At 70.9% G+C, this 57388-nt stretch carries 49 protein-coding genes and 1 riboswitch (2 of these 50 only partly in view); of the genes, 31 read left to right on the forward strand and 18 right to left on the reverse strand.

Annotated features, from left to right (window positions below):
- The 4 genes from galT to ACZ32T_RS27545 form a co-directional block, all read left to right on the forward strand.
- Positions 1-928: the 3' portion of a galactose-1-phosphate uridylyltransferase gene (gene galT, locus ACZ32T_RS27530; protein WP_467268504.1), read on the forward strand. The gene continues 116 nt to the left of window position 1, outside the view; 928 of the gene's 1044 nt are visible here — the last part of the coding sequence; its start codon lies off the left edge, out of view; it ends in the stop codon at positions 926-928.
- A complete protein-coding gene (galE, locus tag ACZ32T_RS27535) occupies positions 925-1905 on the forward strand; it encodes a UDP-glucose 4-epimerase GalE (RefSeq protein ID WP_467268502.1) in 981 nt (326 codons plus the stop codon). Before galT ends, galE begins: the two co-directional genes overlap by 4 nt.
- Positions 1902-3071: a galactokinase gene (galK, locus tag ACZ32T_RS27540; RefSeq protein ID WP_467268500.1), complete on the forward strand. Its 1170-nt coding sequence runs from the start codon at positions 1902-1904 to the stop codon at positions 3069-3071. Before galE ends, galK begins: the two co-directional genes overlap by 4 nt.
- Before the next feature lie 309 nt (positions 3072-3380).
- Positions 3381-4187, forward strand: a complete 807-nt coding sequence (locus ACZ32T_RS27545) for a LuxR C-terminal-related transcriptional regulator (RefSeq protein ID WP_467268498.1) — start codon at positions 3381-3383, stop codon at positions 4185-4187.
- On the opposite strand, the gene ACZ32T_RS27550 is transcribed toward ACZ32T_RS27545, so the two are convergent.
- Positions 4146-4643: a MarR family winged helix-turn-helix transcriptional regulator gene (locus ACZ32T_RS27550; protein ID WP_376374095.1), complete on the reverse strand. Its 498-nt coding sequence runs from the start codon at positions 4641-4643 to the stop codon at positions 4146-4148. The two genes, ACZ32T_RS27545 and ACZ32T_RS27550, sit on opposite strands and share 42 nt — an antisense overlap.
- An 88-nt stretch (positions 4644-4731) precedes the next feature.
- On the opposite strand from ACZ32T_RS27550, the gene ACZ32T_RS27555 reads away from it, so the two are divergent.
- Together ACZ32T_RS27555 and ACZ32T_RS27560 are read left to right on the forward strand one after the other, a co-directional pair.
- Positions 4732-5538 (forward strand): trans-aconitate 2-methyltransferase, encoded by an 807-nt coding sequence (locus ACZ32T_RS27555; protein WP_467268493.1) that lies wholly within the window; start codon positions 4732-4734, stop codon positions 5536-5538.
- Positions 5535-5900 (forward strand): VOC family protein, encoded by a 366-nt coding sequence (locus tag ACZ32T_RS27560; protein ID WP_467369577.1) that lies wholly within the window; start codon positions 5535-5537, stop codon positions 5898-5900. Before ACZ32T_RS27555 ends, ACZ32T_RS27560 begins: the two co-directional genes overlap by 4 nt.
- A gap of 3 nt (positions 5901-5903) precedes the next feature.
- Here the strand turns inward: ACZ32T_RS27560 and ACZ32T_RS27565 are convergent, their stop codons facing one another.
- The 3 genes from ACZ32T_RS27565 to ACZ32T_RS27575 form a co-directional block, all read right to left on the reverse strand.
- On the reverse strand, positions 5904-6506 hold the full coding sequence (locus tag ACZ32T_RS27565) for a Uma2 family endonuclease (protein ID WP_467369579.1): 603 nt from the start codon (positions 6504-6506) through the stop codon (positions 5904-5906).
- Between the two features lie 103 nt (positions 6507-6609).
- Positions 6610-7296: a TetR family transcriptional regulator gene (locus ACZ32T_RS27570; protein ID WP_467268488.1), complete on the reverse strand. Its 687-nt coding sequence runs from the start codon at positions 7294-7296 to the stop codon at positions 6610-6612.
- Positions 7293-8279 (reverse strand): acyl-CoA desaturase, encoded by a 987-nt coding sequence (locus tag ACZ32T_RS27575; protein WP_467268486.1) that lies wholly within the window; start codon positions 8277-8279, stop codon positions 7293-7295. Before ACZ32T_RS27575 ends, ACZ32T_RS27570 begins: the two co-directional genes overlap by 4 nt.
- 328 nt (positions 8280-8607) lie before the next feature.
- Between ACZ32T_RS27575 and ppc the strand changes: the two genes are divergently transcribed.
- Positions 8608-11337: a phosphoenolpyruvate carboxylase gene (gene ppc / locus ACZ32T_RS27580; RefSeq protein ID WP_467268484.1), complete on the forward strand. Its 2730-nt coding sequence runs from the start codon at positions 8608-8610 to the stop codon at positions 11335-11337.
- A gap of 23 nt (positions 11338-11360) precedes the next feature.
- On the opposite strand, the gene ACZ32T_RS27585 is transcribed toward ppc, so the two are convergent.
- The 6 genes from ACZ32T_RS27585 to ACZ32T_RS27610 all read right to left on the reverse strand — a co-directional run bounded on the left by ACZ32T_RS27585 (position 11361) and on the right by ACZ32T_RS27610 (position 17003).
- Positions 11361-11831 (reverse strand): hypothetical protein, encoded by a 471-nt coding sequence (locus ACZ32T_RS27585; RefSeq protein ID WP_467268481.1) that lies wholly within the window; start codon positions 11829-11831, stop codon positions 11361-11363.
- A gap of 75 nt (positions 11832-11906) precedes the next feature.
- The gene (pth, locus tag ACZ32T_RS27590) at positions 11907-12500 is read right to left on the reverse strand and encodes an aminoacyl-tRNA hydrolase (RefSeq protein ID WP_467268479.1); all 594 of its coding nucleotides are present in this window, start codon (positions 12498-12500) and stop codon (positions 11907-11909) included.
- A gap of 110 nt (positions 12501-12610) precedes the next feature.
- Positions 12611-13189 (reverse strand): 50S ribosomal protein L25/general stress protein Ctc, encoded by a 579-nt coding sequence (locus tag ACZ32T_RS27595; RefSeq protein ID WP_467268477.1) that lies wholly within the window; start codon positions 13187-13189, stop codon positions 12611-12613.
- A gap of 200 nt (positions 13190-13389) precedes the next feature.
- The gene (locus ACZ32T_RS27600) at positions 13390-14367 is read right to left on the reverse strand and encodes a ribose-phosphate diphosphokinase (RefSeq protein ID WP_033301367.1); all 978 of its coding nucleotides are present in this window, start codon (positions 14365-14367) and stop codon (positions 13390-13392) included.
- 120 nt (positions 14368-14487) lie between these two features.
- Positions 14488-15936, reverse strand: a complete 1449-nt coding sequence (gene glmU, locus ACZ32T_RS27605) for a bifunctional UDP-N-acetylglucosamine diphosphorylase/glucosamine-1-phosphate N-acetyltransferase GlmU (RefSeq protein WP_467268471.1) — start codon at positions 15934-15936, stop codon at positions 14488-14490.
- Positions 15937-16118: 182 nt separating this feature from the next.
- Entirely contained in the window at positions 16119-17003 is an 885-nt protein-coding gene (locus ACZ32T_RS27610; protein WP_467369581.1) for a hypothetical protein, read from the reverse strand.
- A gap of 155 nt (positions 17004-17158) precedes the next feature.
- Between ACZ32T_RS27610 and ACZ32T_RS27615 the strand changes: the two genes are divergently transcribed.
- Positions 17159-18472: a sensor histidine kinase gene (locus ACZ32T_RS27615; RefSeq protein ID WP_467268465.1), complete on the forward strand. Its 1314-nt coding sequence runs from the start codon at positions 17159-17161 to the stop codon at positions 18470-18472.
- A 16-nt stretch (positions 18473-18488) separates the two neighbouring features.
- Here ACZ32T_RS27615 and ACZ32T_RS27620 read toward each other — a convergent pair whose 3' ends face one another.
- Both ACZ32T_RS27620 and ACZ32T_RS27625 read right to left on the reverse strand, forming a co-directional pair.
- Positions 18489-18998 (reverse strand): SUKH-3 domain-containing protein, encoded by a 510-nt coding sequence (locus tag ACZ32T_RS27620; RefSeq protein WP_467268463.1) that lies wholly within the window; start codon positions 18996-18998, stop codon positions 18489-18491.
- Positions 18999-19009: 11 nt separating this feature from the next.
- A complete protein-coding gene (locus ACZ32T_RS27625) occupies positions 19010-19531 on the reverse strand; it encodes a YwqJ-related putative deaminase (RefSeq protein WP_467268460.1) in 522 nt (173 codons plus the stop codon).
- 238 nt (positions 19532-19769) lie between these two features.
- Between ACZ32T_RS27625 and ACZ32T_RS27630 the strand changes: the two genes are divergently transcribed.
- From ACZ32T_RS27630 to ACZ32T_RS27640, 3 genes are all read left to right on the forward strand, one after another.
- Entirely contained in the window at positions 19770-20747 is a 978-nt protein-coding gene (locus tag ACZ32T_RS27630) for an SMI1/KNR4 family protein (RefSeq protein ID WP_467268458.1), read from the forward strand.
- A complete protein-coding gene (locus ACZ32T_RS27635; protein ID WP_467369583.1) occupies positions 20744-23245 on the forward strand; it encodes an SUKH-4 family immunity protein in 2502 nt (833 codons plus the stop codon). The genes ACZ32T_RS27630 and ACZ32T_RS27635 overlap by 4 nt, the downstream gene beginning before the upstream one ends.
- A gap of 204 nt (positions 23246-23449) precedes the next feature.
- The gene (locus ACZ32T_RS27640) at positions 23450-24349 is read left to right on the forward strand and encodes a cellulose-binding protein (protein ID WP_467268452.1); all 900 of its coding nucleotides are present in this window, start codon (positions 23450-23452) and stop codon (positions 24347-24349) included.
- A gap of 27 nt (positions 24350-24376) precedes the next feature.
- Here the strand turns inward: ACZ32T_RS27640 and ACZ32T_RS27645 are convergent, their stop codons facing one another.
- Positions 24377-24832, reverse strand: a complete 456-nt coding sequence (locus ACZ32T_RS27645) for a MarR family winged helix-turn-helix transcriptional regulator (RefSeq protein WP_467268451.1) — start codon at positions 24830-24832, stop codon at positions 24377-24379.
- Positions 24833-25014: 182 nt separating this feature from the next.
- Between ACZ32T_RS27645 and ACZ32T_RS27650 the strand changes: the two genes are divergently transcribed.
- On the forward strand, positions 25015-26475 hold the full coding sequence (locus ACZ32T_RS27650; RefSeq protein WP_467268449.1) for an MFS transporter: 1461 nt from the start codon (positions 25015-25017) through the stop codon (positions 26473-26475).
- 105 nt (positions 26476-26580) lie between these two features.
- Here ACZ32T_RS27650 and ACZ32T_RS27655 read toward each other — a convergent pair whose 3' ends face one another.
- The 3 genes from ACZ32T_RS27655 to ACZ32T_RS27665 form a co-directional block, all read right to left on the reverse strand.
- Entirely contained in the window at positions 26581-28188 is a 1608-nt protein-coding gene (locus ACZ32T_RS27655; RefSeq protein WP_467369585.1) for a sodium/solute symporter, read from the reverse strand.
- On the reverse strand, positions 28185-28655 hold the full coding sequence (locus ACZ32T_RS27660) for a DUF485 domain-containing protein (RefSeq protein WP_467369587.1): 471 nt from the start codon (positions 28653-28655) through the stop codon (positions 28185-28187). Before ACZ32T_RS27660 ends, ACZ32T_RS27655 begins: the two co-directional genes overlap by 4 nt.
- A 144-nt stretch (positions 28656-28799) precedes the next feature.
- Complete coding sequence (locus tag ACZ32T_RS27665; protein ID WP_467369589.1) at positions 28800-30395, reverse strand: MFS transporter; 1596 nt, start codon at positions 30393-30395, stop codon at positions 28800-28802.
- A 392-nt stretch (positions 30396-30787) separates the two neighbouring features.
- Here ACZ32T_RS27665 and ACZ32T_RS27670 point away from each other — a divergent pair, with 392 nt between their 5' ends.
- The 3 genes from ACZ32T_RS27670 (at position 30788) to mfd (ending at position 37869) form a co-directional block, all read left to right on the forward strand.
- Positions 30788-31576: an ABC transporter ATP-binding protein gene (locus ACZ32T_RS27670; RefSeq protein WP_467268444.1), complete on the forward strand. Its 789-nt coding sequence runs from the start codon at positions 30788-30790 to the stop codon at positions 31574-31576.
- On the forward strand, positions 31573-34152 hold the full coding sequence (locus ACZ32T_RS27675; RefSeq protein ID WP_467369591.1) for an ABC transporter permease: 2580 nt from the start codon (positions 31573-31575) through the stop codon (positions 34150-34152). The genes ACZ32T_RS27670 and ACZ32T_RS27675 overlap by 4 nt, the downstream gene beginning before the upstream one ends.
- Before the next feature lie 186 nt (positions 34153-34338).
- Entirely contained in the window at positions 34339-37869 is a 3531-nt protein-coding gene (gene mfd, locus ACZ32T_RS27680) for a transcription-repair coupling factor (protein WP_467268439.1), read from the forward strand.
- Between the two features lie 237 nt (positions 37870-38106).
- On the opposite strand, the gene ACZ32T_RS27685 is transcribed toward mfd, so the two are convergent.
- Entirely contained in the window at positions 38107-38694 is a 588-nt protein-coding gene (locus tag ACZ32T_RS27685) for a TetR/AcrR family transcriptional regulator (protein ID WP_467369593.1), read from the reverse strand.
- Positions 38695-38797: 103 nt separating this feature from the next.
- Between ACZ32T_RS27685 and ACZ32T_RS27690 the strand changes: the two genes are divergently transcribed.
- From ACZ32T_RS27690 to ACZ32T_RS27700, 3 genes are all read left to right on the forward strand, one after another.
- Entirely contained in the window at positions 38798-39664 is an 867-nt protein-coding gene (locus tag ACZ32T_RS27690; protein ID WP_467369595.1) for an SCO6745 family protein, read from the forward strand.
- Positions 39665-39847: 183 nt separating this feature from the next.
- Positions 39848-40579 carry an HNH endonuclease family protein gene (locus ACZ32T_RS27695; protein WP_467369597.1) on the forward strand — a complete coding sequence of 244 codons (732 nt, stop codon included), beginning with the start codon at positions 39848-39850 and terminating at the stop codon, positions 40577-40579.
- A gap of 34 nt (positions 40580-40613) precedes the next feature.
- A complete protein-coding gene (locus ACZ32T_RS27700; RefSeq protein ID WP_467369599.1) occupies positions 40614-40937 on the forward strand; it encodes a hypothetical protein in 324 nt (107 codons plus the stop codon).
- A gap of 193 nt (positions 40938-41130) precedes the next feature.
- Here ACZ32T_RS27700 and ACZ32T_RS27705 read toward each other — a convergent pair whose 3' ends face one another.
- On the reverse strand, positions 41131-41961 hold the full coding sequence (locus ACZ32T_RS27705; RefSeq protein ID WP_467268426.1) for a DUF4190 domain-containing protein: 831 nt from the start codon (positions 41959-41961) through the stop codon (positions 41131-41133).
- A gap of 196 nt (positions 41962-42157) precedes the next feature.
- On the opposite strand from ACZ32T_RS27705, the gene ACZ32T_RS27710 reads away from it, so the two are divergent.
- The 13 genes from ACZ32T_RS27710 to ACZ32T_RS27770 form a co-directional block, all read left to right on the forward strand.
- The gene (locus tag ACZ32T_RS27710) at positions 42158-44263 is read left to right on the forward strand and encodes an N-6 DNA methylase (RefSeq protein WP_467369602.1); all 2106 of its coding nucleotides are present in this window, start codon (positions 42158-42160) and stop codon (positions 44261-44263) included.
- Between the two features lie 98 nt (positions 44264-44361).
- Positions 44362-45009, forward strand: coding sequence for a hypothetical protein (locus tag ACZ32T_RS27715; protein WP_467369604.1), 648 nt, complete (start codon positions 44362-44364; stop codon positions 45007-45009).
- Positions 45006-46562 carry a serine/threonine-protein kinase gene (locus tag ACZ32T_RS27720; protein ID WP_467268420.1) on the forward strand — a complete coding sequence of 519 codons (1557 nt, stop codon included), beginning with the start codon at positions 45006-45008 and terminating at the stop codon, positions 46560-46562. The genes ACZ32T_RS27715 and ACZ32T_RS27720 overlap by 4 nt, the downstream gene beginning before the upstream one ends.
- A 169-nt stretch (positions 46563-46731) precedes the next feature.
- Positions 46732-47388 carry a SurA N-terminal domain-containing protein gene (locus ACZ32T_RS27725; RefSeq protein ID WP_467268418.1) on the forward strand — a complete coding sequence of 219 codons (657 nt, stop codon included), beginning with the start codon at positions 46732-46734 and terminating at the stop codon, positions 47386-47388.
- Positions 47389-47411: 23 nt separating this feature from the next.
- Entirely contained in the window at positions 47412-48407 is a 996-nt protein-coding gene (locus ACZ32T_RS27730; RefSeq protein ID WP_467268416.1) for a nucleoside triphosphate pyrophosphohydrolase, read from the forward strand.
- Positions 48404-49699 carry a cytochrome P450 family protein gene (locus ACZ32T_RS27735; protein WP_467369606.1) on the forward strand — a complete coding sequence of 432 codons (1296 nt, stop codon included), beginning with the start codon at positions 48404-48406 and terminating at the stop codon, positions 49697-49699. Before ACZ32T_RS27730 ends, ACZ32T_RS27735 begins: the two co-directional genes overlap by 4 nt.
- Positions 49700-49804: 105 nt before the next feature.
- A complete protein-coding gene (locus tag ACZ32T_RS27740; protein ID WP_467369608.1) occupies positions 49805-50785 on the forward strand; it encodes a transglycosylase family protein in 981 nt (326 codons plus the stop codon).
- A 290-nt stretch (positions 50786-51075) separates the two neighbouring features.
- Positions 51076-51247: riboswitch (cyclic di-AMP (ydaO/yuaA leader) on the forward strand.
- Complete coding sequence (locus tag ACZ32T_RS27745; protein WP_467369610.1) at positions 51248-51946, forward strand: transglycosylase family protein; 699 nt, start codon at positions 51248-51250, stop codon at positions 51944-51946.
- 363 nt (positions 51947-52309) lie between these two features.
- A complete protein-coding gene (gene eno / locus ACZ32T_RS27750) occupies positions 52310-53596 on the forward strand; it encodes a phosphopyruvate hydratase (protein ID WP_014155837.1) in 1287 nt (428 codons plus the stop codon).
- A 94-nt stretch (positions 53597-53690) separates the two neighbouring features.
- Positions 53691-54161 (forward strand): FtsB family cell division protein, encoded by a 471-nt coding sequence (locus tag ACZ32T_RS27755; RefSeq protein ID WP_356709607.1) that lies wholly within the window; start codon positions 53691-53693, stop codon positions 54159-54161.
- A gap of 64 nt (positions 54162-54225) precedes the next feature.
- Complete coding sequence (locus ACZ32T_RS27760; protein ID WP_467369686.1) at positions 54226-54771, forward strand: DUF501 domain-containing protein; 546 nt, start codon at positions 54226-54228, stop codon at positions 54769-54771.
- Between the two features lie 49 nt (positions 54772-54820).
- A complete protein-coding gene (locus tag ACZ32T_RS27765; protein ID WP_467369613.1) occupies positions 54821-55762 on the forward strand; it encodes a Ppx/GppA phosphatase family protein in 942 nt (313 codons plus the stop codon).
- Between the two features lie 448 nt (positions 55763-56210).
- Positions 56211-57388 carry the 5' portion of an NAD(P)/FAD-dependent oxidoreductase gene (locus tag ACZ32T_RS27770; protein WP_356709603.1) on the forward strand. Its footprint extends 226 nt past the window's final position, so 1178 of the gene's 1404 nt are visible here — the first part of the coding sequence; its start codon is at positions 56211-56213; the stop codon falls past the right edge of the window.

Below are 57388 nucleotides of genomic sequence, written 5' to 3' on the forward strand. Positions count from 1 at the left end.
CTCGGAGATCCGCCACGACCCGCTGCTCGGTGACTCGGTCGCCATCGCCTCGCACCGGCAGGGGCGCACCTACCACCCGCCGGCCGACGAGTGCCCGCTCTGCCCCTCCCAGGAGGGCAGGCTCAGCGAGATCCCCGACAGCGGCTACGACGTGGCCGTCTTCGAGAACCGCTTCCCCTCCCTCGCCGGCGACTCCGGCCGGTGCGAGGTCGTCTGCTTCACCTCCGACCACGACGTCTCCTTCGCCGGCCTCACCGAGGACCAGGCCGCCCTGGTCCTGGAGGCCTGGACCGACCGCACCGCCGACCTCGCCGAGCTCCCGCAGGTCACCCAGGTGTTCTGCTTCGAGAACCGGGGCGCCGAGATCGGCGTCACCCTCGGCCACCCGCACGGGCAGATCTACGGCTACCCCTTCGTCACCCCGCGCACCGAGCAGATGCTCCGCTCGATGGAGAACCACCGCGCCGAGACCGGCCGCAACCTCTTCGACGACGTCGTCGCCCGCGAACTGGCCGACGGCGACCGGATCGTCCTGGAGGGCGAGCACTGGGTCGCCTTCGTGCCCTACGCCGCGCACTGGCCGTACGAGGTCCACCTCCACCCGCGCCGACGCGTCCCCGACCTGCGGGAACTCGATGAGGGCGCACGCACGGAGTTCCCACAGGTCTATCTGGAACTCTTGAGGCGATTCGACCGGATCTTCGGCCCCGGCGAGCCGCCGACCCCGTACATCTCGGCCTGGCACCAGGCACCCTTCAGGGTCCCCGGGCGCGAGGAGTTCGGGCTGCACCTCGAGCTTTTCACCATCAGGCGGACCACCGGCAAGCTGAAGTTCCTCGCGGGCTCCGAGTCCGGCATGGGCGTCTTCATCAACGACGTGCCGCCGGAGGCCGCGGCCCAGCGACTGCGAGAGGTAGCGAGCGAGTGAGCAACACCGGCAAGAAGTACCTGGTGACGGGTGGCGCGGGATACGTCGGCGGTGTCGTCGCCGCACACCTGCTGGAGGCCGGTCACACCGTGACCGTCCTCGACGACCTGTCGACCGGCTTCCGCGCGGGCGTCCCCGCCGGCGCCGAGTTCATCGAGGGCCGCATCCAGGACGCCGCGAAGTGGCTGGACGCCAGCTACGACGGAGTGCTCCACTTCGCCGCGTTCTCCCAGGTCGGCGAGTCGGTCGTCGACCCCGAGAAGTACTGGGTCAACAACGTCGGCGGCACCACCGCCCTCCTCGCCGCCATGCGCGACGCCGGGGTGCGCACCCTCGTCTTCTCCTCCACGGCGGCGACGTACGGGGAGCCCGTCTCCAGCCCCATCACCGAGTCGGACCCCACCGCACCCACCAACCCGTACGGCGCCTCCAAGCTCGCCGTCGATCACATGATCACCGGCGAGGCCGCCGCCCACGGCCTGGCAGCGGTCTCCCTGCGCTACTTCAACGTCGCCGGCGCCTACGGCAGCCACGGCGAACGCCACGACCCCGAGTCGCACCTCATCCCGCTGGTCCTCCAGGTCGCCCTCGGACAGCGCGAGTCCATCTCCGTCTACGGCGACGACTACCCGACTCCGGACGGCACCTGCGTACGCGACTACATCCACGTCGCCGACCTCGCCGAGGCCCACCTCCTGGCCCTCGAAGCGGCCACCGCGGGCGAGCACCTCATCTGCAACCTCGGCAACGGCAACGGCTTCTCCGTACGCGAAGTGATCGAGACCGTCCGCAAGGTCACCGGCCACCCCGTCCCGGAGACCGCCGCACCCCGGCGCGGCGGCGACCCGGCCGTCCTCGTCGCCTCCGCCGCCACCGCCAGGGAGCGGCTCGGCTGGCAGCCGTCGCGCGCCGACCTGGCCGCCATCGTCGCCGACGCCTGGACGTTCGCCCGCCGAGAGGAGCCCACCGCACCATGACCGACAACGCCGAGCTCACCGCCTCCTTCACCGCGCTCTACGGGAACGCCCCCGAAGGAATCTGGGCCGCACCCGGACGAGTGAACCTGATCGGTGAGTACACCGACTTCAACGACGGCTTCGTCATGCCGCTCGCCCTCCCGCACACCGCACGCGCGGCCGTAGCCCGCCGCACCGACGGACAACTGCGCCTGCACTCCACCGACGTGCCGGGCGGAGTCGTCTCCCTGCGCGTCGACGAGCTGACCCCGCACTCCGGCCACGGCTGGGCCGCCTACCCCGCCGGCGTCGTCTGGGCGCTCCGCGAGGCCGGCCACGACATCACCGGCGCGGACATACAGCTCACCTCCACCGTCCCGGTCGGCGCAGGCCTCTCCTCCTCGGCCGCCCTGGAGGTCGTCACCGCGCTCGCCCTGAACGACCTCTTCCAGCTGGGCCTCAGCGCCCCCGAGGTCGCCGTCCTCGGCCAGCGGGCCGAGAACGCGTTCGTCGGTGTGCCCTGCGGCGTCATGGACCAGATGGCCTCCGCGTGCTGCACCGAGGGCCACGCGCTGCACCTCGACACCCGCGACCTCACGCTGCGACAGGTCCCCTTCGACCTGGCCGCGCACGGGCTGAAGCTGCTGGTCGTCGACACCCGCGTCAAGCACGCCCTGGGCGACGGCGCCTACGCGGAACGCCGGGCCGGCTGCGAGGCGGGAGCCCGGGCACTCGGCATCGGCACCCTCCGCGACCTCCCGTACGAAGACCTGGACGCCGCGCTGGAGACCCTCGCGGCGGCCGGCGAGGACGAGTCGGTCGTGCGCTACGTCCGCCACGTGGTGAGCGACAACCACCGGGTGGAGCAGGTCATCGCGCTGCTCGACGCGGGTGAGGTGCGCGCGGCGGGGCCGGTCCTCAACGCGGGCCACGTCTCGCTCCGCGACGACCTGCGGGTCTCCTGCCCGGAGCTGGACCTCGTGGTCTCGGCGGCGAACGACGCCGGGGCGCTCGGGGCCAGGATGACCGGGGGCGGCTTCGGCGGCTCCGCGATCGTGCTGGTGGAGGAGGCGATGGAGGACACCGTCGCCAAGGCCGTCTCCGAGGCCTTCACCGCGGCCGGACACGCCGCCCCCGGAATCTTCCCCGCGGTTCCCTCGGCGGGAGGCCGACGGATCACAGAATAAGACGATCTCTGTCTACTTCGGTCCCAAGACGGCACATGGACAACCCCCGGAACACCCAGGGCGGTCAGTTCTGCGAATCGCCTTCCGCCACCCCCCGCCCGCCGTAGGCTGATGCGCAGCACCGGTGGGGGCCGGTGCCGTTTCAGGGGACGAGACAGTCGGGTACGGCGCCCGGAGCGGGTGGCCGGCCGGCACACGGCGGCGGCCGTGCGCCGGAGGGTCCACCGGAGTGCTCCGGGCGCCGTACCCGCCGTGGTCCTTCCCCGCCGGGGCCGGCCATGGACGGGACGCCCCAGGAGCTCACACAGCATGGGGGTGTCTGTGGCTCGTATCCGGGTTCTGGTGGTCGACGACCACCGCATCTTTGCGGAGTCCCTCGCGGCGGCCCTCGCGGCCGAACCGGACGTCGACGTCTCCGCGGCGGGCAGCGGCCCCGCCGCGCTGCGATGTCTGGAGCGCGCGGCCGCCGAGGGCCGCCGCTACGACGTGATGCTGGTCGACGCCGAACTGGGCGTCCTCGCCCCCGGCGGCACCCGCACCGTTCCCGCGCCGCGCGACGCACCTGACGGCGCGCCCGCCGGTACGCCCGCAGCCGGTCCGGTGGACGGCATATCGCTGGTGGCGGAGGTGCGTTCGGGCCGGCCCCGGATCCGTACGGTGGTGCTCGCCGAGAAGGACGACCCGCGCCGGGCCGCGATGGCGCTGCAGGCCGGTGCCTCGGGCTGGGTCGCCAAGGACTGCTCGCTGCAACGGCTGCTGACGGTCATACGGGGGGTGCTGCGCGACGAGACGCATCTGCCGGCCGCGCTGCTGACCGGTGTCCTGCGGGAGCTGACCGCGGCCCGCAAGCACCGCACGGAGAGCGAGCAGCTCGTCGAGTCGCTGACCCCGCGCGAGCGCGAGGTGCTGCGCTGCATGGTGGCCGGTCTGGGCCGCAAGGCGGTCGCGGAGCGGCTCTTCCTCTCGCCGCACACGGTGCGTACGCACATGCAGAACGTGCTGGGGAAGCTGGGCGTGCACTCGACGCTGGCGGCCGTGGCGCTGGCGCGGCGGGCCGGGGTGGGCCCGGCGGCGCTAACCGGGGATGTTGTCGAACGGGGCGGTCAACTGGCGTAGCAGTCCGGCCAGTTCGGACCGCTGCTGACGGGAGAGCTCGCCCAGGATGGCCCGCTCCTGGTCGAGCAGCCCGGCCAGCGACTGGTCGGCCTTGTCGCGGCCGAGGTCGGTCAGCCGGACGAGGACACCGCGGCGGTCGCTCGGGTCGGGCAGCCGCTCGACGAGATTCTTCTTGGTCAGCCGGTCGATGCGGTTCGTCATCGTGCCCGAGGTGACCAGGGTCTGGGTCAGCAGCTGGCCGGGGGAGAGCTGGTACGGGGCGCCGGCGCGGCGCAGGGACGTCAGTACGTCGAATTCCCAGGGCTCCAGCTGGTGCTCCGCGAAGGCGATCCTGCGGGCGCGGTCGAGATGCCTGGCCAGGCGGGAGACGCGGCTCAGGACCTCGAGTGGTTCCACGTCGAGGTCGGGGCGCTCACGGCGCCATGCAGCGACCAGTCGGTCGACCTCGTCCTCCATGTCGATCAGTGTAGAGGGTCCCTCGACATGAAGTCTCTTGAATTCAAGTGTCTTGACATCAAGAGAAGTGCCTGGTGATCCTGGCCCCATGACAGCACCCACCTGGGACCCCCGGCAGTACCTCCGCCACGCCGACCACCGCACCCGCCCCTTCCACGACCTCCTGGCCCGGACCGGACCCCTCCCGCACGAACCCGCACCCCGCATCGCCGACCTCGGCTGCGGCGCCGGCAACGTCACCGCCCTCCTGGCGACCCGCTGGCCCGGCGCACGCATCACCGGCTACGACAGCTCACCCCAGATGCTCGAACGCGCCCGCACCCACGCCGGACCCCTCCTCGACTTCACCGAAGCCGACGCCGCGACCTGGGAGCCCGCCGAGACGTACGACCTCATCGTCTCCAACGCCCTGCTCCAGTGGGTCCCCGGACACACCGCCCGCTTCCCCCACTGGCTGGACGCCCTCGCCCCCGGCGGCACCCTCGCCTTCCAGGTCCCCGGCAACTTCGACGCCCCCAGCCACACCCTCATGCGCGAACTCGCCGGCTCACCCCGCTGGCACGACCGCCTCGGCGGCCTCCTGCGCCACTCGGACGCCGTACACACCCCCGCCCACTACCTGGAACACCTCACCGCACCCGGCCGGACCGTAGACGTCTGGGAGACCACCTACCTGCACCTCCTCCAGGGCGCGGACCCCGTCCTCGACTGGGTCAAGGGCACCGGCCTGCGCCCCGTCCTCGACGCCCTCGCCGACGACCCGGAGGCCCGCGACGCCTTTCTCACCGAATACCGCGACCTGCTGCGCACCGCCTACCCGACCGGCCCCCACGGCACGGTCTTCCCGTTCCGCCGGATCTTCGCCGTGGCCCGTACAGCCGAGGAGCAGCCGTGATCACCGCCGTCGACCATGTCCAGCTCGCCGCTCCGCCCGGATCGGAGGACGTCCTGCGGGCCTTCTACGTACACGTTCTCGGCCTCACGGAGCTCCCCAAACCCCCAGCCCTCGCCGCCCGCGGCGGCTGCTGGTTCGGGGCCGGCCCGGTCCAGCTGCACCTGGGGATCGAAGAGGACTTCCGCCCGGCGAGGAAGGCACATCCGGGCCTGCGCGTCACCGGCATCGACGCCTGCGCGGCCCGCCTGGCCGGGCACGGCGCCCCCGTCGAGTGGGACGACAACCTGCCGGGCCACCGCCGCTTCCACTCCCAGGACCCTGTCGGCAACCGGCTGGAGTTCCTGGAGCCGGTCAGCGGGTGAGCGTCACAGCGCGTCGAGCGCCTCCGCCGAGATGTCCAGGTCGACGGGGAACGGAACGCCGGTCTTGAGCCGGTCGTGGTGGATGCCCGTCAGGGCGTACGCCTTGTTCACCGGGTCCAGCTCGTAGACCCGCACCACCGGGTGCCGGTCGCTGCCGGTCATCTCGACCAGCCAGAAGTTCGGGATACCGGCCGCCGCGTACTTCTGCGGCTTGGTGTCACGGTCGCGCGCCTCGGAGTCCGGGAAGACCACCTCGACGGCGAGGAGCACGTCGGCTGCCTCGAAACGGGTCTGTTCCCGGCCGGTGACCGCTTCCGCGCGGACGACACAGACATCCGGCTCGGGGGCGTTGCGCCGGTCGAGGACCACTGTCATCTCGCGCCGCGCCTTCAGTTCCCGCGGCGCGCTGTGGCGGAGCCCTGTCACCAGAAGGTCGATCATCGTGCTGTGAAAATCTCGCTGCGGACTCACAAAGATCAGGCTGCCGTCGAGCAATTCCGTGTGCGGCGGGAGATCGGGCAGCGTGAACAGGTCGTCCACGGTGTATCCGTCCTGCGGGGGCACCGGCCAGCGGCTGCTGCGCCCGGTGATCGGCTCGGCGGTCATGGTTCCTCCCATAGGCGGGAATCTGTGCCCTGCCGACCACACTACGGCCGGGAATCCGTACGTGTCATCACAATGGGTGACGTACTGGTGACCGGATCGCGGATCAGCTCTTCCGGTGGCCTATCAGCCGCGGCTTCGACTCCAGGTTCTCCAGCCCGTGCCACGCCAGATTCACCAGATGGGCGGCGACCTCCGCCTTCTTCGGCTTCCGCACGTCCAGCCACCACTGCCCGGTCAGCGCCACCATCCCCACCAGCGCCTGCGCGTACAGCGGGGCCAGCTTCGGATCGAAGCCCCGGGCCTTGAACTCCAGACCCAGGATGTCCTCGACCTGCGTCGCGATGTCACTGATCAGCGACGCGAACGTGCCGGTGGACTGCGCGACCGGCGAGTCACGGACCAGGATCCGGAAACCGTCCGTGTACGTCTCGATGTAGTCGAGCAGCGCGAACGCCGCCTGCTCCAGCAGCTCACGCGGATGGCCCGCCGTGAGCGCCCCCGTCACCAGGTCCAGCAACTGGCGCATCTCACGGTCGACCACGACGGCGTACAGGCCCTCCTTGCCGCCGAAGTGCTCGTACACCACCGGCTTGGAGACCCCGGCACGCGCCGCGATCTCCTCGACCGACGTGCCCTCGAAGCCCTTGTCGGCGAACAGGGTGCGGCCGATGTCCAGGAGCTGCTCGCGGCGCTCCTTGCCCGTCATCCGGACCCGCCGGGCTCTTCTCGTCGGGGCCTGCCTGCTCTTCTCGCCGCTGGTACTTCCGTCGGTCGCCACGTCGTCAATCATGCCGGGTCGGCAGCCGCCGGCTTGCGCCGGGAGGCGATACGCGACGCATCAGGCCACCGCACGTCGTGCGCCCAGCCCAGCTTCTCGAACCAGCGGATCAGCCGCGCACTCGAGTCGATCTGGCCCCGCATCACCCCGTGCCGCGCGCTCGTCGGGTCCGCGTGGTGCAGGTTGTGCCACGACTCACCGCACGAGAGCACCGCCAGCCACCACACGTTCCCCGACCTGTCGCGGGACTTGAAGGGCCGCTTCCCGACCGCGTGACAGATCGAGTTGATCGACCACGTCACGTGGTGCAGCAGCGCGACACGGACCAGCGAACCCCAGAAGAAAGCGGTGAACGCGCCCCACCACGACATCGTGACCAGACCGCCGACCAGCGGCGGAATCGCCAGCGAGAGAATCGTGAAGCTGAGGAAGTGACGGGAGATCGCACGGATCGCAGGGTCCCTGACCAGGTCCGGGGCGTACTTCTGCTGCGGCGTCTGCTCCTCGTTGAACATCCACCCGATATGGGCCCACCACAGACCCTTCAGCAGTGCCGGGAAGTTCTCACCGAACCGCCACGGCGAATGCGGGTCACCCTCCGCGTCGGAGAACCGGTGGTGCTTGCGGTGGTCGGCCACCCAGCGCACCAGCGGACCCTCCACCGCCATCGAACCCGCGACGGCCAGGGCGATCCGGAGCGGGCGCTTCGCCTTGAACGAACCGTGCGTGAAGTAGCGGTGGAAACCGATCGTCACGCCGTGGCAGCCCCAGTAGTACATGACGACCAGCAGACCCAGGTCGAGCCAGCTGACGCCACGCCCCCAGGCCAGCGGCACCGCCGCGACCAGAGCCGCGAACGGGACCACGATGAAGAGCAGCAGCGCGATCTGCTCGACCGAACGCTTCTTGTCGCCGCCGAGCGTGGCGGAGGAGGGTGCGGATTCGCCTGCCGCGGTCGGCAGGCCGTCGTCGATCACATCGGGGCTGGTGGGCATTGGGGAGTCCCCCGTGAGGTGAGGAAATATGACGGTATGAGCGGGCTACGCTTCCGTAACCTACGGCAACGTAAGTATGGCAGCGAAGAGGCCCGCAACACGAGGACACCACCGTGGCCACCCTTGTGCGAACCGGCCTCCGCCCTTCGTGTACCCCCGAACGGGACCACCCAGCAGGGCAGCGAGCACGCCGAACGCCCGGACACCTATCCTGGGACCGTCGGACAGCGCGGTCCGCACTCTGCACAACCGGGGTGACCCCGTCAGCACCGCGAGCGCCCCGGCCCCCCTGACAGACGTGCTCAACCACTGCAAGGAGCCGCACACTGTGAGCAGTGCCGACCAGACCCCTGCCGCCACCACCGAACTGCGGGCCGACATCCGCCGCCTCGGCGACCTCCTGGGCGAGACCCTCGTACGACAGGAGGGCCAGGACCTCCTCGACCTCGTCGAACGCGTCCGCGCCCTGACCCGCACCGACGGCGAGGCAGCAGCCGAGCTCCTCGGCGACACGGACCTGGAGACCGCCGCACAGCTCGTGCGCGCCTTCTCCACCTACTTCCACCTCGCCAACGTCACCGAGCAGGTCCACCGCGCCCACGAGATGCGCGACCGCCGGTCCGCCGAAGGCGGGCTCCTCGCCCGCACCGCCGACCGCCTCAAGGACGCCGACCCCGAACACCTGCGCGAGACGGTCAAGAACCTCAACGTCCGGCCCGTCTTCACCGCACACCCCACCGAAGCCGCACGCCGCTCCGTCCTCAACAAGCTCCGCCGCATCGCCGAGCTCCTGGACACCCCCGTCATCGAGGCCGACCGCCGCCGCCAGGACATCCGCCTGGCCGAGAACATCGACCTCATCTGGCAGACCGACGAACTCCGCGTCGTCCGCCCGGAGCCCGCCGACGAAGCCCGCAACGCCATCTACTACCTCGACGAACTCCACGCCAACGCCGTGGGCGACGTCCTCGAGGACCTGGCCGCAGAACTGGAGCGCGTCGGCGTCGAACTCCCCGCCGGCACCCGCCCCCTCACCTTCGGCACCTGGATCGGAGGCGACCGCGACGGCAACCCCAACGTCACGCCCACCGTCACCTGGGACGTGCTCATCCTCCAGCACGAGCACGGCATCACCGACGCCCTCGAACTCGTCGACCAGCTGCGCGGACTCCTCTCCAACTCCATCCGCTACACCGGAGCCACCGACGAGCTCCTCACCAGCCTCCAGACCGACCTGGAGCGCCTCCCCGAGATCAGCCCCCGCTACAAGCGGCTGAACGCCGAGGAGCCCTACCGCCTCAAGGCCACCTGCGTCCGCCAGAAGCTCGTCAACACCCGCGAACGCCTCGCCAACGGCACCCCCCACCGCCCCGGCTGCGACTACCTCGGCACCGCCGAACTCATCGCCGACCTCGCACTCATCCAGACCTCCCTGCGCGCCCACAAGGGCGGCATCGTCGCCGACGGCCGCATGGACCGCACCATCCGCACGCTGTCCGCCTTCGGCCTGCAGCTCGCCACCATGGACGTACGCGAACACGCCGACGCCCACCACCACGCCCTCGGACAGCTCTTCGACCGCCTCGGCGAAGAATCCTGGCGCTACACCGACATGCCCCGCGACTACCGGCAGAAGCTCCTCGCCAAGGAGCTCAGGTCCCGCCGCCCGCTCGCCCCCACCCCGGCCCCGCTGGACGCCGCGGGCGAGAAGACCCTCGGCGTCTTCCACACCATCAAGGAAGCCTTCGAACGCTTCGGCCCCGAAGTCATCGAGTCCTACATCATCTCGATGTGCCAGGGCGCCGACGACGTCTTCGCCGCCGCCGTCCTCGCCCGCGAAGCCGGCCTCATCGACCTCCACGGCGGCTGGGCCAAGATCGGCATCGTCCCGCTCCTGGAGACCACCGACGAGCTCAAGGCCGCCGACGTCATCCTCGACGAAATGCTCGCCGACCCCTCCTACCGCCGCCTCGTCTCACTCCGCGGCGACGTCCAGGAGGTCATGCTCGGCTACTCCGACTCCTCCAAGTTCGGCGGCATCACCACCTCCCAGTGGGAAATCCACCGCGCCCAGCGCCGCCTCCGCGACGTAGCCCACCGCTACGGCGTACGCCTGCGCCTCTTCCACGGCCGCGGCGGCACCGTCGGCCGCGGCGGCGGCCCCTCCCACGACGCGATCCTCGCCCAGCCCTGGGGCACGCTCGAAGGCGAGATCAAGGTCACCGAACAGGGCGAGGTCATCTCCGACAAGTACCTCATCCCCGCCCTCGCCCGCGAAAACCTGGAACTGACCGTCGCGGCCACCCTCCAGGCCTCCGCACTCCACACCGCACCCCGCCAGTCCGACGAAGCACTCGCCCGCTGGGACGCGGCCATGGACACCGTCTCGGACGCCGCCCACGCCGCCTACCGCAAGCTGGTCGAGGACCCCGACCTCCCGACCTACTTCCTCGCCTCCACCCCCGTGGACCAGCTCGCCGACCTCCACCTGGGCTCGCGGCCCTCCCGCCGCCCCGGCTCCGGCGTCTCGCTCGACGGACTGCGCGCCATCCCATGGGTCTTCGGCTGGACCCAGTCCCGCCAGATCGTCCCCGGCTGGTACGGCGTCGGCTCCGGCCTCAAGGCCCTGCGCGAAGCCGGCCTCGGCACCGTCCTCGAAGAAATGCACGACCAGTGGCACTTCTTCCAGAACTTCCTCTCCAACGTCGAGATGACCCTCGCCAAGACCGACCTGCGCATCGCCCGGCACTACGTCGACACCCTCGTCCCCGACGAACTCAAGCACGTCTTCGACGCCATCCAGGCCGAGCACGAACTCACCGTGCAGGAAGTCCTCAAGGTCACCGGCAGCAAGGAACTCCTCGGCACCAGCCCGGTGCTCCAGCAGACCTTCGCCATCCGCGACGCCTACCTCGACCCCATCTCCTACCTCCAGGTCTCCCTCCTCGCCCGCCAGCGCCAAGCAGTCGAACGCGGCGAGGAACCCGACCCGCTGCTCGCCCGCGCCCTGCTCCTCACCGTCAACGGCGTAGCCGCAGGCCTCCGCAACACCGGCTGACCCCGTGAGCGGGTGCGGTCCCGTCACAGAGCGACGAACGTCGCCAGCAACAGGACCGCACCCGCCACCCCCGTACCCCACGCCGTCCGCGTCAGCCGCATACCGCCACCGATCACCAGCGCGGCCAGCACCAGCGCACCACCCAACGGCACCCACGCATGCAGAAAGCCCGGCGTCCCGGTGCGCACGACATCACCGGTACCGGGCTTCACCACCACAGGGAAACGATCCCCCTTCTCCGCCGCCACGGACCGCTCGACCCGCACCGCGGACCGTTCCCGCGCATCCGCGTCCGGCGAGAACGACCCCGTGCAGACGTCCTCCCCGCACGCCGTCACCGACATCGTCCCGTGCTCACGGCCCTTCGCCAGCACGACGTGATGCGCGCTCTCCCACGACGACCACACACCCGCCACCAGCAACAACAGCACGACACAACCCGCGGCGAACGTACGGCCATGAGCCACCAGCCGGTGGGAAGAACTCCGCTTCATGGGGGCCGATCCTTGGGCAGCGCCCCACCACCGGTCAACCCATGGCCGAAAAACACCCAAGAAGCAACAGGAATGTCAGGAGTTGTACGCGGACTGAGCCCGCTCCAGCCCCTCCGCCAGCAACGACTCCACCGCATCCGCCGACCGGTCCACCAGGTAGGCGAGCTCCTTGCGCTCCGCGGAGGAGAAATCCTTCAGCACGAAATCAGCGACCTGCATCCGCCCCGGCGGCCGGCCGATCCCGAACCGCACCCGGTGATAATCCGGACCCATCGCCTTCGTCATCGACTTCAACCCGTTGTGCCCGTTGTCACCGCCACCCAGCTTCAGCCGCAACATCCCGAAATCGATGTCCAACTCGTCATGCACAGCGACGATGTGATCCGTAGGCACCTTGTAGAAATCGCGCAACGCGGTGACCGGCCCCCCGGACAGATTCATGTACGACATCGGCTTGGCCAGCACCACACGACGACTCAGCGGACCAGGCGGACCCACCCGCCCCTCCAACACCTGCGCCTGGGCCTTCGGCGCCCGCTTGAACTTCCCACCGATCCGCTCAGCCAGCAGATCAGCCACCATGAAGCCCACATTGTGCCGGTTCGCCGCATAATCGGGACCAGGATTACCGAGACCCACGATCAGCCAGGGGTCGGTGACGTCGGACATCGGAGTCGGTCTCCTCGCAGTACGCACGGACAGGTCGATACAGGGAAACGGGGCGGCGGAACCCCCGGAAGGGAACCGCCACCCCGTCAGTCAAGCAGGTACGGCGAGGATCAGGCCTCGGCGGAAGCCTCCTCGGCGGGGGCCTCCTCGACCTGCGCCGAGACGACCTGGAGCACGACCGCGTCCTCGTCACCGGCGAGCACGGAGCCCTTCGGCAGCGGGATGTTCTTCGCCAGGATCGAGTCACCGGCGTCCAGACCCGCGATCGAGACCGTGACGGACTCGGGGATGTGCGTCGCCTCGGCCTCGACGAGCAGCGTGTTCTGCACGTACTCGAGCAGGTTGCCACCCGGAGCCAGGTCACCCTCGACGTGAACCGCGACCTCGACCTCGACCTTCTCGCCACGCTTCACCGTGAGGAGGTCGACGTGCTCGATGTTGCCCTTGATGGCGTTACGCTGCACGGCCTTCGGGATCACCAGCGCGTCCTTGCCGTCGATCTCCAGACCGATCAGGACGTTGGCCGTACGCAGAGCCAGAAGCAGGTCGTGGCCCGGAAGGTTGATGTGGACCGGCGCAGCACCGTGGCCGTAGACGACCCCCGGAACCAGGTTGGCACGACGCGTACGACGGGCAGCGCCCTTGCCGAACTCCGTGCGGACCGTTGCGTCGAGCTTGATCTCAGCCATGCTGCACTCCTCGTAGGGTGACTCGAAAGGTGACGAAAAACCGATGGTCACCCGGCCCACGACAGGCCTGCTACGAAGAGCGCGTCGATAACGGACAACCAGCCCCCATGCCTGCGCATGAGAACGGCCTCCCTCGCCGAGCAACTTGTCCAGTCTACCCGGCGGGGAGGCCGCGCCCCAAGTCGATCACCCGCAGGTGATCACTCCTGCTCCTCGAAGAGGCTCGTCACCGAACCGTCCTCGAACACCTCACGCACCGCACGCGCGATCGTCGGCGCGATCGACAGCACCGTGATCTTGTCGATCTCCAGCTCACCCGGGGTCGGCAGCGTGTCCGTGAACACGAACTCCGAGACCTTCGAGTTCTTCAGACGATCCGCCGCCGGACCCGACAGCACACCGTGCGTGGCCGTCACTATGACGTCCTCGGCACCATGCGCGAACAGGGCGTCAGCAGCCGCACAGATCGTGCCACCCGTGTCGATCATGTCGTCGACCAGCACACACACCCGGCCCTCGACGTTACCCACGACCTCATGGACGCTGACCTGGTTCGGCACGTCCTTGTCACGGCGCTTGTGCACGATCGCCAGCGGAGCGTCCAGCCGGTCGCACCAACGGTCGGCCACACGCACCCGGCCGGCGTCCGGAGAGACGATCGTCAGCTTCGAACGGTCGACCTTCGCACCCACGTAGTCCGCCAGGATCGGCAGCGCGAACAGGTGGTCGACCGGACCGTCGAAGAAGCCCTGGATCTGGTCCGTGTGCAGATCCACGGTGAGGATGCGGTCCGCACCCGCCGTCTTCATCAGATCCGCGACCATACGAGCCGAGATCGGCTCACGGCCACGGTGCTTCTTGTCCTGACGGGCATAACCGTAGAACGGCACGATCACCGTGATCGACCGCGCCGACGCGCGCTTCAGCGCGTCCAGCATGATCAGCTGCTCCATGATCCACTTGTTGATCGGAGCCGTGTGGCTCTGGATCAGGAAGCAGTCGGCGCCACGGGCGGACTCCTGGAAACGTACGTAGATCTCACCGTTGGCGAAATCGAAGGCCTTCGTCGGCACGAGGCCGACACCCAGTTGATGCGCGACCTCCTCGGCCAGCTCGGGGTGGGCGCGGCCGGAGAAGAACATCAGTTTCTTCTCGCCGGTCGTCTTGATCCCGGTCACAGCACAGTCTCCTCAGACGTGTATCTGGCACCGCGCAGCATGTGTCCCGATGTGCGACGAGCCAGCCGAAATGGGTGAGCACGTATCACGGTACGCCGCCTTTGGCGCACCTGTTTCCGGTCAGCTTTCGCCGTCGGACTCCTGCGAGGCGGCCTGAGCGGCCTGAGCCGCCGCACTCCCGGGCCGCTTCCGGGCGACCCAGCCCTCGATATTCCGCTGCTGGCCCCGGGCGACGGCCAGCGAACCCGCCGGCACATCCTTCGTGATGACCGAACCGGCAGCCGTGTAAACGCCGTCCCCGACCGTGACAGGCGCCACAAACATATTGTCCGACCCGGTCCGGCAATGGGACCCGATCGTCGTGTGGTGCTTGGACACCCCGTCGTAGTTCACGAACACGCTCGCCGCACCGATGTTGGTGTGATCACCGATCGTCGCGTCACCGACATAACTCAGGTGCGGCACCTTCGTGCCCTCACCGATCGTCGCGTTCTTCATCTCGACGTACGTACCCGCCTTGGCCTTCGCCCCCAGCCTCGTCCCCGGCCGCAGATACGCGAACGGCCCCACCGACGCACCGGGGCCGACCTCGGCACCGTCCGAGACCGTGTTGTCCACACGGGCACCCGCGTGGACCACCGTGTCCCTCAGCCGCGAGTTCGGGCCGACCTCGGCGTCCTCGGCGAGGTGCGTCGCACCCAGCAGCTGCGTCCCCGGATGCACGACCGCGTCACGCTCGTACGTCACCGTCGCGTCGATCAGCGTCGACGCCGGGTCCACCACCGTCACACCCGCCAGCATGGCGCGCTCGAGGAGCCGCTCGTTGAGCAGACGCCTGGCCTCGGCCAGCTGGAGCCGGTTGTTGATGCCCAGGATCTCCCGGTGGTCACCGGCCACCGAGGCGCCTACGCGGTGACCCGCCTCGCGCAGGATCGACAGCACATCGGTGAGGTACTCCTCGCCCTGGCTGTTGTCCGTACGCACCTTGCCGAGCGCATCGCTCAGGAGCCGGCCGTCGAACGCGAACACCCCGGAGTTGATCTCCCGGATCCCGCGCTGCGCGACGGTGGCGTCCTTGTGCTCCACGATCTCCGTGACCGCGCCGGTGGCCGCGTCGCGGACGATCCGGCCGTAGCCGGTGGAGTCCGGGACCTCGGCGGTCAGCACGGTGACGGCGTTCGCGTCGGCCGTGTGGGTGGCGGCCAGCGCGGAGAGCGTCTCCCCGGAGAGCAGCGGAGTGTCTCCGCACACGACGACGACGGTGCCGTCCACGACGCCGCCGAGCTCCTCCAGGCCCACCCGGACCGCGTGGCCGGTGCCGTTCTGCTCGGCCTGGTACGCCGTGCGTACGGGGGCGTCCCCGGCGGAGAGGTGCGCGGTGACCTGCTCGCTCGCGTGGCCGACCACGACGACGAGGTGCTGGGGGTCCAGTTCACGGGATGCGGCGACGACATGTCCGACGAGCGAGCGCCCGGAGATCTCGTGCAGGACCTTGGGGGTCTTCGACTTCATACGGGTGCCCTCACCCGCTGCGAGGACGACGACGGCTGCCGGGCTGATGGCGCTCACGGATGTGCCCTTCGGCTTCGGGTGGTGGACATCCGCAGGATACCGGGGGCTTTTGTGCATGAAACGAGCGCGGGCCCCGACGGTGAGGTCGGGGCCCGATGGCCGGGGGCTCCCCCACCAGGATTTGAACCTGGACATACGAGACCAAAACTCGCAGTGCTGCCTGATTACACCATGGGGGATTAATCCCGGCTAAACCGGGCATTGCGCCGGTCTGCCGGATTGGCACCCAACACTATGCCGTACCAAGCGCCCTCTACGCGACGATAGAGCTCTGCACTCTTGGTTACGTAGATGACCAAGCAGCCGCGATACGTCTCGCCGGTGTTCTTCCGAGTCGTCTTCGGGGAGTGCTTTTTGAGGGTGGCCCGCATGAAGTCTGTGCGTGGGACTCCGGTCAGTTCGGCCCAGAAGTCCTCCGCCTCTGCCACGTTCGCCGTCTCATGGATGCTGACGCGGAGGTGCAGACGTTCGCGTGTCACGCCGAGCAGATCGAGCCAACTCAGGTAGACCTTGATCACGTTGGGGTCGCTGTTGATGAAGAGCAGGCTTTCCCGGCGGCTGTATGGCTTGTCCTTCATGCCCTCGGCCCAGTAGAGCGCGACTCCGGTCAGGAACAGCTCCCGGTCGGAGACCTCGCCCACTGACTCGCGCGCGATCCGTTTCGTCTCCAATCGTTCCGCGTCCTGGTTGGCCCGCAGGCTGGCCAAGCCTGCGTTCATGCGCGCGAGCCGCTCTTCCTCCGAGTAGCGCGGCTCCGGCTTCGGAAGGTCCCGCACCCACAGGGAGATCGAGCTCTTCGAGCACCCCAGCTCCACCTGGATCTGGTCGTAGGTCATCCCCTGGAGTCGCAGCTCCCGGGCCCTCTCGCGCAGGTCGTCCTTGGCGTTGGGGCGCTTCGTCCACTCCGGGGCGGGCTCGCCCCGGAGGAGGCGATGGAGGATGTCGTTGTTGAAGACCTTCAGTCGGTCCCTGATCTGCCGCACGCTGAGCCCCTGCCGCCGCAGCGCGACCGCCTGCTTCCGCAGTCCCTCGAAGTCCGCGTACTTGCCACTGGCATGTGTCATACGAGCAGCGTCGTCCGGAATGCGGACGTCCGGGTCGAAAGGATGCTCGGTTCACCGGATCGCGCGATCTAACCGCCTTTGCGGTATGACCGGTCACTTTCTGTGCTGACGGACTCGCCGGAAATTGGGATGCGTCCGCCCGTAGGCTGGATGCCATGACCGCAACGGGGGCAGACCGGGAAGCGGCGGGTCTGACCACCCGCGGCTACTGGTGGTGGGAGCGGCGGCGTGGTGTCGCCCTGGACGTGGGACTGGCGCTGGTTTCGGCGCTGGAGTGTGCGCTGGAGGGGGTGGCGTTCGCCGGGGACACCGGGCTGCCGGTGCCGCTCGGGGTGCTCTTCGGGCTGCTGGCGGGGTCGGTGCTGGTGCTGCGCAGGCGCTGGCCGATCGCCGTGGTGCTGGTGTCGATAGCGACGACGCCGGCCGAGATGGGCTTCCTGATGGGGATCGTCGGGCTCTACACGCTGGCGGCTTCCGATGTGCCGCGCCGGATCACTGTGGTGCTGACGGGGATGACGCTCGTCGGCACGTTCATCGTGTCGTACGTGCGGCTGCGGCAGAGCGTGACGGAACATGCCGAGTTCGGGCCGCTCTGGTACGTCCCGGTGGTGTCGCTCTTCATGTCGCTGGGGCTGACGGCGCCCTCGGTGTTCTTCGGGCTCTACATCGGGGCGCGGCGCAGGCTGATGGAGAGCTTGCGGGAGCGTGCGGATTCGCTGGAGCGGGAGCTGTCGCTGCTGGCGGACCGGGCGGAGGAGCGGGCGGAGTGGGCGCGTACGGAGGAGCGGGGCCGGATCGCGCGGGAGATGCATGACGTGGTGGCGCACCGGGTGAGTCTGATGGTGGTGCACGCGGCGGCGTTGCAGGCGGTGGCTCCGAAGGATCCGGCGAAGGCGGTGCGTAACGCGGCGCTGGTGGGGGACATGGGCCGGCAGGCGTTGACGGAGTTGCGGGAGATGCTCGGGGTGCTGCGGAGCGGTGATGCGCTGGTGGCTCCGTCGGCGGGGCAGGTGCCGTTGGCCTCGGTGGGGCGTGCGGCTGCGGCTGCCGCCGCGGTCGTGGCTGAGGACGGTCCGCGGTTGCGGGAGGTGGAGGCGCTGGTGGCGCAGTCCCGTGAGGCGGGGATGACGGTGGAGCTGTCGGTGGAGGGGGACCTGCGTCCGTATGCGCCGGAGGTGGAGCAGACGGCGTACCGGGTGGTGCAGGAGGCGTTGACGAACGTGCACAAGCATGCGGCGGGTGCGCGGACGTGGGTGCGGTTGGCGTATCGGGGGGTGGAGGTGGCGATGCAGGTGGAGAACGGTCCGACTGATGGTGTGACGGCGGATGCGGGGCTGCCGAGTGGTGGGAACGGTCTGGTGGGGATGCGGGAGCGGGTGCTCGGGCTGGGGGGTGTGTTCGTGTCGGGGCCGACGGATGCGGGTGGTTTCCGGGTGTCGGCGGTGTTGCCGGACGGCGGGGCGGTGTAGGGCGTTGTCGGCCTGGTCAGCCTGAGGTGAGGCGGGTGGGTTGTACGCCGGTGACGAGGGTTTCGAGGGCGCGGTCGATGTCGGAGCCGAGGTACCAGTCGCCGGTGTGGTCGATGGAGTAGACGCGGCCTTCGTTGTCGATGGCGAGGACTGCTTGTGCGTCGCCTTCCTGGCCGAGGGGGGCGACTTCGGTGTCGAGTGCGCGTCCGAGGTCGCCGAGTGTGCGTGCGAGGTGGAGTCCGCAGAGCGGGTCGATGTGCACGGTGGTGGTGGCGATGTGGCGGCCGGGTGCGGTGGAGGTGATGTGGAGTCCGCCGAATTCGGCCCAGGCTTCGACGGCTGCGGGGAAGACGGCGTGCTGGTGGCCGGCGGGGGAGGCGTGGGAGCGGAGGGTGTCGGCCCATTCCTCGGCCTGGCGGATGTCCCAGCGGCCGGGTCGCCAGCCGGCGTCGCGGAGTGCGGCGTCGAGGGCGACGGGGAAGCGGGTGGTGGAGGTGCGGCTCTGTTGGCCGGGCAGGTCGCGCATGGGTGGTGGGTTCAGCCCTTCTCGGCGGTGGTCGCCGCACCGGTGGTGAGGTCGACTGGGCGTACGCCGAAGTGGGCGAGCATCTCGGTGCAGGAGCGGCAGGGTGGTGCGTAGCTGCCGTGGAGGGGGTCGCCGTCCTCGCGGATGCGGCGGGCGGTGAGGCGGGCGTGTTTGAGTGCACGGCGGGCTTCGCCGTTGGTGAGGGGTTTGCGCTGGGCTCGTTTGGAGCGGCTGCTGTCGGCTGCGGTGAGCTGGCGTGACAGGAGTATGGCTTCGGGGCAGCGTCCGGTGAAGCGTTCGCGCTGGTTGCTGGTGAGGGTGTCGAGGAAGTCCTGTACGAGGGGGTGGAGGACGGGTGGCTGGTCGCCTTTGCCTGCGGTGCAGGTGAGTGTTTCCCCGCGTACGGACAGGGCTGCGGCCACCGCGGGCAGGATGCCGTCGCGGCGGTGGTGGAGGTGGGGTGCTGTGTCGGTTTCGGTGGTGCTCCAGCTGAGTCGTGGGTCTCCGGATGTGACTGTTTGTGCTGTGCGCATGGTGCTGGTGTCCCTCCCTGCAATCCCCCGAGTTGCGGGGGACAGCCTGCCAAATATGCAGGGTGGTGGGGAAGCGGGGTGGGGGAAACGTGTCTGCGTGTCGTGGGTCGGTGGCTCGGTTGTCGCGTGTCCGTCACGCGTTGGTGACGTTCGGTGAGTGGGGTGGCGGGGGCGGGGGGCGTTGTTGCGTCACCGCATAGGCTGTGCGCAACACCAGACGCAGCAGGGGGCAACCGCCATGACGACAGGTCGGCTCGGGCAGCAAGCCGCGCCACCGAATGCGGCCTATGCCGGGCAGGTCGTGCATTTCCCGGATCCTGTCCGGGCGTCCCGCCACCCCAGGGGTGTGCGTGTGGACGGGAACGGCTTTCCGGTGCTTTCGCCGTATGCGCGTGCGGCCGCGGAGATCGCGGATCCGCCTCCGGGGTTCGGTATCGACGAGTTGCGGCTGACGGATTACGTGTCGGCGAACGCGGCGTTGGCGGCGAGTGGTCATGAGTTGTGGGACACGATTCCGGCGGTGGCGACTCCGCACGGGTGGACGTGGCATCACGTGGCGGGTGGCCGGCGGATGGAGCTGGTGCCGGTCGAGGTGAAGGCGTTGTTGCGTCATCACGGTGGTCTGGCGACGACTGCTGTGGATCAGGGGCGTCGTGGTACGCGGCCGTTGCAGGAGACGCGGCCTGCTCATTTCCGGTTGCCGAAGGGTTCTGTGGCGGTGGGTGAGCAGCAGGTCCTGGGTGTCGAGGAGGATTTGGGGTATCGCCTTCCGGGTGCGTACAGGTCGTTTCTGAAGGCGGCCGGTGGTTCGGCTCCGGTGGGTGCGGCGTTGGACGCGGAGTTGGGTCTGCTGGTGGATCAGCCGTTTTTCACGGTGCGTGAGGAAGCGGCTGTGAATGACCTGGTTTATGTGAACAAGTGTCTGCGTGATCACTTCACGAAGGATTTCCTGGGTGTGGGTTTTGTCCAGGGTGGGATCCTGGCGGTGAAGGTGCGTGGTGGTGGTGTGGGGTCGGTCTGGTTCTGCGCGTATGACGATGCGCGGGATCAGGACGGCTGGGGTGTGCAGGAGCGGGTGGACCGGCTGCTGTTGCCGTGCGGTGAGGATTTCGATGCGTTCCTCCAGCGTCTGGCGGGTAATCCGCCGGAGTTGGAGACGGTGGCGAACCTGATGGTGGACGGTGGCTTCGCGCGGGCCGTCCCGGTGGAGGGGTGAGCGCGGTGGTGACGTTCGCGCAGGCGCAGGAGCGGGCGGATGAGTGGGTCAACGGTGACGTGCCCGCGTATCAGCACCGTGAGGTCCGGGTCCGTGAGTTCGAGCTGGGTTTCGTGGTGTGGGCGGAGGACCGTGCGGAGGGTCCTGTTTCGGACGGGGGCCGTCAGCGGCTGGTGATCGCCCGGGACAGTGGTGAGGCGACGTTGTGGCCGGGGTTGCCGGTGGGTGAGGTGATTCGGCGGTACGAGGAGGATTACGGGGCTTCCGCGGAGGCGGAGGCTGCTCCGGAGCCGCCGCAGCGTATTGATCTGAATCAGACGTCGTTCTTGTTGACGCCGCCGGAGTGGTTGCAGGAGGCGGCGGACAAGTTGGGGATTCCGGATCGGCGTGCGGAGGGGGACGCGCCGTCCTCGGCTTCTGCGCCGGCCCCTGAGGCGCCTTCTCCTTCTCCTTCTGTTCCCGCGCCGGCTGGTGGTTCGGGGTCGGCGTGGCCGGCTGCCGGTGGGCAGCGGGATCATGAGCCGACGGCGAACGACGGGGTGCCGGCCGGGGGGACTCCTTGGGCGGGTACGGACACGAACGCGGGTGCGGACGAGGGTGGTGTGCCGTTGCCCGCGACGGTGTTCGCGCCGCCGCTCTCGGGGTCGGACGACGACGGGGCTCCGCCGCCGGTGGTTTCGGCGGAGGCGCCCACGGCGTTGATGTCGGGTGGCAGTCAGCTGCCGCCGACGGCGGTGGTGCCCGGGCTGGATCCGCAGGCGCCGCCTCCGGGGTCTCCTGCGCCCGCTGCTCCTTCTGCCCCTGCTGCTCCGGCTCCTTCGGCTCCGGCGCCTGCCGGGCCGCCTTCTGCCGGTCCTGGGCGCGGGGCGGGGGACATCGCGGACGCGGCGACGAGTAAGGCCGTCGTGTCGCCGAGGGGTGCTCGGGGGTCGGGGTCGACGACTCCGCCGCCGCCGGGGGCGCCCGGTGTGCCGGGGGCGCGGCCGGGGGCTGTTCCGCCGCCTTCCGGGCCGGGTGCGCCTGCGGGTGGTTATGTGCCGACGCAGTTGGTCTCGCAGACGCCGCCTCCGGGTGTGCAGCCGCCTGGTCCTCCTGGTCCCCCTGGGCCTCCTGGTTCCACGCCGCCTCCGGGTGGTGGGCTGCATCATGCCGCGACGATGTTCGCCGATGCGAGCATCGGTGGTCCGAACGCGCCGCGTCCTCCGGGCCCGCCGGGTCCTCCTGCTCCTCCGGGTCCTCCTGGTGCTCCCGGTGCTCCGGGCGTGCCGCCGCCTCCTCCTCCTCCGCCGCCTGCCGGCTCCACGCCGCCGCCCGGTCCTCCTCCGCCGCCCCCGGGTGCGACGCCGCCTCCGGGGGGCGGGGTGCACCATGCCGCGACGATGCTGGCGGGTCCGGGGCAGGGCGGTCCGGGTGCGCCGCAGCCGCCCGGTCCTCCGGGTCCTCCTGGTCCTCCCGGGGTTCCGGGGCCGCATACACCGCCTCCGCCTCCTGGGGCGTACGGCTATCCGCAGCAGCCGGTGGGTCTGCCGACGGTCGGTCCGGGGTATCAGGCCGTGCTGCGTTTCCGTGCGGCCGACGGCAGTGAGCAGCAGCTGATCCGGCGTTCGGCGCCGGGTACTCCGCATCCGGAGTGGCAGATGCTGCATGAGCTGCGGGGGATGGGTGTGCCGCCGCAGCAGGTGATCGAGCTGCATACGGAGCTGGAGTCGTGTGAGCTTCCGGGTGGTTACTGTGCGCGGATGATCCGGGAGACGTGGCCGCAGGTCCGGATCACGAGTGTCGCGCCGTACGGGACGGATCACGCGAGCCGGCAGCAGGGGATGCAGCATCTGCTGACGCATCAGGGTGAGTTGCATCAGGTGGCGGACGGGCCGGCGCGGCCGGCTCCGGTGCGGGCGCCGTTGCCGCAGATGCCGCCTGCGCCGGTGGTGCCTCCGGAGGCTCTGGCGGAGGAGATGCTGGGGGCTTTCGGTCCTCAGGGTGTGCTGCGTTTCGATCAGCGGGCGGTGTCCCGTCAGGGTGTGCCCGAGGTGGTGGCGCGGACGCTGGTGTGGGCGGGGCTGCCTGCTGATTTCGGGCCGTTCTTCTGGGCGCAGCCTGGTCATCCTGTGGTGCCGACGCTGGCGGAGCTGGCGGGGCAGCGTCAGGTGCAGCCCGCGTCGGACGCGGGTTCGTATCTGGTGATGGGTTCGGACTTCGGCCGGGCGATCTGTGTGCAGTACGGGACGGCGAACATCGTGGCTGTTCCGGTGGAGGCGGGTCCGGGGGGTCAGCCGGTTCCGCCGCAGTTCGTGAACACGGGGTTGCCGGAGTTCGTGCGGTCGATGGCTTTGCTGGGCCGGATGTGGCGGTTGCGGTTCGGGTTGAATCCTGAGCAGGCGGGTCGTTGGACGGTCGATTTCCAGGCGCAGTTGGTGGCGATCGACGCGGCGGCTCTGGCGTCGCCGGAGGGCTGGTGGTCGGTGTTGCTGGAGCAGATGTGGGACGGGCTGCTGTGATGTGGTCCGGTCGGGTCTGATCCGTTGTGTACGAGAGGCGTTCGTCCTGTGAGGGGGCGGGCGCCTTTTGTGTGGGGTTCCGTGATGCGGGTCGCTTCCGTCCTGAATGCAGCTGATCGATTCCGACTTCCGGGCCAATTACCGCATCCTTGACGTATTGCTTCATGGCCGGGGAGTCGGAGAGCGGGAAAGAGGGCTTGAGGGATGAGTGGTGGACCGGTGTCCGCGCACGGTTTTGTCGGTGTTCGGGGGCGTGGTTACCGTCCTGAGCAGGTGGACCGGGTGGTGGCCTCGCTGTCGGCGGAGCGGGACGGGGCTCTGGAGCGGCTTGCCCTGTTGACGGGGCGGGCCGAGGAGTTGGCGGCGGAGGCGGTGCGGCTGGGTGAGGTGGTGGCCTCGCTCGCTCCGCAGACGTACCGGTCGCTGGGGGAGCGGGCGCAGCAGATTCTGGCTCTGGCGGAGGCCGAGGCGGAGGCGGCGCGGGGTGCGGCGTCGGAGGAGGCGCAGGCGTTGCGGGACGCCGCGGATGTGGCGGGCCGGGAGGTCCGTGAGGCGGCGCGTGAGTGGGCCGGTGCTGTGCGGGCGGAGGCGGACGCGCGGGCGGAGGGGGTGCTGGCCGGGGCGCGGGAGAGTGCCGGGGCGCTGGTGGAGGAGGCGCGTCGGGAGGCCGGTGAGGTGCGTGGGGCCGCGGAGGCGGAGATGGAGGGCACGCGTCGTCGTACGGCGGGGGTGCTGGCGCATCAGGAGCAGGAGCATGCCGAGCGGGGTAAGGCGGCGGAGAGTGAGATCGCCGGTGCCGAGGCGGCTGCGGCGGAGCGTGAGGCGGAGCTGGCGGCTCGTGGGGAGGCGTTGCTCGACCGGGCGCGGCGGGAGCTCGCGGAGGCGGAGGAGGCGGCGCGGCACGGTCAGGAGGACGCGGAGGCGCGTGCGGCGGAGCTGCTGGCGGGGGCCAGGGTGGCGGAGGAGCGTGTGGTGCGGGAGACGGAGCGGGTTCTGCGGGAGCACGAGGAGGGGCGCGAGGAGGTGCAGGCGCATATGGCGCATGTGCGTCATTCGCTGGCGGCGCTCACGGGGCGTGCGGTGTCGGGGTCCGTGGGGGAGTGACGGGGTGCATGGTGTCGGGCGGCCGGGTCAGGGGCGTGGCCAGGGGCGTTCGGAGAGGTGCTCGATGCCGGTGTTGAAGCGTTTGAGGTAGGCGGCGTAGGCGGCTATGTCCTCGGCCGGCCAGTCGTGCATGACCTGGTCCAGGGCGCGTACGACGCGTTCGCGTTCTTCGTCGAGGAGGTGGGCGCCCTTGTCGGTGATGCGGAATTTGCGGGCCGTGCCGCCCTCGGGGTCGGCGATGCGTTCGGTCAGTCCGGCGCGTGTGGTGGCGGCGGTCTGGCGGTTGAGGGTGGAGGCGTCGAGGCCGAAGGCGTCGCTCAGTTCGCCGATGGACATGGGTCCCTGGACGCGGATGCGGCTGAGGAGGACGTAGGCGCTGCGTTCCAGGAGGGCGTTCCGGTGGCGTCCGCCCCGGTGGTAGGCGAGGTCGTGGCGCCAGAGCAGCATCTGTTCGTACTCCACGTCGTCCGTGGGTCCGGTCATGTCCTGTCGCCTCCTTTTTCCTGTCCCGGGTCGGTCGCGCGTCGGTCGCGGGGGGTTTCATGTTCTCACGAGACGTGTACTGGACACATAACATGCATGACACATTCAACATGTACGATACATTGGACATGTACGATGCATATCGCTGACCGAGACGCCCGACCCCAAGGAGTACCGACCTCATGGATGCCCCCCAGTCGAAAGCCGGATCAGGCGGTGTGATCGCCACGCTCGCCTTCGCGGGCACCGTGGCGGCGGTCATGCAGACCCTGGTCACCCCGCTCATCGCGGAGCTGCCGAAGCTCCTCGACACCACGTCCTCCAACGCGGCCTGGGTGATCACCGTCACCCTGCTGGTCTCGGCGGTGTGTGTACCGGTCTCCGGGCGGCTGGGCGACCTGCTGGGCAAGCGCCGGATGCTCCTCGTGTGTGCGGTGCCGCTGGTCGTCGGGTCGGTGGTCTGCGCGCTCGCGTCCTCCGTCGTCCCCATGATCATCGGGCGCGGTCTGCAGGGGATGGGCATGGGCATGGTGCCGCTCGGCATCGCCCTGCTGCGTGACGTGGTGCCGAAGGAGAAGATGAGCTCCTCCATCGCCCTGGTCAGCGCCTCCCTCGGTATCGGCGGCGCCCTCGGCCTGCCGATCGCCTCGGCGGTCGCCCAGTACGCGAACTGGCGCGTGCTGTTCTGGGGCTCCGCCGTGCTGGCCCTCATCATCTTCGCCCTGATCTGGTTCCTGGTGCCGGACGTCCCGGCCGGCGCCAAGGGGCAGCGTTTCGACATGCCCGGCGCCGTCGGCCTGGCCATCGGTCTGGTCTGTCTGCTCCTCGCCATCTCCAAGGGCGCCGAGTGGGGCTGGGCCTCCACGACGACGATCGGCCTGTTCGTCGCCTCCGTCGTGGTGCTTCTCGTCTGGGGCTTCTGGGAGCTGCGGACCAAGGACCCGCTGGTCGACCTGCGCACCACGGCCCGTCCCCGGGTGCTGATCACCAACCTGGCGTCGCTCTTCGTCGGCTTCGGCATGTACGCAGGCATGTTGATCGCGCCGCAGCTCCTGCAGTTCCCCGAGGCCACCGGCTACGGCCTGGGTCAGTCGATGCTCGCGGCGGGTCTGTGGATGGCCCCCGGTGGTCTGATGATGATGGTCATCTCGCCGCTCGGCGGGAAGCTCACCGACTCCCGCGGCCCGAAGTTCACGCTGATCTGCGGTGTGCTGGTGATCGCCGGGGCCTACGGGCTGGGGGTCCTCCTGATGGGCTCCGCCTGGGGTCTGATGCTGTTCCTCATGGTCAGCAGCAGCGGCGTCGGCCTCGCCTACGGTGCGATGCCCGCCCTGATCATGAGCTCGGTCCCGGTGTCCGAGACGGCCGCCGCCAACGGGTTCAACACCCTCATGCGCGCCCTCGGCACCTCGATCGGCGCCGCTGTGATCGGCGCGGTCCTCGCCCAGATGACCACGGAGACGGCCGGCTACAGCTTCACCTCCGAGGCAGGGTTCCGTACCGGCCTGATGCTCGGCTGCGGTGTCGCGCTGGTCGCCGTGGTGATCTCGGCGTTCATCCCGGCCCTGCGCCGTCCCGCCGCCGGTTCCGGCGAGCAGGCCGACGCCGCCGCCGCGCCCGAGGTGGCCGCCGCCAAGGGCTGATGACCCCGGCGCGCGTCCTTCCGGACGGCCGACTGCCCGGCTCCGGCCCCTTCGGGGGCCGGAGCCGGGCAGTCGGCCGTCCGGTGCCGTTTCCTCCTGGCCGTGTCACGGGGGCCCCGCGGGCGGGGCTCCGGCCAGGATCCGGGCTTCGACGGCCTCGTACCGGCGGCGCTGCCCGGCGGGGTCCGCGTCCCCGCCGTACAGGGTGCCCAGCCACCCGGCGAGGAAGCCGAAGGGGATGGAGACCAGGCCGGTCGTGGTGAGCGGGAACCAGTTGAAGTCCCGGTGGGGGAAGACGGATCCGGGGGAACCGGAGACGAGGTCGGTACCGGTGATCAGGACCAACACGCACGCGGTGCCGCCGATGAGGGTGCAGAGCAGCCCGGTGCGGGTGAAGCGGCGCCAGAACATGCTGTAGACGAGCGCCGGGGCGATGGCGGACGCCCCGACGCAGAAGGACAGGGCCACCAGCGCCTGGACGTTCCAGTGCCGGGTGAGGACGGCGAGGGTGACGGCGAGTGCTCCGACACCGACCGCCGCGGCCTGGGCCGTGGCCATCTCGGTGCGGGGCCTCGTCGGCTCCGCGGTCCGCCGGCCGTGGGCGAAGAGGTCGTGGGCGAGCGAGTTGGCGCAGGCCAGGATCATTCCGGCGACGGAGGCGAGCAGGGTCAGGAAGATCGCCGTGGTCATGGTGGTGACGACGAGTGCCCCCGTCCTGCCGCCGCCCGCCACGGCGGCGGTGACCTGGAGTACGGCGCTGTTCCCCTGGGCTCCGGCCGCGGTGATGCGCTCGCCTCCGACGAGAGCGGCGGCTCCGAAGCCGATGACGGCGAGCAGGAGGCAGATGCCGACGACGGTGCAGACGGCCCAGGACAGGGAGTGGCGGACCGCCCGCGCGTCGCGGACGCCGGCCATCCGCATGGTGATGTGCGGCAGACAGGCGGCGCCGAGCACGACGGTCAGTTCGCTGCTGATCATGTCGAGGTCGCTGCCGCCGAACTGGAGGCCGGAGTGCAGATAGGCGGAGCCCGCCCCGCTCCCGTTCTCGGCGGCGCGGAGCAGGGCGCCGGTGTCCCAGTCGAAGCGGTCGAGGACGAGTACGGAGACGAGGAGCCCCGCGCCCAGGAGGGCGAGGGTCTTCATGATCTGGATCAGGGCGGTGCCCTTCATGCCGCCGATGGCCGCGTAGCCGATCATGACGACGCCGAGGGCGATGATGGATCCGGTGCGGAAGCCGGAGCTGTCGAAGCCGAGGACGAAGGCGAGCAGGTCACCGCTGCCGGCGAGCTGGACGACCATCAGGGGCAGCAGGGCGGCGAGGGTGACCGCGCAGGAGGCGACGCGGGCCGCCCGGCCGGGGGCCCGGCGGGTGAGCATGTCCCCCATGGTGAACCTGCCCGCGTTACGCAGGGGTTCGGCGAGCAGGAACATCAGCAGGACCAGGGAGAGCACCGTGCTGAGCGCGAGTACGAGGCCGTCGTGGCCGGTGAGGGCGATGACCCCGGTGGTGCCGAGGACGGTGGCGGCGGAGAGGTAGTCCCCGGCGATGGCGAGGCCGCCCCGCAGGGGCGCGAGGGAGCGGTAGCCGGTGTAGAACGCGTCGAGGTCGTCGCGGTCGGGCCCGGTCATGACGCAGAGCAGCAGGGTGAGGCTGGCGACGGCGATGAACGCGGTGAGGGACATCGTCCGGGCCGCCTCGTCGAATCCGTTCACAGGGCGGACCCCTTCCTGCGGTCCGGTGCCGGTGCGCCGGTCCGCGCGGGGCCGGCCCGGTCGCGGAGCCCGGCGCTGAGCGGGTCGACGGTGCGGCGGGCGGTCCACTCGTAGACGGCGGTGGCGGCGAGCGCGACGGGGAGCTGGCACAGGCCGAGGAGGAGGCCGGTGGTGAGCCCGCCGTCGCCGACGGGGCGGGTCATCAGGGCGGGGGCGTAGCCGGACAGCAGGAGGAAGAGGGTGAAGTAACCGAGGGCGGTGAGGGCCGAGAGGCGGCGCAGCCGACGGTAGGCGGTGCGGAGCCGTCGTAGGTCGCTGTGGTGCCCGGGCGCCGGGGCGCGGCCGGGTGCGGGTGCCGCGGTGGCGGGCGGTGGCGGGGGTGGGGAGCTCTGCCAGGGCATGAGGTAGTCGCCGGGGTACGGGGGCCGACCGGGGCGGTGCGGCGGGGGCTGCGGGTGCTGCGGCATGGCGGTGCTCCCTGCATGGCTCGGGCCCGGGGACGGGCTGCAAGGCAGGTGCGCGGGTGCGCTGTCGGGAGCGCGTACGTTACTCGCGGGTATCGCGGTGGGGGAGGGGTGTGGGCGAACTACCCGAGGTAACGCGCCAGTTGTCTAGTCCTTCGGGGTTCGGGGAGCGCTCTCGTGTTCGTCCAGGACCGGGAAGCGGCGTGGGGCCAGGACGACGAGGACCAGCAGGGCGAGAGCGGCGGCGATCGCGGCGCCGGTGAACACGTGGTCGACGGCGGTGTCGACGGCCCGCCGCAGATGGTCCGTCGCCGCGGCGGAGAGGGAGGCCGGGTCCTCGAGGGCGCGCGACACCGCGTCCAGGTCGCCGGGCGGGCCCGGGACGGGGGAGGTGGCCGGCCGGGAGGCGAGCACACCGTTGGCGACGGCGCCGAACAGCGCCGCACCGAGGCTCTGGCCGATCTGGCGGCAGAAGAGCACGGACGCCGTCGTCGTGCCCCGCTCGGCCCAGCCGACCGTGGACTGGACCCCGACGATCAGGGGGAGCTGGAAGAGGCCGAGGGCCGCGCCGAGCAGCAGCATGAGCAGGGCGGGCTGCCAGGCGCTGCCGGGATAGGGCAGCAGCGGGAAGCAGAGCAGCACCAGCAGGGCCCCGGACATGCCGGTGATCGCGGTGCGGCGGAAGCCGATGCGGTTGTACACCCGGTCGGAGAAGGCGGCGGCCACCGGCCAGCTCAGGGTCATCACGGAGAGGACGAACCCGGCGGCGATCGGGCCCAGTCCGAGGACGGACTGGGCGTAGGTCGGCAGGAAGACGGTCGGCGCGACCATGAGCAGTCCCATCGCGCCGAGGGCGAGATTGACCGAGGCGATGGGGCGGCGCCGCCAGACCCAGCCGGGGATGACGGGCTCCGCGGCGCGGCGTTCGATGAGGACGGTCAGGGCGGCCAGCGCGGCGCTCCCTCCCAGCAGCCCGAGTGAGGGGGTGGAGAGCCAGGGCCAGGCGACACCGCCCTGGACGAGCGCGGTCAGCAGCAGCGCGCCGGTGGCGAAGACCGCGAGGGTGCCCGCCCAGTCGATGCGGGCGCGGGTCGCGGGGCGCGGCCTGGCGGGTTCGTGGAGGTGACGGACCACCAGCCAGAGGGCGACGGCGCCGACCGGCAGGTTGATCAGGAAGATCCAGCGCCAGTCGGCGTACGCGGCGAGGAGCCCGCCGACCGCGGGCCCCGCCACGGCCGAAGTGGCCCAGACGGTGGACAGTTTCGCCTGGATCTTCGGCCGTTCCCTGAGCGGGTACAGGTCGGCGGCGATGGTCTGCACCGTGCCCTGGAGGGCGCCGCCGCCGAGACCCTGGACGACGCGGAAGGCGATGAGGGCGGCCATGTTCCAGGCGGCCGCGCAGAGCAGGGAGCCGGCCAGGAAGAGGATGATCCCGGCGATCAGGACGGGCTTGCGGCCGAAGGTGTCGGAGAGCTTCCCGTACACCGGCAGGGTGACGGTCACGGCGAGCAGATAGCCGGAGAAGAGCCACGAGAAGACGGAGAACCCGCCGAGGTCGCCGACGATCTGCGGCACGGCTGTCGCGACGATGGTGCCGTCGATGGCGGAGAGTCCCATGCCGAGCATGAGGGCAGCCACGACGGGACGACGGCTCCGCGGGGTGTCCGGTGGGGCCCCGGGGGCGGCGGTCCCGCGTACCGCTTCCGGGCTGTCCGTGCCGCCGGTGCCGTCCGTGCCGCCCACGAGGGGTCCCTTCCCTATGCATCTACTTGACGGTGGACACCGTCTCACCGTCCGGCGCCCTACGGGAGCCGCAGGCCGGAGAGCGGGACCCCTACTCAGGTCCCGCACCCCGGGCCCGGACCCCTAGGGGGAGCACCGGAGTTGTGCTTGGGGGCCGTTCCTCCCGCCGGAGGACGAGAGGCGGGTGTCCCTTTCCTTAGCGTGTTCTTATACCGGCCGGCGCGTGGGGGCGGCCGGTACGGCGCCGTGAATGCGGCCGGCCGCAGGGAGCGGGGTGGGGAAAACCCCACTCGAAGACTGCGCCGGGCACCAGCGCGCCGGAGCACCTCTTCACCCGAGACTCGGAACGTACACAGAGACGTCCGCGCATCGACCGACATAGGAGAAAAACCGTGACAACGGCTGTAACCATTCCCAGGCACGGGGACACTGGAGGGCGTACGGCCGTTGCTGCGCGAGCGCGGCAGGTCGTCAAGGCGTACGGGGCGGGGGAGACCCGGGTCGTGGCGCTCGACCATGTCGACGTGGACATCGTCCGCGGGCAGTTCACGGCGATCATGGGCCCGTCCGGGTCGGGCAAGTCGACCCTGATGCACTGCCTGGCGGGTCTGGACACGGTGACGTCGGGGCAGATCCACCTCGCCGACACCGAGATCACGGGGCTCAAGGACAAGAAGCTGACGCAACTGCGCCGGGACCGCGTCGGCTTCATCTTCCAGGCGTTCAACCTGCTTCCGACGCTCAACGCGATCGAGAACATCACGCTGCCGATGGACATCGCGGGCCGTAAGCCCGACGCCGGCTGGCTGCGGCAGGTCGTGGAGACCGTCGGTCTCTCCGAGCGGCTCAAGCACCGGCCCACGGAGCTCTCCGGCGGTCAGCAGCAGCGTGTCGCGGTGGCCCGGGCGCTCGCCGCCCGTCCCGAGATCATCTTCGGTGACGAGCCCACGGGGAACCTGGACTCGCGGGCCGGCGCCGAGGTGCTGTCCTTCCTGCGCAAGTCGGTCGACGAGCTCGGCCAGACCATCGTCATGGTCACCCACGACCCGGTGGCCGCCTCCTACGCGGACCGGGTCCTCTACCTCGCGGACGGCTCCATCGTCGACGAGATGAAGAACCCCACGGCCGAGCAGGTCCTGGACCGGATGAAGGACTTCGACGCACGCGGGCGGACGTCATGACCGTCTGGAAGACCTCGATGCGCAACTTCCTCGCGCACAAGGGACGGATGGCGCTCTCCGCCGTCGCCGTCCTGCTGTCGGTGGCGTTCGTGTGCGGCACGCTCGTCTTCACCGACACGATGAACACCACCTTCGACAAGCTCTTCGCGGCGACGTCCGCCGACGTGACGGTCAGCCCGAAGAAGTCCGGGACCACCGACGTCCCGGAGAACGGCAAGCCCGAGGCGCTCCCCGCGTCCGTCGTCGCCGAGGTCGCCGCGGTGGACGGGGTGAAGAAGGCGGAGGGCGCGGTCAGCAGCATGGCCGTCACCCTCGTCGACAGCAACGACAAGAACCTCGGTTCCGACACCGGTGCCCCGACGATCGCGGGCAACTGGACCGACAACGACCTGCGGTCCATGGAGATCACCTCGGGCCACGCCCCGCGCGGGCCGACCGAGGCCATGATCGACGCCGACACCGCGGAGAAGCACCACCTGAAGGTCGGCGACGAGGTGCGCACCATCGCCGTCACCGGCGACATCAGGGCGAGGATCTCCGGTATCGCCGCGTTCACCGTGACCAATCCCGGTGCGGCAGTCGTCTACCTCGACACCGCGACCGCGCAGCAGAAGCTGCTGGGCGCGTCCGATGTGTTCACCCACGTCTCCGTCACCGCCGAACCGGGTGTCGGCGACACCCGGTTGAAGAAGGACGTCGCCGCGGCTCTGGGCGACGCGGGCACGTACAAGCTGCAGACCCAGAAGGAGGCCGCCGACGCCAACAAGGACTCCATGGGTTCCTTCCTGGACGTCATGAAGTACGCGATGCTCGGCTTCGCCGGGATCGCCTTCCTCGTCGGCATCTTCCTGATCGTCAACACCTTCTCGATGCTGGTCGCCCAGCGCACCCGTGAGATCGGCCTGATGCGGGCCATCGGCTCCAGCCGCAAGCAGGTCAACCGGTCCGTGCTGGTCGAGGCGGTCCTCCTGGGCATCGTCGGATCGGTCCTGGGGGTCGCCGCCGGCATCGGCCTCGCCGTCGGGCTGATGAAGGCCATGGGCGCCGTCGGCATGGAGCTGTCCACCGGGGACCTCACCATCGCCTGGACGACACCGGTGACCGGGCTGGCACTCGGCGTCGTCGTCACCGTCCTCGCCGCGTACATCCCGGCCCGCCGGGCCGGCAAGGTCTCCCCGATGGCAGCCCTGCGGGACGCCGGAACGCCGGCGGACGCCAAGTCCGGATGGATCCGTGCCGGCATCGGCCTGGTTCTCACCGGGGCCGGCGCCGCCGGCCTGTGGGCGACGACCCGGGCTGACGAGGCGAGCGAGGGCTCGCTCTACCTCGGCCTGGGAGTGGTCCTCACCCTCATCGGTTTCATCGTGATCGGCCCGCTGCTCGCCGGTGCGGTCGTGCGGGTGCTCGGCCTCGTCGTCCTGCGGCTTTTCGGCCCGGTCGGGCGGCTGGCGGAGCGCAACGCGCTGCGCAACCCCCGGCGTACGGGAGCGACCGGCGCGGCCCTGATGATCGGGCTGGCCCTGGTGGCGTGCCTGTCGGTCGTCGGCTCGTCCATGGTCGCCTCCGCCACCGACGAGCTGGACAAGTCGGTCGGCACGGACTTCATCGTCCAGTCGAGCACCGGCCAGCTGATCGTGCCGCAGGCGGCGGACGCCATCGAGAAGGTGCCCGGCATCGAGCACGTGACGAACTACAAGGTGCTCGCCGCGAAGCTCACCAACCCCGACGGTTCGACGGCGGACGAGCACGTCACCGCCGCCGACCCGACGTACCCGCAGGACCTGCGGCGCGAGACCGTCGCCGGTGACCTGGCGAAGGCGTACGGCGCGGACTCCATGTCGGTCGGGTCGGACTACGCCGCCCTGCACAAGATCGAGGTGGGCGACGAGCTCACCGTCGCCTTCAAGGCCGGTGACACCGCGAAGCTGAAGGTCGCGGCGATCACCTCTGACGACACGACCGTCGACCAGGGCGCGATGTACATCAACGTCACCACGGCCGAGCGTCACGTCGCCGCCGACCGGATGCCCGAGAACATGATCATGTTCGCCGCGGCGGAGGACGGCAAGGAGAAGGAGGCCTACGCGGCCATCAAGAGCTCGCTCGCCGCGTACCCGCAGTACAAGGTGCAGAACCAGGCGGACTTCAAGCAGGACCTGAAGGACCAGATCGGCCAGCTGCTGAACATCGTGTACGGCCTGCTCGCCCTGGCGATCATCGTCGCGGTGCTCGGTGTGGTGAACACCCTGGCCCTGTCGGTGGTCGAGCGGACCCGCGAGATCGGCCTGATGCGGGCGATCGGCCTCTCCCGCCGTCAGCTGCGGCGCATGATCCGGCTGGAGTCCGTGGTCATCGCCCTGTTCGGCGCGCTGCTCGGACTGGGCCTGGGCATGGGCTGGGGAACCTCGGCCCAGAAGCTGCTCGCCCTGGAGGGCCTCGGGGTCCTGGAGATCCCGTGGCCGACGATCCTCACCGTGTTCGTCGCCTCGGCCTTCGTCGGACTGTTCGCCGCCCTGGTCCCGGCCTTCCGGGCCGGCCGGATGAACGTCCTGAACGCCATCGCCACGGACGGGTGACGGCGCGGACGTAGGTGGCGGACCGGCCCCGGGTGTTCCTCCGGACACCCGGGGCCGGTCCGTGTCCCGGGGGCGCTTCCGTCAGGCGTCGCGAGTGACACACCGGCGTCGTACGCTGGAGCCCCCGGCCCGTGCCACGTGTCGGGTCCTTCGCGTTGCTCACTCGCCACACCGGACGGAACCTTCATGAGCCTGCACGGTCTGCTGGACGTCGTCGTCACCGACCCGGCGCTCTCCGAAGCGGTGAAGGCCGCCGCCGACGGCCACCGGGCCCATATCGACCTGGTCGGCCCGCCCGCCGCGCGGCCCTTCGCCGTGGCCGCGCTGGCCCGCGACGCCGGGCGTACGGTACTCGCGGTCACCGCGACCGGCCGGGAGGCCGAGGACCTGGCGGCCGCGCTGCGGACGCTGCTGCCCCCCGACACCGTGGCGGAGTTCCCCTCCTGGGAGACCCTGCCCCACGAGCGGCTGTCGCCCCGCTCGGACACTGTGGGCCGCCGCCTCGCCGTGCTCCGCCGCCTCGCGCACCCCCGGCAGGACGACCCGGAGACCGGCCCGGTCAGCGTGGTCGTCGCACCGGTCCGCTCCGTGCTCCAGCCGCAGGTCAAGGGGCTCGGCGACCTGGAGCCCGTCGCGCTGAGCAGCGGGCAGACCGCGGATCTGGGCGAGGTCGTGGACGCGCTCGCGGCAGCGGCGTACGCCCGCGTCGAGCTGGTCGAGAAGCGCGGCGAGTTCGCCGTGCGCGGCGGCATCCTGGACGTCTTCCCGCCGACCGAGGAGCACCCCCTGCGGGTGGAGTTCTGGGGCGACGACGTCGAGGAGATCCGCTACTTCAAGATCGCCGACCAGCGGTCCCTGGAGGTCGCCGAGCACGGCCTGTGGGCCCCGCCCTGCCGTGAGCTGCTGCTCACCGAGGAGGTACGCACCCGGGCCGCGGCCCTCGCCGAGGCCCATCCGGAGCTGGGCGAGCTGCTGGGGAAGATCGCGGAGGGGATCGCCGTCGAGGGGATGGAGTCCCTCGCCCCGGTCCTCGTGGACGAGATGGAGCTGCTGCTCGACGTCCTGCCGAAGGGCTCCATGGCGCTGGTCTGCGACCCGGAGCGGGTGCGGACCAGGGCGGCCGACCTCGTCGCGACGAGCCAGGAGTTCCTCCAGGCGTCCTGGGCCGCCACAGCGGGCGGCGGCGAGGCCCCGATCGATGTCGGCGCGGCCTCCCTGTGGGGCATCGCGGACGTCCGGGACCGGGCGCGTGAGCTGTCCATGATGTGGTGGTCGACCTCCCCGTTCGCCGCCGACGAGGAGCTCGACGGGGACTCCCTGAAGCTCGGGATGCACGCCCCGGAGACCTACCGGGGCGACACCGCCCGGGCGCTTGCCGACACCAAGGGGTGGCTGGCCGAGGGCTGGCGCACGGTGTACGTCACCGAGGGGCAGGGCCCCGCCTCCCGTACGGTCGAGGTGCTCGGCGGCGAGGGCATCGCGGCCCGTCTCGACCAGGACCTGGCCGAGATCACGCCGTCGCTCGTGCACGTCTCGTGCGGAGCGATCGAGAACGGCTTCGTGGACCCGGCGCTGAAGCTGGCCGTGCTGACGGAGACGGATCTGACCGGTCAGCGCACCGCCAGCAAGGACCTGGGGCGGATGCCGGCCCGCCGCCGCAAGTCCATCGACCCGCTGACCCTCCAGGCGAACGACTACATCGTGCACGAGCAGCACGGTGTCGGCCGCTACATCGAGATGGTGCAGCGCACCGTGCAGGGCGCGACCCGCGAGTACCTCCTCGTCGAGTACGCCCCCGCCAAGCGCGGCCAGCCCGGGGACCGCCTCTACATCCCCACCGACCAGCTGGAGCAGGTCACCAAGTACGTCGGTGGTGAGGCCCCGACCCTGCACCGGCTCGGCGGCGCCGACTGGACGAAGACGAAGCAGCGGGCCAAGAAGGCGGTCAAGGAGATCGCCGCCGACCTGATCAAGCTGTACTCGGCGCGGATGGCGGCACCCGGCCACGCGTTCGCCCCGGACACCCCGTGGCAGCGCGAGCTGGAGGACGCGTTCCCGTACGCGGAGACGCCCGACCAGCTGTCCACGATCGCCGAGGTCAAGGAGGACATGGAGAAGTCCGTCCCGATGGACCGGCTGATCTGCGGCGACGTCGGGTACGGCAAGACGGAGATCGCGGTGCGTGCGGCGTTCAAGGCCGTCCAGGACGGCAAGCAGGTCGCCGTCCTGGTGCCCACGACGCTCCTGGTCCAGCAGCACTTCGGCACGTTCACCGAGCGGTACGCCCAGTTCCCCGTCAACGTACGGGCGCTGAGCCGCTTCCAGTCGGACACCGAGTCGAAGGCGACGCTGGAGGGGCTGAAGGACGGGTCGGTGGACCTGGTCATCGGCACGCACCGGCTGTTCTCGTCGGAGACGAAGTTCAAGGACCTGGGCCTGGTCATCGTCGACGAGGAGCAGCGCTTCGGCGTCGAGCACAAGGAGCAGCTGAAGAAGCTCCGGGCCAACGTCGACGTGCTCACGATGTCGGCGACGCCCATCCCCCGCACGCTCGAGATGGCGGTGACGGGCATCCGCGAGATGTCGACGATCACGACGCCCCCCGAGGAGCGGCACCCGGTCCTCACCTTCGTCGGGCCGTACGAGGAGAAGCAGATCGGCGCGGCAGTGCGCCGTGAACTCCTGCGTGAGGGCCAGGTGTTCTACATCCACAACCGGGTCGAGTCCATCGACCGGGCCGCGGCCAGGCTGCGGGAGATCGTGCCCGAGGCGCGGATCGCGACGGCGCACGGGCAGATGGGGGAGAGCCGGCTGGAGCAGGTCGTCGTCGACTTCTGGGAGAAGAGGTTCGACGTGCTGGTCTCGACGACGATCGTCGAGTCCGGTATCGACATCTCCAACGCCAACACGCTGATCGTGGAGCGCGGCGACAACTTCGGGCTCTCCCAGCTGCACCAGCTGCGCGGCCGTGTGGGCCGTGGCCGCGACCGGGGGTACTCCTACTTCCTGTACCCGCCGGAGAAGCCGCTGACCGAGACCGCGCACGAGCGTCTGGCGACGATCGCCCAGCACACCGAGATGGGTGCGGGCATGTACGTGGCGATGAAGGACCTGGAGATCCGCGGCGCGGGAAACCTGCTCGGCGGCGAGCAGTCCGGTCACATCGCGGGGGTCGGCTTCGACCTGTACATCCGGATGGTCGGCGAGGCGGTGGCGGACTACCGGGCGGCCGTGGACGGCGGGGTGGAGGAGGAGCCGCCGCTGGAGGTCAAGATCGAGCTCCCGGTCGACGCGCACGTCCCGCACGACTACGCGCCGGGCGAGCGGCTGCGCCTCCAGGCGTACCGCTCGATCGCCTCCGCGAATTCGGAGGAGGACATCAGGGCGGTGCGTGAGGAGCTCACCGACCGGTACGGCAAGCTGCCGGAGCCGGTGGAGAACCTTCTGCTGGTGGCGGGTCTGCGGATGCTGGCCCGGGCCTGCGGGGTGGGCGAGATCGTGCTGCAGGGGCCGAACATCCGCTTCGCGCCGGTGGAGCTGCGGGAGTCGCAGGAGCTGCGGCTGAAGCGGCTGCACCCGAAGACGATCTTCAAGCCCGCCACGCGCCAGATCCTGGTGCCGCGGCCGACGGCGGGCCGGATCGGCGGAAAGCCGGTAATGGGGCGCGAACTCCTGTCGTGGACCGGGGAGTTCCTCACGACGATCCTGGGGTCGTAGGACGCGGACCGCCCGTCGCACCAGGCGGGCGGCGCCCGCCCTTGTCGTGACGCGCTGACAGCCCTCAGGGGCGGCCACGGGTCACACACGAGTGGGACACCGGACTCGGCGTGAGCCCGGGGCGGGCGCGAGCCCCGCCGTTCCTCCGGTTCCTTCCCCCTGGAGCCCCGTCCGGGCACCTCGCATGGCGACGCGGGAGCGGTACGGGCTGCTCCGGCTCCCCGGTGCGTCCGCCGGTCACGTGGCGTCGTCGCCCGCCCCGCGTGTGAAGACCCGCCCGGCGAGGGTACGGAAGGCGTCCTCCGGGTCGCGGCCCTCCAGGGCGTCGGTCAGGTTGCCGCTGAGCAGCAGGGTCGCGAAGCCGTGGGCCAGGGACCAGGCGGCGACACCGACGAGACGGGCGTCCTCCTTGTCCGGGGCCGCGTCGGGCAGGCCGCTGACACCGGCGCGCAGTGCCTCGGTGGCGCGGGCCTTCGCCGACAGCAGGGCGGGGTCGTCGGCGCGGTGCAGTTCCGGGCGGAACATCACCTGGAAGTGCGCGGGGTGCGCGGCGGCGAAGCGTACGTAGGCCACGCCCCGTTCCTGGAGGTCGGGGGCCTTCGCCAGGGCGTCGGCGAAGAGTGCGTAGCCCTCGGCCGCGACGGCGGTGAGCAGGCCGGTGCGGTCCTTGAAGTGGTGGGCCGGCGCGGCGTGCGAGACGCCGGCCCGGCGGGCCAGGTCGCGCAGGGACAGGGCGTCGGGGCCGTCGGCCGCGATGGCGTCCAGGGCGGCCGTCAGGACCGCCCGCCGCAGGTCACCGTGGTGGTAGGTGCGCTCGCTGCTCATGGGCCTCACGGTACGCGAGATCTAGACGTTGACAAGTTACGGCGGCGGCCGCATGCTGGGCCATGAATCTAGGCATTGACAAGTTGACGGGAGGTCGGGGGACATGACCGACGAGCTGGGGCGGGTACGTCAGATGTGGCACCTGCTGGAGCCGCTGCACGCCGTCTTCTACTACGCGCCGCAGGTGACCGAGGAGGCCGCCGCCGTCGGTTACGCCACGGACGAGCGCTGGCCCGCCTACTTCGCGTGGCGTGCGGCGCCGCTGGGGGCGGTGGGCGCGGACCGCGTGACGGCCGTGTTCCACAGCTTCAGCCCGGCCATGGTCGCCCGGTACGTCCCGGCCGGGTGGGAGGTGGCGAAGCCGCGGGAGGTGCTCGCGGCGCGTACGAGGGCGGTCGGCCGGGCGTACCGGACGCTGTTCGGGGACCGGGTGGAGGGCGCGGACTTCGCCGAGGCCGCCACCCTGGCGCGCCGGGCCGCAGAGGCGGCGGACGTCACGGGCCGGCCGCTCGCCGGGGCCAACGCCGCCCTGCCCTGGCCGGAGGAACCCCATCTGGTGCTGTGGCAGGCCGCCACGGTGCTGCGGGAGCACCGGGGCGACGGGCACGTCGCGGCACTGGTCGCGGAGGGGCTGGACCCGGTGGAGTCACTGGTGTCGTTCGCGGCGATCGGCGCGGCCCCGCCCGGGGTGTTCGCGAGCCGGGGCTGGAGCGCTGTCGAGTGGGAGGCGGGCCGGGCGCGGCTGGCCGTCCGGGGGCTGGTGGCGGCGGACGGCTCCGCCACCGAGGCCGGGCGGGCGCTGCGGGCGCGGGTGGAGCGGCGCACGGACGAAGCCGCGGCTGGGCCCTGGGCGGCACTCGGGGCGGAAGGGCGGGAGCGGCTGGTGGAGTTGCTCGGCCCGCTGTGGCTGGAGGCGATCGGTTCCGGGCTTCTGCCGTCCGAGACGACGCTGGGCATCGGGAAGGTGTGAGCGGGCGTGCGCCGCGGTCGGAGGGTCGGGCGAGGAGGGCGAGCAGCCGGGTCCGGGGGTGCCCAGCAGCAGGCGGGCACCCCCTACGGCCGGCCGCCTGGCCCGGCAGGTCCGGTGTGAGCCGATATGCCGACCGGGGCAGGTGTGCGGCGGCGGTGGTCCAGGTCGTTAGGCTGGTCGCCCGTGACGCCTTCCTCCTCGGTACGCCGCCGGCCTCGTCCGCTCCCGTTTCTTACGCTCACCCTGGCAGGGGTGCTCGCACTGGCCGGATGCGAGGCGCTGAGCGACCGCCCCGCTCCGTCGGGGACGCGGACGCCCGCCGCCGGTACGGCACTTCAGGCGGTGGAGACGCTCACCGTGAAGGGCCGGGCGCCGAGGACGGGGTACGACCGGGACGAGTTCGGATCCGCGTGGGCGGACACCGACCGCAACGGGTGCGGAACCCGGGACGACATGTTGGCGGACCAGCTGTCCGGTGTCGCGCGTGACGCCGACGGCTGCAAGGTGCTCAGCGGCGTCCTCGACCCCGATCCGTACACGGGGGGCCGCATCGCGTTCGAACGCGGGCGCAGCAAGGTGGACATAGACCACCTCGTGGCGCTGTCCGACGCGTGGCAGAAGGGCGCCCAGCAGTGGAGCGACGGCAAACGGCGGGCTTTCGCCAACGATCCGCTCAATCTGGTGGCGGCCGACTCGTCCACCAACCGCCGCAAGGGCGACGGGGACACCGCGACCTGGCTGCCGCCCAACAAGGCGTACCGCTGCACGTATGTGGCGGGGCAGGTGTCGGTGAAGAGCAAGTACGGGCTGTGGGTGACCGAGGCCGAGCGGGACGCCATGCGGAAGGTGCTGTCCTCCTGTCCCGCCGAGAAGCTGCCCACGGGCGGCAGCCCGACCGAGGCGCCGGAGCGCTGAGGGCGCCCGCGCCGCCGTTGTGAATACTGGGCCCATGTGGAGATGGCGGCTGACGGCCGCGGGGATGAATCTGCTGCTCGGGGTGCCGGGCGTCGTGCCGGTCTGGCTGTTCTGGTACTACCTGTCGAACGGGCCGCTCGCGGACGCCGGATGGACCGCTCGTGAGCCGACGGAGAACGACGGGATGACGCTGTGGCTGGTGATCGTCGTGCCCGTGGCGGCGGTCTTCGGGATCATCTGGTGGCTCGCCAACGACTGGGTGGGGCGCCGTACTTCGCTGTCGCCGGGCGCGTACTGGACGGCTTGTGCGCTGCTCACCCTCGTGCCGACCGGGGTGCTCGTCGCCGGCTCGGTGTGAGCCCGGAGGTGTGTGGGCCGGGGCTCGGGCGCTGCCTGTCCCTGGCCGCATGGACCTGAAGATCACCACGCTTGCCGAGCGCGTCGAGCCGGCCGTCTGGGTGCGGCACCGGACGGGCTGAGGCCACAGGGCCGGCCTGCCCGCAGGAGGTGGCCGGCCCCGAAGGTGCCGCGGGGACGGGGCTTCGCGCCCGTCAGAGCTTCAGCTCCCACTGGCTCGCGTCCCACTCGAAGCCGGGGCCGACCTCGACGGTGAGGTTCTTGGCGTCGGCCGGGGCGTCGAAGGCGTACTTCGCCGTGATCTTCTTGCCCGGCAGGACGGTGCCGCTGAAGCCCTCGCCGACCTTGCCGTCGAAGATCTGCTCGGCGTTCACACCGTCCTCGCCGGCGCGGGCGTCGACGCTGACGAGTGCCGCGTCGAACTTCTCCTTGCCCTTGTTCTCGATGACGACCGAGACCGTGTAGGCGCTGTTGCCCTTGGTGTGGCCGATCGCGAACTCGTCGGCGGTGTACGGGGCCGGTGCGTTCACGGTGATCTCCAGGCCGTCGTCGTACGCCGCGGAGTCCCCCTGCCGCAGGGTGTCGTCCTTGCCCTCGGTGCCACCGTCCGTCGCCCCGTCATCGGCCGCCCCTCCGCCCGCGGCCGGCTTCGCGGACGCCGAACTCTCCTCGACCGCGTTGTTGATGTCGGTCACCACGTCGTCCACGGCCTTGAAGGTCAGGACCGCTCCGACGACCGACAGGATCAGCGAGACGAGGCCGAGGACCGCGCCGAACGTCGTCACGCCCTTGTTGGTGGCCTCTCCGCGCTTGGCGCGGCCCCGCCCCGCGAGGCCCAGGACGAGTGCGATCAGACCGAGGATCCCCGCGAGCCAGAAGAAGAACGGGATCAGCCCCGAGACCGTCCCGATGATGCCGAGCACGAGGGCGGCGGTGCCCAGGCCGTTGCGGGCGGGGTGCGTGCCCGGCGTCTGTGCGGGGGCGTACGGCTGCTGGGGGTGCTGCGGCTGCGTGTACTGGGACATGGCTGTGCCCTTCCGATGGACATACGGGGACTGTGAGCGGAGCGATGCGCCGCAGCGGTGTGCGACGGGTCAATAAGACCATTGAGTGTGAACCGAGTCAACAAGATAATTGGTGTGAACTGCTGACTCGGCGGTATCGGTATGCTCACCCACACACAGCAGGGACACCGACGTGCGCGGAACGGGAGACAGGCCAGTGCCGGATAACTCGACCGAGGTGACCGCGGCCGGAATCGCCAGACTCGCGGGCGTGGGCCGCGCCGCCGTCAGCAACTGGCGCCGGCGGCACGCCGGTTTCCCGAAGCCCGTCGGAGGCACCGAGGCCAGCCCCTCCTTCGCGCTGAGTGAGGTCGAACAGTGGCTGCGCGACCAGGGCAAGCTCGCCGAGGTGCCGCTGCGCGAGCGGGTCTGGCAGCAGTTGACGGGCCACCCCGACGGCGCCGTCACCGCGCTCGTCCACACGGGGTGCGCCCTCCTGCTCGTCCGGGACAGACCCACCGCCTGGCTGGAGATCACCGCGGTCTCCGACGCGCGGATGGCCGGTGTGCTGCCGGGCGCGCTGGACCACGTGCTCGCCGACCGCTTCGGAGCGCAACGGGCGGTCCCCACACCCACCGCGTCCGCGCTCCTCCCGTCCGTCCCCCTGCTGCGCGCCGCGGCCGAACTGGCGGCGGAGACCGGCGCCCGGCAGGCCTTCGACTTCCTCTTCGGACGCCAGCTGGACGCCAACCCGCGGCAGTACACCCTCACGCCCCCCGACCTCGCCGAGCTGATGGCCGACCTCGCGACACCGGCAGGGGACGCCGCCCGGCGCAGCGGCGGTAAGGGCTCCCGTACGGTCCTCGACCCCGCCGCCGGAACCGGCGCACTCCTGTGTGCCGTCGGCCGGCCCACGGCGCTCCACGCGCAGGAGGCCGATCCCGACCTGGCGGCGCTCACCGCGCTCCGGCTCGCCCTGCACGCGGGGGACAAGGCCGCCGGACCCGCGCTCGCCGTCCGGACCGGCGACACCCTGCGCACCGACGCGTTCCCCGGCCTCGCGGTGGACGCGGTCCTCTGCCACCCCCCGTTCAACGAGCGCAACTGGGGCCACGACGACCTGGCCTACGACCCCCGCTGGGAGTACGGCCTCCCCGCCCGCACCGAGTCCGAACTCGCCTGGGTCCAGCACGCCCTCGCCCATCTCCGCGAGGGCGGCACCGCCGTGGTGCTCATGCCCCCGGCCGCCGCCTCCCGCCGTTCGGGGCGCCGCATCCGCGCCGACCTGCTCCGCCGCGGAGCCCTCCGCGCCGTCATCGCGCTCCCGGCGGGCGCCGCGCCCCCGTACGGCATCCCCCTCCACGTCTGGGTCCTCCGCAAGCCGGGCACCGAACAGCCCCCCGCCCCCGAACTCCTCGTCGTCGACGCGGCGGAACCCGAGCCCGCCGGTGCGCCGTCCGGCCGGGACCGGCTGGACTGGCCCGCGGTGCGCGCCGCCGTGCTCGACGCCTGGACCCCCTTCGACGTGCCGGGGCGCCGGGAGCCGGTCGAGGAACACCCCGGCACCAGCCGGGCCGTCCCCGTCATCGAACTCCTCGACGACGACGTGGACCTGGCCCCCGCCCGCCATCTCCCGCCGCCGGCCGCCGGCGGCGGCGCGGCGGAACTCGTGCGCGTACGGGAACGCCTGGACGACACCCTGAAGCTGGCCGCCCGGCTCACCCCACCGCCCGCCGCCCCCTGCGAACCGGCCCGGCGGCCCCTCGTCACCGTCGGCGAACTGGCCCGCGCGGGCGCCCTGCACCTGCGCACCGGCACCGGAGCCGCCGGCGGCACGGTCCCGGTCCTCACCGAACACGACGTACTCTCCGGGGCGGCACCCAGCGGTACCCCCGCCACACCGGCCGCGTCCCCGGAGGACCAGCCGCTCCTGCTGGAACCCGGAGACGTCGTCGTGCCCGTACTCGGCGGAGGAGCGGTCGCCCGGGTCGTCGACGAAGCCACCGCCGGAGCCGCCCTCGGCCGCAACCTCCAGCTCCTGCGGCCCGATCCGGCCGCCCTGGACCCCTGGTTCCTCGCCGGCTTCCTCCGCGGCACCGCCAACAACCGGCAGGCCAGCAGCTACGCCTCCACCGCCACCCGGCTCGACGCCCGCCGTCTCCAGGTGCCGCGCCTGCCGCTGGCCGAACAGCGCGCGTACGGCGAACAGTTCAGCGCCCTCGCCGCGTTCGAGGACGCACTGCGCACGGCGGGCCGGCTCGGCGGACAGCTGGTGCAAGGGATGTACGACGGACTCACGGACGGCACGATCGCCCCGGAGTGACGTGAACCACAACGGTTGCGCACAACCAGGGACGGGTTGTCCGTGTCGGTGTATACGCTCACTGCACACGTCCGACCCACGCCCTCCGGGAGCAGCACATGCACGGCTACGGCTATCCGCCGGAGCAGCAGCCGAAGCGTTCTCCGTCCTCGGTCACGCTCGTCACGCTGCGCGTGGTCTTCGTGGCGCTGGCGCTGCTGAGCTGTGGACTCCTCGCCTGGGCGGCCATGCTCCGGCTGGCGGTCGTCACCCGCAAGCAGCGCGACTGGTGGCTGTTCGGCCTCGTGCTGGCGCTGAACGCCGGACTCATCGTGTACCTCGGTTCCTTGCCGACGGAGGAAGAGGTGATGACGGACGGACAGGCCCTCCTCACCCTGTCCTGGATGCTGGTGGTCTTCGTCGGCACCGTCACCTACTACCTGTACACGGACATACGGCACTTCGGCCCGTACGGCGGCCCGCCGGCCGGCCCGCACCCGCTGTCCCACCCCGGCCCGTACGCCGTCCCGTACGGCACGCCGCACCCGGGAGCGTCCTCGTTCCCGCCCGCCGGGTCCGGACCGCGGCAGGCACCGCCCTCCCCGGCCTACGGCTACCCGCCCGCCCCACGGCAGAGCCCCGCACCGCCCCCGCCCGCCGCACCGTCCGACACCCCGAGGCCCGCCGCCCCCCAGCGCCTCGACCAGGTGCGCGCCGAGCTCGACGAGCTGAGCGACTACCTCCGCAAGGAGGGCGACAGCCGGTGAACGGGCGTGTCATCGCGGGCCGTTACCAGCTGGCGACCATTCTCGGCCAAGGCGGCATGGGCCAGGTCTGGACGGCGTACGACCAGCGCCTCGACCGCAGGGTCGCGGTGAAGCTGCTGCGCCCCGACCGGGTGGCCGGACCCGCCGGCAGCGAGGCCGCCGACGATCTGCGCCGCAGGTTCGTCCGGGAGTGCCGGGTCACCGCACAGGTCGACCACCCCGGTCTGGTGACCGTCCATGACGCGGGCAGCGACGGCGAGGACCTCTTCCTCGTCATGCAGTACGTCGAGGGCGCCGACCTCGCCGACCACCTCGCCGAGCACGACCCCTACCCCTGGCCCTGGGCCGTGGCGATCGCCGCCCAGCTGTGCGCGGTGCTCTCCGCGGTGCACGCCGTGCCGATCGTCCACCGCGACCTCAAGCCCCGCAACGCGATGGTGAAGCCCGACGGCACGCTCACGGTGCTCGACCTGGGCATCGCCTCCGTCATGGACACCGACACCACCCGGCTGACGCACACGGGCTCACCGATCGGCTCCCCGGCCTACATGGCCCCCGAGCAGGCGATGGGCGGCGCCGTCGGTCCGTACACCGACCTCTACGCCCTCGGCGTGCTCCTGCACGAACTCATCGGCGGAGACGTGCCGTTCGCCGGCTCCACCGCCCTCGGTGTCCTGCACCGCCATCTCTACGAGCCCCCGCTCCCGGTCAGGCACATCCGGCCCGAGGTCCCCGAGGCGCTCGAAGCACTCGTCCTGCGGCTGCTCGCCAAGGACCCGCAGGACCGCCCTGGTTCCGCCCAGGAGGTCTACGAGTCCCTGCGGCCCCTGCTGCCCGCCGGCGGCACACCGGCCGGGCCCCTCGACCCGACCCGCCCCTTCCTCCGTCCGCACGCCCCCTGGCCCGACCGGGCCGCCGCCCCCGCGACGGTGCCCGCCCCCGACCGGCAGGCACCCGCCCCGCCCCGGACGCCGCCGGCCAGGCCCGACGTGGCGCAAGCCGTCGACGACGTGAAACGGCTGCTCGGGGAGGGCCGCATCACCCAGGCCGTCGACATCCTCGGGGGGATCCTGCCGGCCGCCGCCCTGGAGCACGGCGAACACTCACCGGTCGTCCGGATCCTGCGCAAGCAGTACGCGGCGACGCTGATGGACGACGGCCAGTACCGCCGCGCCCTCCCGGAGCTCCGCCGCCTCGCCGACGACCGCGCGGCGGAGGCGGGCCCCTCCGACCCCCAGGCCCTGCAGTTCCGTTACGACGCCGCGCAGTGCCTGGAGCAGCTCGGCGAGGCGGCCGCCGCGCTCGCCGAGTACCGCGCCGTCCTCCCCTCCTACGAGAACGGCTACATGACGTCCTCCGGCCCCGGCCGGGCCTTCGACATCCGCCACCGGATCGGCCACCTCCTGCTCGGCATGGGCGATCACACGGCGGGCCGCGCCCAGCTGCAAGCCCTGCTGTACGACACCGAGCGCGCCTACGGACCGCACCACCCGCTCCCCACGGAGCTCCGCCGGCAACTGACCCACCACCAGGACGTACGCGGCTCCAGGTGAGGCGGCGGGCGCCGGAAGAGGCCGGCCGGAAGGGATTTCGTCCGTGACCCCACACTGACCGGTCCGGAAATCGTTGGTCGAAGCAGTGGCCCGAATCACGTCCACTGCCTAACATCGATCACCGCAAGGCTTTGTGCACTGATGCACAAACTCTCCCCGGGAGGCTCCTTTGCACCGCCGACGTCGCACCGCGCTCACCCTCACCGCCGCAACGCTCGTCGCGGCGCCGCTCCTGACCGCCTGTGGCAGTGAGGCCCATCCCGGTGCCGCGGCCGTGGTCGGCGGCGACCGGATCGACGTGGCCACGGTCCAGGCGCAGGCGGCCGACGTGCGCACCGCGCAGCAGGACTCCGAACGGTCCGAGGAGCTGGTGACGAAGTCGGGGCAGCTGACCCGGGTCAAGCTCTCCGGCCTGATCTTCGGGCGGGTCCTGGACCGCGCCGCGAAGGACGCCGGGGTGAGCGTCAGCCGTAAGGAGATCCAGCAGATCCGCAGCGCCGCGGCCGCGCAGTCCGGCGGGGACGAGGGGGTGCGGACACTGATGCTGGAGCAGCGCTGGGTGGCGCCCGGCCAGATCGAGTCGAGTCTGCGCCAGGAGGTCCAGCTCCAGAAGCTGGCCCAGTCGCTGGGAGCCGACCTGCAGAACCCCACCGGGGTGCAGGCGGTCGGCGAGAGCCTCACCGAGGCGTCGAAGGCGCTGCGGATCGACGTCAACCCGCGCTACGGCAGCTGGGACAACCAGAAGGTCCAGCTCAGCACCTACAAGGCCCCGTGGATCAACCAGGTCACACCGGTCCAGGGCCAGGAGCCCGAGGCAGGCGCCTGACCCGCCGGAGGTAGGTTCGGGGCGTGAACGCTGAAGATCCCGGACGTATCGTCCTGCTCACCGCCAGCCACCGGGTCGCCCCCGGTCTGCTGTCCTGGCCCGCCTGGCAGACGCTGCACGCGGCGGACCGCGTGCTGTGCGCCGAGTCCGGCCATCCGCAGCTGCCGTATCTGCGGGAGGCGGGCGTGGCCGTGGAACACACCGCCCCCTCGGCCGAGGAGCTGGTGGACGACTGCGCGGGCGGCCGGACCGTGGTGGTGCTGGTGGGTGGCGAGGGGAACCAGCCGCTCACCGACGGCCTCGCCCGGCTCGGCGGTTCGGGCCGGGTACAGATGCCGGACCTGGAGCTGCTGCCCGGTTCGTACGACCTGCCCGGCGCTCGGCTCCTGGACCTGGTCCAGGTCATGGACCGGATCCGGCGCGAATGCCCGTGGACCTCGCGGAAGACGCACGAGGGCCTCGCGAAGTACGCCATCGAGGAGGCGTACGAACTGGTCGAGGCCATCGAGGACGGCGACCGCGAGGAGCTGCGCGAGGAGCTCGGCGACGTACTGCTCCAGGTCGTCTTCCACGCCCGGATCGCGCAGGAGGACCCGGAGGAGCCGTTCGGCGTCGACGACGTCGCGGCCACGATCGTCGAGAAGCTGATCCACCGTCATCCGCATGTGTTCGGCGACGAGACCGCCGAGACCCCGGAGGACGTCCACGCGCACTGGCTCCGTACGAAGGCGATCGAGAAGCAGCGCGAGTCGGTCACCGACGGGGTGCCGCTCGGCCAGCCCGGTCTGGCGCTGGCCGCCAAGCTCGGCAGCAGGGCCCGCGCGGCGGGCCTCGACGCCGCGCTCCCCGAGGGCGACGGGATCGGCTACCGGCTGCTCGCCCTCGCCGTGCGCGCCGAACAGGAGGGCACCGACCCGGAGGCCGCCCTGCGGGCCGCCGCCCGCGCCTACCGGGACGCGATCCGAGCGGCGGAGGGCCTCGGGACGCCGGGGGCCGCTCCGGATAGCGTCGAGGAGTGAACGACAGCCCCGACACGCCCTCCGCGCCCGACGCAGCACCCGAACTCTTCACCTGGGAGTTCGCCACCGACCCGTACCCCGCCTACGCCTGGCTCCGCGAGCACAGCCCCGTGCACCGCACGAAGCTGCCCAGCGGTGTCGAGGCCTGGCTGGTGACCCGCTACGCCGACGCCCGGCAGGCGCTCGCCGACACCCGGCTCTCCAAGAACCCCGCACACCACGCGGGCTCCGCGAACGCCAAGGGCAAGACGGGCATCCCCGGGGAGCGCAAGGCGGAGCTGATGACGCACCTGCTCAACATCGACCCCCCGGACCACACCCGGCTGCGCCGGCTCGTGTCCAAGGCGTTCACTCCGCGCCGGGTCGCGGAGTTCGCGCCGCGCGTGCAGGAACTGACGGACCGCCTCATCGACACCTTCGTCGAGGAGGGACAGGCGGACCTCATCCATGACTTCGCGTTCCCTCTGCCGATCTACGCGATCTGTGACCTGCTGGGCGTGCCCCGGGAGGACCAGGACGACTTCCGCGACTGGGCGGGCATGATGATCAGGCACGGCGGCGGTCCGCGCGGCGGGGTGGCCAGGTCGGTCAAGAAGATGCGCGGCTATCTCGCCGAACTCATCCACCGCAAGAGGGAGGATCCCGGCGACGACCTGATCTCAGGACTGATCCGGGCGAGCGACCACGGCGAGCACCTCAGCGAGAACGAGGCCGCGGCGATGGCGTTCATCCTCTTGTTCGCCGGCTTCGAGACGACCGTGAACCTCATCGGCAACGGCACGTACGCCCTGTTGCGCAACCCGTCCCAGCGCGAGCGCCTGGAGCGTTCGCTGGCCGCCGGGGAGACGGACCTGCTCGCCACGGGCATCGAGGAGCTGCTGCGCTACGACGGCCCGGTGGAGCTCGCGACATGGCGTTACGCCACCGAACCCGTGGCGCTGGGAGGGCAGGAGATCGCGGCGGGGGACCCGGTGCTCGTCGTGCTGGCCGCCGCCGACCGGGACCCGGAGCGGTTCCAGGATGCGGACAGTCTGGATCTCGCGCGCAGTGACAATCAGCACCTCGGATACGGGCACGGCATCCACTACTGCCTGGGGGCGCCGCTGGCCCGGCTGGAGGGGCAGGTGGCGTTGGCGACACTGCTGAGGCGCCTTCCCGACCTGCGGCTTGCCGCGGAACCTGCCGATTTGCGCTGGCGCGGCGGGCTGATCATGCGCGGACTGCGCACACTTCCGGTCGAGTTCGATCCAGGGCGTCCGGCCGAAAAAGGTGACAGCCTGTCAACTCTGTGACTTTCACGTGATCTCCGCTGCATCGACTTGTGACACACGTTCGAGTAGGGCTAGGTTCACCGTTCGACTCACCCGTCACATGTCAGTCACACGGAAGGCAATCCCATGGGCTCCGCGACCGGCAGACACCGTCGCCCTCGCCAGGCACCCGCCATCGTCGTCGCCGCAGGCGTCACCGGATCGGCCATTGCCATCCCGCTGCTCAGCGCGGGCGGCGCTCAGGCCGCTGACGCGTCGACCTGGGACCGGGTCGCCGAGTGCGAGAGCGGCGGCATGTGGAGTGCCGACCTCGGCAACGGCCACTACGGCGGCCTGCAGCTCTCCGAGGACACCTGGTCGGCCTACGGCGGCACGGCGTACGCGCCGCGTGCCGACCTCGCCAGCCGCTCGCAGCAGATCGCGGTCGCGGAGAAGGTGCTGGACGACAAGGGGCCGCAGGCGTGGGCCAGCTGCTCGGTGATCTCCGGGCTCTCCCTGGACGAGGGGCTGCCCGGCGTCGACCCGGGCGGTGAGGAGTCCGCCGAGCCCTCCGCCGAGCCCACGGACTCCGCGACGCCGGCCGAGACGCCTTCCTCCGAGGCGACGGACCCGGCGGACGGCTCGGACGACGCCGCCGGCCCGGACGACTCCGAGGCGAAGGGCGAGGCGGCCCGCGACACGTCCGACGGCGCGGCGGGCAAGGGTGACAAGGGCGACGCGACGCCGCCCGCCAGTCCGTCCCCCGAGGCATCCGAAGCGTCCGGCGCCACGGAGGACGACGGGGCGAAGGGTGGCAAGCACCGCGGCACGCCGGCCCCCGAGGCGAGCACCGAGCCGCGCGAGGGCGACGGGCGCGAGTCCGGCCGCCACGCCTCGCGCGGTGAATCCGACGCGCGTCAGGGCGCGGAGGGGCCGTACACCGTGCGCGAGGGCGACAGCCTCTGGGCGATCGCCGACGCGCAGGAGCTCCCCGGCGGTTGGACGTCGCTCTACGCGGCCAACAAGGACGAGCTGGGCTCCGACCCGGATCTGATCCTCCCCGGCCAGACCCTCGACCTCGGGCAGGAAGCCCGGGGCGGCGAGGCGGAGACCGCCGCCGCCAACTGATCAAAAGCGTGAAAACACCCCGAAAGCGGGGGTAGTTCAGAGGCCTATGTCCACTTATGCGTAAGTGAGACATGGGTCTCTTTGCTTCAACTGGCGCGCCCGGTCCGTCCACTCCGTCCATATTGGCTCCGACCTGCGAAAACGGCCCTCACCATCGAGCCGTTACGGGCTGATTAGCCGTTATGTCCATCTTTGAATGTGGGGGTTGCGTGTGTTTACGGTCGGAGCCGCTCGCACCGCGGGCACCTTCGACCGTCACGCCGAATCCTGCCGTCGGCCGAAGGGGACCGACGCGTAAAGCGCCGTAGGCAGGAGCGGGGGACCCAGGTAAGCGCCGGACCCGGCCGTCGGAAGACGGGCGGAGGCCCGGCTAGGGGTGAAGTCGTCCGGGAGTGAGGACGGCCGGGCAACTCACAGGCCCGAACCCGACAGCTCACCTCGTAGGCGTCGGTGAGGAGAACCATGCTGCTTTCCAGCAAGGGCAAGCACCGTCGCCCGTCCAAGGCCGTCCGTGTCGCGACCCTGGCCGGTGTCGCCGGTGCCGCCGTCGCCGTACCGCTGATGGGCGCGACCGGCGCCTCCGCCGCCTCCGTCGACACCTGGGACGCCGTCGCCCAGTGCGAGTCGGGTGGCAACTGGTCCATCAACACCGGCAACGGCTACTACGGCGGCCTGCAGTTCTCGCAGTCCAGCTGGGCCGCCGCCGGCGGCACCCAGTACGCCTCCCGCGCCGACCTGGCCACCAAGGGCCAGCAGATAGCCGCGGCCGAGAAGCTCCTCGACCTCCAGGGCCCGGGTGCCTGGGCCTGTGCCGGCGCCGGCGGCCTGACGAACGACGGAGTGGACCCGGGCGTCGACACCGGCTCCGGCTCCGAGAAGAACGGCGACACGGCCCCGCAGGCCGCGCCGGAGCGCAAGGCCGAGCAGCCCACCACGCGCAGCGAGAAGCGTGAGGCCCCGGCCAAGACCGTCACCACCCCGACCGGCGAGAAGGTCGAGAAGGGTGACGGCGAGTACAAGGTGAAGTCCGGCGACACCCTCAGCAAGATCGCCGACGCCGAGAAGGTCAAGGGCGGCTGGCAGAAGCTGTTCGAGCTGAACGACGACATCGTCGACCAGGCCGACCTGATCTTCCCGGGTCAGCAGCTCCACCTGAAGTAGCCGGCGTCCGAGTGGCCGGCCCCCTGAAGCGGTTGGGCACTCGAGGTGGTCGTGATGAACCGGGGTCTTCCTCCTGCCCCGGAGTCCGGCCCGGCGCGCAGACCCCCCGCGCGCCGGGCCGGGGCTGTGTCCGGACCCCTGACGGGGCGCCGGCGCGGGCTCGCCGTAAGGGTGAGTGTTCAACTGTTGTGGTTACTCGTCAGTAGAATTCTGGAGCTTTGCCCGGAATGCAGGCCCTTGGGTCCTTTTTCGTCCCAGGGGACGGGCGGACGGCCGACGGAGCGCGCCGAGCCGGTTAGGCTCGTGGCGCAAGGCCACAGTGACCCTGCACAACCAGTGTCAGATCCCAGAAGGAGATGCCTCGTGCCGTCCATCGACGTCGTCGTAGCCAGGGAAATCCTCGACTCCCGGGGCAACCCCACGGTCGAGGTCGAGGTTGGCCTCGACGACGGCAGCACGGGACGTGCTGCTGTTCCGTCCGGCGCCTCCACCGGTGCGTTCGAGGCCATCGAGCTTCGCGACGGTGACCCCAACCGCTACCAGGGCAAGGGCGTCGAGAAGGCCGTCCTCGCCGTGATCGAGCAGATCGGCCCGGAGCTCGTCGGTTACGACGCCACCGAGCAGCGCCTCATCGACCAGGCGATGTTCGACCTGGACGCGACCGAGAACAAGGGCTCCCTCGGCGCCAACGCCATCCTCGGTGTCTCGCTGGCCGTGGCGCACGCCGCGTCCGAGGCCTCCGACCTCCCGCTGTTCCGCTACCTCGGCGGCCCGAACGCGCACCTGCTGCCCGTTCCGATGATGAACATCCTGAACGGCGGCTCGCACGCCGACTCCAACGTGGACATCCAGGAGTTCATGATCGCGCCGATCGGCGCCGAGTCCTTCTCCGAGGCCCTGCGCTGGGGCGCGGAGATCTACCACACGCTGAAGAAGGTCCTGAAGACCAAGGGCCTGTCCACCGGTCTCGGTGACGAGGGCGGCTTCGCCCCCAACCTCGAGTCCAACCGCGCCGCCCTCGACCTCATCCTGGAGGCCGTCAAGGAGGCCGGTTACGTCCCGGGACGCGACATCGCGCTCGCGCTCGACGTCGCCGCGTCGGAGTTCTACAAGGACGGCGTGTACGAGTTCGAGGGCAAGTCCCGCTCGGCCGCCGAGATGACCGAGTACTACGAGGAGCTCGTCTCCGCGTACCCGCTGGTCTCCATCGAGGACCCGCTGTACGAGGACGACTGGGCGGGCTGGAAGGTCATCACCGACAAGCTCGGCTCCAAGGTGCAGATCGTCGGTGACGACCTGTTCGTCACGAACCCCGAGCGCCTCGCCCGCGGCATCGAGGAGGGCTCGGCCAACGCCCTGCTCGTCAAGGTCAACCAGATCGGTTCGCTGACCGAGACCCTGGACGCCGTCGAGCTGGCCCAGCGCAACGGCTTCAAGTGCATGATGTCCCACCGCTCCGGTGAGACCGAGGACGTCACCATCGCCGACCTCGCCGTCGCCGTGAACTGCGGCCAGATCAAGACCGGTGCCCCGGCCCGCTCGGACCGCGTCGCCAAGTACAACCAGCTGCTGCGCATCGAGGAGATCCTCGACGACGCCGCGGTGTACGCCGGTCGTTCGGCGTTCCCGCGGTTCCGCTTCGAGGGCTGACAGCCCGAGTCCGGGGCACCAGCCTCCGTCCGTCCCCGCATCCGGTCCCGTACCGTGTGCGGGGACGGACGTGCGTAACGGGGAGGCGTGAGACATGGCCGGGAAGGACCGCGACCGGTTCTCCACCGCGACCAGGCTGCGGCTGCTCGGTGAGCAGACGGCGGCCCGCGTCTACCGGTCCCAGAACCGCCGCCAGGCCCGCCGCTCCAGGCTCACCGGGCGGGCCGCGTTCCTGGCGCTGATCGTCTGCTCCCTGGTGGTCGCCCTCGCGTATCCCATGCGGCAGTACATCTCCCAGCGCGACCAGATCGCCGATCAGGAGAGGCTCTCGCGGGAGGCGCGCGAGCGGACCGAGGAGCTGCGTGACGAGAAGGCGCGGCTCAAGGACGACGCGTACATCCGCCGTCTCGCACGCCAGCACCTGCACTACGTGCTGCCCGGCGAGACCGGTTATACGGTGGTCGACCCGGACGCGGCCGAGGTGCGCCGGGGGGAGCCGGGGGCGACGGGGCGGCCCTGGCACTCGAACCTCTGGGACGGCGTCGACAGCGCGGACCGCGAATGAGCGCCGGCCTCTCCCCGTGTACGTACCGATTCATACAGTCCGACCGATGACATTCAAGGCAGGCATGGACACGCCCCCTCCGCAGACCGAATCCACCACGCCCACCGATGTGGACATCGCCGCGTTCGAGCTCCAGCTCGGCCGGCCGCCGCGCGGGCTGCGCGCCATCGCGCACCGCTGCCCCTGCGGCAACCCGGACGTGGTCGAGACGCAGCCCCGTCTGGAGGACGGCACGCCGTTCCCGACGACGTATTACCTGACCTGTCCGCGTGCCGCGTCGGCGATCGGCACGCTGGAGGCCAACGGGGTCATGAAGGAGATGACCGAGCGGCTGACGACGGATCCGGAGCTGGCCGCCGCCTACCGGGCCGCGCACGAGGACTACATCGCGCGCCGTGACGCCATCGAGGTCCTGGAGGGCTTCCCGAGCGCGGGCGGCATGCCGGACCGGGTGAAGTGCCTGCACGTCCTGGTCGGCCACTCGCTGGCGGCGGGCCCCGGGGTCAACCCCTTGGGCGACGAGGCGATCGCGATGCTGCCGGAGTGGTGGGCGAAGGGGCCGTGCGTCACGCCGTGCGGCTCCGAAGACGCCGGACCCGACGTTTCCTGATGCGCCGCTTCCTGATCCTCCGCGGTACACGTACGACCACAGGAGCCCCATGACCCGCGTTGCCGCCATCGACTGCGGTACCAACTCCATCCGGCTGCTCGTCGCCGACGTGGACCCCGCCACCGGAGAGTTCACCGAGCTCGACCGCCGGATGAGGATCGTCCGGCTCGGCCAGGGCGTCGACCGGACCGGCCGGCTGGCTCCCGAGGCGCTGGAGCGCACCTTCGACGCCTGCCGCGAGTACGCGGCCGTGGTCAAGGAGCTCGGTGCCGAGCGGATCCGGTTCGTCGCCACGTCGGCCTCCCGCGACGCGGAGAACAGTGACACGTTCGTCCGCGGCGTCCGGGACGTCCTGGGGGTCGAGCCGGAGGTCGTCACGGGGGACGAGGAGGCGCAGCTCTCCTTCGACGGCGCCACCAAGGAGCTGGTGGGCGGCGACCACCTGGAGAAGCCCTATCTCGTCGTGGACATCGGCGGTGGCTCCACCGAGTTCGTGGTCGGGGACGACCGTGTCCGCGCGGCCCGGTCCGTGGACATCGGCTGCGTACGCATGACCGAGCGTCACCTGGTGCTGGACGGGGCGGTGGTGGACCCGCCCACGCCCGAGGCGATCGCCGCGATCCGCGCGGACGTCGGCGCCGCCCTGGACCTGGCGGAGGAGACCGTGCCGGTCTCCTCGGCCGCGACGCTGGTCGGCCTCGCGGGGACGGTCACCACCGTCGCAGCCATGGCGCTCGGGCTCGAGGAGTACGACTCGGAGGCGATCCACCATTCCCGGCTCTCGCTCGCGCAGGTCCGGGAGATCACCGCGCGGCTGCTCGCCTCGACGCACGAGGAGCGTGCGGCGATCCCCGCGATACACCCGGGCCGGGTCGATGTGATCGCCTCGGGGGCGCTCGTCCTGCTCGCGGTGATGGAGCGGGCCGGCGCGCGGGAGGTCGTCGTCAGCGAGCACGACATCCTCGACGGGATCGCCTGGTCGGCGGCCTGATCACAGTCGGGACGCCGGCGCGGTGAGGCGATGCTCAAACGCTTTCCGGCCTGCACCTTTGAGCTCGCGCAGCCCTCTCCGGTCCCGTTCGGAGGGGGCTTTCGCGAGGCGCCCCGACAAACTTCGTGAACTTCTTCACAAGGAATTCGGCCCTACCGGGCGAAGTTCTGCTCCCGGAGGGCGGCACGGGCCGCCCGGAGGCCCGTACGGGTGTGCTGCGGCAGCGTTTCGGGGGTGTGGCGACGGGGTGTCCCCGGGGGGTGGTTCACCGTGCCGGAGGGCTCAAGGGCCAGCTCACAGGTGGTGAACAACGTTCGCCGGAACGTCGTGGTTCCCCATCCGCACCATGACCTGGGTCACGTGGGCGGCGAAGTGTAGCAGAGGGTGGCGCATACCTTGTGAAGGGGCTCACGAGCATGCCCCCCGAGAGGGGTGGATACTCGATGGCATGAGCACCACGGAGCGTCCCAGGATCCTCGTTGTAGGCGGTGGGTACGTAGGCCTGTACGCAGCTCGTCGCATTCTGAAGAAGATGCGGTATGGAGAGGCGACCGTCACGGTCGTCGACCCGCGCTCGTACATGACGTACCAGCCCTTCCTCCCCGAAGCTGCTGCCGGCAGCATCTCGCCTCGGCATGTCGTCGTCCCGCTGCGACGCGTGCTGCCGAAGGCAGAGGTTCTCACCGGCCGTGTCACGACCATCGATCAGGACCGCAAGGTCGCCACGGTCGCGCCGCTCGTCGGCGAGGCCTACGAGCTGCCCTTCGACTACCTGGTCATCGCGATGGGCGCGGTCTCCCGCACCTTCCCGATCCCCGGCCTCGCCGAGCAGGGCATCGGCATGAAGGGCATCGAGGAGTCCATCGGTCTGCGCAACCACGTCCTCGAGCAGCTGGACAAGGCCGACTCGACGACCGATGAGGACGTCCGCCGCAAGGCGCTGACGTTCGTCTTCGTGGGCGGCGGCTTCGCCGGTGCGGAGACCATCGGCGAGGTCGAGGACATGGCGCGCGACGCGGCGAAGTACTACACGAGCGTGAAGCGCGAGGACATGCGCTTCATCCTGGTCGACGCCGCCGACAAGATCCTTCCCGAGGTCGGCCCGAAGCTGGGCGCCTACGGCAAGGAGCACCTGGAGAGCCGTGGCGTCGAGGTCTACCTCTCGACCTCCATGGACTCCTGCGTCGACGGTCACGTGGTGCTGAAGAACGGCCTCGAGGTCGACTCCAGCACGATCGTGTGGACGGCCGGCGTGAAGCCGAACCCGGCGCTGGCCCGCTTCGGTCTGCCGCTCGGCCCGCGTGGTCACGTGGACACCTCCGAGAAGCTCCAGGTGCAGGGCACCGACTACATCTGGGCCGCGGGCGACAACGCCCAGGTGCCGGACATGGTCGGCCGCCGCGCCGGCAACCCGAACGCCTGGTGCCCGCCGAACGCCCAGCACGCGCTGCGCCAGGCGAAGGTCCTCGGCGACAACGTCATCTCCGGCATGCGGGGCTTCCCGCAGAAGGAGTACAGCCACGCCAACAAGGGTGCGGTCGCCGGTCTCGGCCTGCACAAGGGCGTCGCGATGATCGTCATGGGCAAGGTGAAGATCAAGGTCAAGGGCCGTCTCGCCTGGTACAT

The organism is Streptomyces sp. NPDC023573, assembly GCF_055559735.1.

Bases quoted from the DNA above. Each gene is read 5' to 3' on its own strand.
- ACZ32T_RS27565 (WP_467369579.1), bottom strand. From the start codon at position 6,506: ATGACCGCCGAGCCGATCACCGGGCGCAGCAGCCGCTGGCCGGTGCCC.
- ACZ32T_RS27570 (WP_467268488.1), bottom strand. From the start codon at position 7,296: ATGATTGACGACGTGGCGACCGACGGAAGTACCAGCGGCGAGAAGAGC.
- ACZ32T_RS27690 (WP_467369595.1), top strand. From the start codon at position 38,798: ATGACCGACGAGCTGGGGCGGGTACGTCAGATGTGGCACCTGCTGGAG.
- ACZ32T_RS27660 (WP_467369587.1), bottom strand. From the start codon at position 28,655: ATGCCGCAGCACCCGCAGCCCCCGCCGCACCGCCCCGGTCGGCCCCCG.
- ACZ32T_RS27675 (WP_467369591.1), top strand. From the start codon at position 31,573: ATGACCGTCTGGAAGACCTCGATGCGCAACTTCCTCGCGCACAAGGGA.
- ACZ32T_RS27685 (WP_467369593.1), bottom strand. From the start codon at position 38,694: ATGAGCAGCGAGCGCACCTACCACCACGGTGACCTGCGGCGGGCGGTC.
- ACZ32T_RS27740 (WP_467369608.1), top strand. From the start codon at position 49,805: ATGGGCTCCGCGACCGGCAGACACCGTCGCCCTCGCCAGGCACCCGCC.
- ACZ32T_RS27545 (WP_467268498.1), top strand. From the start codon at position 3,381: ATGGGGGTGTCTGTGGCTCGTATCCGGGTTCTGGTGGTCGACGACCAC.
- ACZ32T_RS27745 (WP_467369610.1), top strand. From the start codon at position 51,248: ATGCTGCTTTCCAGCAAGGGCAAGCACCGTCGCCCGTCCAAGGCCGTC.
- ACZ32T_RS27585 (WP_467268481.1), bottom strand. From the start codon at position 11,831: ATGAAGCGGAGTTCTTCCCACCGGCTGGTGGCTCATGGCCGTACGTTC.
- ACZ32T_RS27650 (WP_467268449.1), top strand. From the start codon at position 25,015: ATGGATGCCCCCCAGTCGAAAGCCGGATCAGGCGGTGTGATCGCCACG.
- ACZ32T_RS27755 (WP_356709607.1), top strand. From the start codon at position 53,691: ATGGCCGGGAAGGACCGCGACCGGTTCTCCACCGCGACCAGGCTGCGG.
- ACZ32T_RS27610 (WP_467369581.1), bottom strand. From the start codon at position 17,003: ATGACACATGCCAGTGGCAAGTACGCGGACTTCGAGGGACTGCGGAAG.
- pth (WP_467268479.1), bottom strand. From the start codon at position 12,500: ATGTCCGACGTCACCGACCCCTGGCTGATCGTGGGTCTCGGTAATCCT.
- ACZ32T_RS27700 (WP_467369599.1), top strand. From the start codon at position 40,614: ATGTGGAGATGGCGGCTGACGGCCGCGGGGATGAATCTGCTGCTCGGG.
- ACZ32T_RS27630 (WP_467268458.1), top strand. From the start codon at position 19,770: ATGACGACAGGTCGGCTCGGGCAGCAAGCCGCGCCACCGAATGCGGCC.
- ACZ32T_RS27595 (WP_467268477.1), bottom strand. From the start codon at position 13,189: ATGGCTGAGATCAAGCTCGACGCAACGGTCCGCACGGAGTTCGGCAAG.
- ACZ32T_RS27705 (WP_467268426.1), bottom strand. From the start codon at position 41,961: ATGTCCCAGTACACGCAGCCGCAGCACCCCCAGCAGCCGTACGCCCCC.
- galK (WP_467268500.1), top strand. From the start codon at position 1,902: ATGACCGACAACGCCGAGCTCACCGCCTCCTTCACCGCGCTCTACGGG.
- ACZ32T_RS27620 (WP_467268463.1), bottom strand. From the start codon at position 18,998: ATGCGCGACCTGCCCGGCCAACAGAGCCGCACCTCCACCACCCGCTTC.
- ACZ32T_RS27615 (WP_467268465.1), top strand. From the start codon at position 17,159: ATGACCGCAACGGGGGCAGACCGGGAAGCGGCGGGTCTGACCACCCGC.
- ACZ32T_RS27715 (WP_467369604.1), top strand. From the start codon at position 44,362: ATGCACGGCTACGGCTATCCGCCGGAGCAGCAGCCGAAGCGTTCTCCG.
- ACZ32T_RS27640 (WP_467268452.1), top strand. From the start codon at position 23,450: ATGAGTGGTGGACCGGTGTCCGCGCACGGTTTTGTCGGTGTTCGGGGG.
- mfd (WP_467268439.1), top strand. From the start codon at position 34,339: ATGAGCCTGCACGGTCTGCTGGACGTCGTCGTCACCGACCCGGCGCTC.
- ACZ32T_RS27765 (WP_467369613.1), top strand. From the start codon at position 54,821: ATGACCCGCGTTGCCGCCATCGACTGCGGTACCAACTCCATCCGGCTG.
- ACZ32T_RS27550 (WP_376374095.1), bottom strand. From the start codon at position 4,643: ATGGAGGACGAGGTCGACCGACTGGTCGCTGCATGGCGCCGTGAGCGC.
- ACZ32T_RS27625 (WP_467268460.1), bottom strand. From the start codon at position 19,531: ATGCGCACAGCACAAACAGTCACATCCGGAGACCCACGACTCAGCTGG.
- ACZ32T_RS27760 (WP_467369686.1), top strand. From the start codon at position 54,226: ATGGACACGCCCCCTCCGCAGACCGAATCCACCACGCCCACCGATGTG.
- ACZ32T_RS27555 (WP_467268493.1), top strand. From the start codon at position 4,732: ATGACAGCACCCACCTGGGACCCCCGGCAGTACCTCCGCCACGCCGAC.
- ACZ32T_RS27645 (WP_467268451.1), bottom strand. From the start codon at position 24,832: ATGACCGGACCCACGGACGACGTGGAGTACGAACAGATGCTGCTCTGG.
- ACZ32T_RS27575 (WP_467268486.1), bottom strand. From the start codon at position 8,279: ATGCCCACCAGCCCCGATGTGATCGACGACGGCCTGCCGACCGCGGCA.